This is a genomic window from Actinoplanes sp. NPDC051343, from assembly GCF_044455125.1.
Lineage (GTDB): Bacteria > Actinomycetota > Actinomycetes > Mycobacteriales > Micromonosporaceae > Actinoplanes.
Genome location: NZ_JBITEL010000005.1, coordinates 55458 through 110864, shown reverse-complemented (window position 1 = coordinate 110864; position 55407 = coordinate 55458). Strand labels below are relative to the sequence as shown.

General features: G+C 70.2%; 56 protein-coding genes, 1 tRNA gene and 1 riboswitch (2 of these 58 running past the window's edge). Of the genes, 31 read left to right on the top strand and 26 right to left on the bottom strand.

Annotation, left to right across the window (positions count from 1 at the left end; genetic code table 11):
* The 3 genes from ACIA5C_RS18030 to ACIA5C_RS18020 all read right to left on the bottom strand — a co-directional run.
* Window positions 1–89, bottom strand: the 5' end (the start) of a protein-coding gene (locus tag ACIA5C_RS18030; protein WP_396055866.1) for a nitroreductase/quinone reductase family protein. It extends 1300 nt beyond the left edge of the window; only the first 89 of its 1389 coding nucleotides appear in the window; its start codon is at window positions 87–89; its stop codon lies off the left edge, out of view.
* A gap of 147 nt (window positions 90–236) precedes the next feature.
* Entirely contained in the window at window positions 237–1580 is a 1344-nt protein-coding gene (locus ACIA5C_RS18025; RefSeq protein WP_396055864.1) for a hypothetical protein, read from the bottom strand.
* 11 nt (window positions 1581–1591) lie between these two features.
* Window positions 1592–2329 (bottom strand): hypothetical protein, encoded by a 738-nt coding sequence (locus ACIA5C_RS18020; RefSeq protein WP_396055862.1) that lies wholly within the window; start codon window positions 2327–2329, stop codon window positions 1592–1594.
* A gap of 283 nt (window positions 2330–2612) precedes the next feature.
* Between ACIA5C_RS18020 and ACIA5C_RS18015 the strand changes: the two genes are divergently transcribed.
* Genes ACIA5C_RS18015 through ACIA5C_RS18000 form a run of 4 tightly spaced genes read left to right on the top strand, consistent with a single transcriptional unit; the run spans window position 2613 to window position 7539 of the window.
* Window positions 2613–6167 carry a nitrate- and nitrite sensing domain-containing protein gene (locus tag ACIA5C_RS18015; protein ID WP_396055860.1) on the top strand — a complete coding sequence of 1185 codons (3555 nt, stop codon included), beginning with the start codon at window positions 2613–2615 and terminating at the stop codon, window positions 6165–6167.
* Window positions 6164–6586, top strand: coding sequence for a roadblock/LC7 domain-containing protein (locus ACIA5C_RS18010; protein ID WP_396056650.1), 423 nt, complete (start codon window positions 6164–6166; stop codon window positions 6584–6586). Before ACIA5C_RS18015 ends, ACIA5C_RS18010 begins: the two co-directional genes overlap by 4 nt.
* Window positions 6576–6959: a DUF742 domain-containing protein gene (locus ACIA5C_RS18005; protein WP_396055858.1), complete on the top strand. Its 384-nt coding sequence runs from the start codon at window positions 6576–6578 to the stop codon at window positions 6957–6959. The genes ACIA5C_RS18010 and ACIA5C_RS18005 overlap by 11 nt, the downstream gene beginning before the upstream one ends.
* Window positions 6940–7539, top strand: a complete 600-nt coding sequence (locus ACIA5C_RS18000; RefSeq protein WP_396055856.1) for a GTP-binding protein — start codon at window positions 6940–6942, stop codon at window positions 7537–7539. The genes ACIA5C_RS18005 and ACIA5C_RS18000 overlap by 20 nt, the downstream gene beginning before the upstream one ends.
* Before the next feature lie 54 nt (window positions 7540–7593).
* Here ACIA5C_RS18000 and ACIA5C_RS17995 read toward each other — a convergent pair whose 3' ends face one another.
* Window positions 7594–9165, bottom strand: coding sequence for a BTAD domain-containing putative transcriptional regulator (locus ACIA5C_RS17995; RefSeq protein WP_396055854.1), 1572 nt, complete (start codon window positions 9163–9165; stop codon window positions 7594–7596).
* A gap of 141 nt (window positions 9166–9306) precedes the next feature.
* Here ACIA5C_RS17995 and ACIA5C_RS17990 point away from each other — a divergent pair, with 141 nt between their 5' ends.
* From ACIA5C_RS17990 to ACIA5C_RS17975, 4 genes are all read left to right on the top strand, one after another.
* The gene (locus ACIA5C_RS17990) at window positions 9307–10101 is read left to right on the top strand and encodes a hypothetical protein (RefSeq protein ID WP_396055852.1); all 795 of its coding nucleotides are present in this window, start codon (window positions 9307–9309) and stop codon (window positions 10099–10101) included.
* Between the two features lie 116 nt (window positions 10102–10217).
* Window positions 10218–10763 carry a hypothetical protein gene (locus tag ACIA5C_RS17985; protein WP_396055850.1) on the top strand — a complete coding sequence of 182 codons (546 nt, stop codon included), beginning with the start codon at window positions 10218–10220 and terminating at the stop codon, window positions 10761–10763.
* Window positions 10764–10775: 12 nt separating this feature from the next.
* Window positions 10776–11828, top strand: a complete 1053-nt coding sequence (locus ACIA5C_RS17980) for a lactonase family protein (protein ID WP_396055848.1) — start codon at window positions 10776–10778, stop codon at window positions 11826–11828.
* Window positions 11829–12078: 250 nt separating this feature from the next.
* Window positions 12079–13776 (top strand): VWA domain-containing protein, encoded by a 1698-nt coding sequence (locus tag ACIA5C_RS17975; RefSeq protein ID WP_396055846.1) that lies wholly within the window; start codon window positions 12079–12081, stop codon window positions 13774–13776.
* 25 nt (window positions 13777–13801) lie between these two features.
* Here ACIA5C_RS17975 and ACIA5C_RS17970 read toward each other — a convergent pair whose 3' ends face one another.
* Window positions 13802–14932 (bottom strand): PP2C family protein-serine/threonine phosphatase, encoded by a 1131-nt coding sequence (locus ACIA5C_RS17970; RefSeq protein ID WP_396055844.1) that lies wholly within the window; start codon window positions 14930–14932, stop codon window positions 13802–13804.
* Window positions 14933–14983: 51 nt separating this feature from the next.
* On the opposite strand from ACIA5C_RS17970, the gene ACIA5C_RS17965 reads away from it, so the two are divergent.
* Window positions 14984–15460 (top strand): MarR family winged helix-turn-helix transcriptional regulator, encoded by a 477-nt coding sequence (locus ACIA5C_RS17965; protein WP_396055842.1) that lies wholly within the window; start codon window positions 14984–14986, stop codon window positions 15458–15460.
* On the opposite strand, the gene ACIA5C_RS17960 is transcribed toward ACIA5C_RS17965, so the two are convergent.
* Window positions 15461–16567 (bottom strand): ROK family protein, encoded by a 1107-nt coding sequence (locus tag ACIA5C_RS17960; protein WP_396055840.1) that lies wholly within the window; start codon window positions 16565–16567, stop codon window positions 15461–15463.
* Between the two features lie 86 nt (window positions 16568–16653).
* Here ACIA5C_RS17960 and xylA point away from each other — a divergent pair, with 86 nt between their 5' ends.
* The 3 genes from xylA to ACIA5C_RS17945 are packed head-to-tail and all read left to right on the top strand — an operon-like array spanning window position 16654 to window position 20724.
* On the top strand, window positions 16654–17841 hold the full coding sequence (gene xylA / locus ACIA5C_RS17955; protein ID WP_396055838.1) for a xylose isomerase: 1188 nt from the start codon (window positions 16654–16656) through the stop codon (window positions 17839–17841).
* A 2-nt stretch (window positions 17842–17843) separates the two neighbouring features.
* On the top strand, window positions 17844–19244 hold the full coding sequence (gene xylB, locus ACIA5C_RS17950; protein ID WP_396055836.1) for a xylulokinase: 1401 nt from the start codon (window positions 17844–17846) through the stop codon (window positions 19242–19244).
* A 22-nt stretch (window positions 19245–19266) separates the two neighbouring features.
* Entirely contained in the window at window positions 19267–20724 is a 1458-nt protein-coding gene (locus tag ACIA5C_RS17945; protein WP_396055834.1) for an MFS transporter, read from the top strand.
* On the opposite strand, the gene ACIA5C_RS17940 is transcribed toward ACIA5C_RS17945, so the two are convergent.
* From ACIA5C_RS17940 to ACIA5C_RS17910, 7 genes are all read right to left on the bottom strand, one after another.
* Window positions 20635–22236 carry a glycoside hydrolase family 13 protein gene (locus ACIA5C_RS17940; RefSeq protein ID WP_396055832.1) on the bottom strand — a complete coding sequence of 534 codons (1602 nt, stop codon included), beginning with the start codon at window positions 22234–22236 and terminating at the stop codon, window positions 20635–20637. The two genes, ACIA5C_RS17945 and ACIA5C_RS17940, sit on opposite strands and share 90 nt — an antisense overlap.
* A gap of 24 nt (window positions 22237–22260) precedes the next feature.
* On the bottom strand, window positions 22261–22977 hold the full coding sequence (locus ACIA5C_RS17935) for an HD domain-containing protein (protein ID WP_396055830.1): 717 nt from the start codon (window positions 22975–22977) through the stop codon (window positions 22261–22263).
* A gap of 42 nt (window positions 22978–23019) precedes the next feature.
* Window positions 23020–23928, bottom strand: a complete 909-nt coding sequence (locus ACIA5C_RS17930; protein WP_396055828.1) for an MHYT domain-containing protein — start codon at window positions 23926–23928, stop codon at window positions 23020–23022.
* A gap of 158 nt (window positions 23929–24086) precedes the next feature.
* Complete coding sequence (locus ACIA5C_RS17925) at window positions 24087–24230, bottom strand: GPGG-motif small membrane protein (RefSeq protein ID WP_364108488.1); 144 nt, start codon at window positions 24228–24230, stop codon at window positions 24087–24089.
* A 36-nt stretch (window positions 24231–24266) separates the two neighbouring features.
* Window positions 24267–25019: a metallophosphoesterase gene (locus ACIA5C_RS17920; protein WP_396055825.1), complete on the bottom strand. Its 753-nt coding sequence runs from the start codon at window positions 25017–25019 to the stop codon at window positions 24267–24269.
* A complete protein-coding gene (locus ACIA5C_RS17915; RefSeq protein WP_396055823.1) occupies window positions 25016–25264 on the bottom strand; it encodes a hypothetical protein in 249 nt (82 codons plus the stop codon). The genes ACIA5C_RS17920 and ACIA5C_RS17915 overlap by 4 nt, the downstream gene beginning before the upstream one ends.
* A gap of 1 nt (window position 25265) precedes the next feature.
* The gene (locus ACIA5C_RS17910) at window positions 25266–25850 is read right to left on the bottom strand and encodes a nucleotidyltransferase domain-containing protein (protein ID WP_396055821.1); all 585 of its coding nucleotides are present in this window, start codon (window positions 25848–25850) and stop codon (window positions 25266–25268) included.
* 153 nt (window positions 25851–26003) lie between these two features.
* On the opposite strand from ACIA5C_RS17910, the gene ACIA5C_RS17905 reads away from it, so the two are divergent.
* Window positions 26004–26714: a dTMP kinase gene (locus ACIA5C_RS17905; RefSeq protein WP_396055819.1), complete on the top strand. Its 711-nt coding sequence runs from the start codon at window positions 26004–26006 to the stop codon at window positions 26712–26714.
* A 178-nt stretch (window positions 26715–26892) separates the two neighbouring features.
* On the opposite strand, the gene ACIA5C_RS17900 is transcribed toward ACIA5C_RS17905, so the two are convergent.
* A complete protein-coding gene (locus ACIA5C_RS17900; protein WP_396055817.1) occupies window positions 26893–27582 on the bottom strand; it encodes an SDR family NAD(P)-dependent oxidoreductase in 690 nt (229 codons plus the stop codon).
* A gap of 570 nt (window positions 27583–28152) precedes the next feature.
* Between ACIA5C_RS17900 and ACIA5C_RS17895 the strand changes: the two genes are divergently transcribed.
* Window positions 28153–29154, top strand: a complete 1002-nt coding sequence (locus ACIA5C_RS17895) for an RNA polymerase sigma factor RpoD/SigA (RefSeq protein ID WP_396055815.1) — start codon at window positions 28153–28155, stop codon at window positions 29152–29154.
* Between the two features lie 63 nt (window positions 29155–29217).
* Here ACIA5C_RS17895 and ACIA5C_RS17890 read toward each other — a convergent pair whose 3' ends face one another.
* From ACIA5C_RS17890 to ACIA5C_RS17880, 3 genes are all read right to left on the bottom strand, one after another.
* A complete protein-coding gene (locus ACIA5C_RS17890; RefSeq protein WP_396055812.1) occupies window positions 29218–30150 on the bottom strand; it encodes an NlpC/P60 family protein in 933 nt (310 codons plus the stop codon).
* Between the two features lie 48 nt (window positions 30151–30198).
* Window positions 30199–30320: riboswitch (cyclic di-AMP (ydaO/yuaA leader) on the bottom strand.
* A gap of 217 nt (window positions 30321–30537) precedes the next feature.
* Window positions 30538–30870: a DUF3817 domain-containing protein gene (locus ACIA5C_RS17885; RefSeq protein ID WP_396055810.1), complete on the bottom strand. Its 333-nt coding sequence runs from the start codon at window positions 30868–30870 to the stop codon at window positions 30538–30540.
* A 10-nt stretch (window positions 30871–30880) separates the two neighbouring features.
* Window positions 30881–31327, bottom strand: a complete 447-nt coding sequence (locus tag ACIA5C_RS17880; protein WP_396055808.1) for a hypothetical protein — start codon at window positions 31325–31327, stop codon at window positions 30881–30883.
* Between the two features lie 57 nt (window positions 31328–31384).
* Here ACIA5C_RS17880 and ACIA5C_RS17875 point away from each other — a divergent pair, with 57 nt between their 5' ends.
* The 4 genes from ACIA5C_RS17875 (at window position 31385) to ACIA5C_RS17860 (ending at window position 33387) form a co-directional block, all read left to right on the top strand.
* Entirely contained in the window at window positions 31385–31624 is a 240-nt protein-coding gene (locus ACIA5C_RS17875) for a DUF6158 family protein (protein WP_396055806.1), read from the top strand.
* Window positions 31625–31628: 4 nt separating this feature from the next.
* A complete protein-coding gene (locus ACIA5C_RS17870) occupies window positions 31629–32144 on the top strand; it encodes a DUF1360 domain-containing protein (RefSeq protein ID WP_396056648.1) in 516 nt (171 codons plus the stop codon).
* Between the two features lie 242 nt (window positions 32145–32386).
* A complete protein-coding gene (locus ACIA5C_RS17865) occupies window positions 32387–32557 on the top strand; it encodes a hypothetical protein (protein ID WP_396055804.1) in 171 nt (56 codons plus the stop codon).
* 47 nt (window positions 32558–32604) lie between these two features.
* The gene (locus ACIA5C_RS17860; protein WP_396055802.1) at window positions 32605–33387 is read left to right on the top strand and encodes an ANTAR domain-containing protein; all 783 of its coding nucleotides are present in this window, start codon (window positions 32605–32607) and stop codon (window positions 33385–33387) included.
* A gap of 55 nt (window positions 33388–33442) precedes the next feature.
* On the opposite strand, the gene ACIA5C_RS17855 is transcribed toward ACIA5C_RS17860, so the two are convergent.
* The 4 genes from ACIA5C_RS17855 to ACIA5C_RS17840 all read right to left on the bottom strand — a co-directional run bounded on the left by ACIA5C_RS17855 (window position 33443) and on the right by ACIA5C_RS17840 (window position 36883).
* Window positions 33443–35188, bottom strand: a complete 1746-nt coding sequence (locus ACIA5C_RS17855) for an MDR family MFS transporter (RefSeq protein ID WP_396055800.1) — start codon at window positions 35186–35188, stop codon at window positions 33443–33445.
* Window positions 35185–35676, bottom strand: coding sequence for a MarR family winged helix-turn-helix transcriptional regulator (locus tag ACIA5C_RS17850; protein WP_396055798.1), 492 nt, complete (start codon window positions 35674–35676; stop codon window positions 35185–35187). Before ACIA5C_RS17850 ends, ACIA5C_RS17855 begins: the two co-directional genes overlap by 4 nt.
* A gap of 94 nt (window positions 35677–35770) precedes the next feature.
* A complete protein-coding gene (locus ACIA5C_RS17845) occupies window positions 35771–36361 on the bottom strand; it encodes a class I SAM-dependent methyltransferase (protein ID WP_396055796.1) in 591 nt (196 codons plus the stop codon).
* A 36-nt stretch (window positions 36362–36397) separates the two neighbouring features.
* Complete coding sequence (locus tag ACIA5C_RS17840) at window positions 36398–36883, bottom strand: hypothetical protein (RefSeq protein ID WP_396055794.1); 486 nt, start codon at window positions 36881–36883, stop codon at window positions 36398–36400.
* 219 nt (window positions 36884–37102) lie between these two features.
* Here ACIA5C_RS17840 and ACIA5C_RS17835 point away from each other — a divergent pair, with 219 nt between their 5' ends.
* Both ACIA5C_RS17835 and ACIA5C_RS17830 read left to right on the top strand, forming a co-directional pair.
* Window positions 37103–37759: a response regulator gene (locus ACIA5C_RS17835; protein ID WP_396055792.1), complete on the top strand. Its 657-nt coding sequence runs from the start codon at window positions 37103–37105 to the stop codon at window positions 37757–37759.
* A gap of 1365 nt (window positions 37760–39124) precedes the next feature.
* The gene (locus ACIA5C_RS17830) at window positions 39125–39853 is read left to right on the top strand and encodes a hypothetical protein (protein ID WP_396055790.1); all 729 of its coding nucleotides are present in this window, start codon (window positions 39125–39127) and stop codon (window positions 39851–39853) included.
* Between the two features lie 36 nt (window positions 39854–39889).
* Here ACIA5C_RS17830 and serA read toward each other — a convergent pair whose 3' ends face one another.
* Together serA and ACIA5C_RS17820 are read right to left on the bottom strand one after the other, a co-directional pair.
* Window positions 39890–41104: a phosphoglycerate dehydrogenase gene (serA, locus tag ACIA5C_RS17825; protein ID WP_396055788.1), complete on the bottom strand. Its 1215-nt coding sequence runs from the start codon at window positions 41102–41104 to the stop codon at window positions 39890–39892.
* A 164-nt stretch (window positions 41105–41268) separates the two neighbouring features.
* Complete coding sequence (locus ACIA5C_RS17820; RefSeq protein WP_396055786.1) at window positions 41269–42180, bottom strand: phosphotransferase; 912 nt, start codon at window positions 42178–42180, stop codon at window positions 41269–41271.
* A gap of 203 nt (window positions 42181–42383) precedes the next feature.
* Here ACIA5C_RS17820 and ACIA5C_RS17815 point away from each other — a divergent pair, with 203 nt between their 5' ends.
* The gene (locus tag ACIA5C_RS17815) at window positions 42384–43358 is read left to right on the top strand and encodes a DMT family transporter (RefSeq protein WP_396055784.1); all 975 of its coding nucleotides are present in this window, start codon (window positions 42384–42386) and stop codon (window positions 43356–43358) included.
* A 48-nt stretch (window positions 43359–43406) separates the two neighbouring features.
* Here ACIA5C_RS17815 and ACIA5C_RS17810 read toward each other — a convergent pair whose 3' ends face one another.
* The 3 genes from ACIA5C_RS17810 to ACIA5C_RS17800 all read right to left on the bottom strand — a co-directional run bounded on the left by ACIA5C_RS17810 (window position 43407) and on the right by ACIA5C_RS17800 (window position 45906).
* Entirely contained in the window at window positions 43407–44432 is a 1026-nt protein-coding gene (locus tag ACIA5C_RS17810) for a PCC domain-containing protein (protein WP_396055782.1), read from the bottom strand.
* Between the two features lie 57 nt (window positions 44433–44489).
* Complete coding sequence (locus ACIA5C_RS17805; RefSeq protein WP_396055780.1) at window positions 44490–44960, bottom strand: hypothetical protein; 471 nt, start codon at window positions 44958–44960, stop codon at window positions 44490–44492.
* Window positions 44961–45153: 193 nt separating this feature from the next.
* Window positions 45154–45906: a single-stranded DNA-binding protein gene (locus ACIA5C_RS17800; protein WP_396055778.1), complete on the bottom strand. Its 753-nt coding sequence runs from the start codon at window positions 45904–45906 to the stop codon at window positions 45154–45156.
* A gap of 144 nt (window positions 45907–46050) precedes the next feature.
* Between ACIA5C_RS17800 and ACIA5C_RS17795 the strand changes: the two genes are divergently transcribed.
* From ACIA5C_RS17795 to ACIA5C_RS17750, 10 genes are all read left to right on the top strand, one after another.
* Window positions 46051–47049 carry an alpha/beta hydrolase gene (locus ACIA5C_RS17795; RefSeq protein ID WP_396055776.1) on the top strand — a complete coding sequence of 333 codons (999 nt, stop codon included), beginning with the start codon at window positions 46051–46053 and terminating at the stop codon, window positions 47047–47049.
* 65 nt (window positions 47050–47114) lie between these two features.
* A tRNA-Arg gene (locus ACIA5C_RS17790) sits at window positions 47115–47187 on the top strand.
* Between the two features lie 582 nt (window positions 47188–47769).
* Entirely contained in the window at window positions 47770–48690 is a 921-nt protein-coding gene (locus ACIA5C_RS17785) for a cobalamin biosynthesis protein (RefSeq protein ID WP_396055774.1), read from the top strand.
* Window positions 48687–50219: a cobyric acid synthase gene (locus ACIA5C_RS17780; protein ID WP_396055772.1), complete on the top strand. Its 1533-nt coding sequence runs from the start codon at window positions 48687–48689 to the stop codon at window positions 50217–50219. Before ACIA5C_RS17785 ends, ACIA5C_RS17780 begins: the two co-directional genes overlap by 4 nt.
* A complete protein-coding gene (locus ACIA5C_RS17775; protein WP_396055770.1) occupies window positions 50209–50802 on the top strand; it encodes a uridine kinase in 594 nt (197 codons plus the stop codon). The genes ACIA5C_RS17780 and ACIA5C_RS17775 overlap by 11 nt, the downstream gene beginning before the upstream one ends.
* Window positions 50803–50835: 33 nt before the next feature.
* Window positions 50836–51885: a M48 family metallopeptidase gene (locus tag ACIA5C_RS17770; RefSeq protein WP_396055768.1), complete on the top strand. Its 1050-nt coding sequence runs from the start codon at window positions 50836–50838 to the stop codon at window positions 51883–51885.
* Between the two features lie 13 nt (window positions 51886–51898).
* Window positions 51899–53251 (top strand): dipeptidase, encoded by a 1353-nt coding sequence (locus tag ACIA5C_RS17765; RefSeq protein WP_396055766.1) that lies wholly within the window; start codon window positions 51899–51901, stop codon window positions 53249–53251.
* Between the two features lie 13 nt (window positions 53252–53264).
* Complete coding sequence (locus ACIA5C_RS17760; RefSeq protein WP_396055764.1) at window positions 53265–54722, top strand: FAD-dependent monooxygenase; 1458 nt, start codon at window positions 53265–53267, stop codon at window positions 54720–54722.
* Window positions 54723–54808: 86 nt separating this feature from the next.
* Window positions 54809–55105 carry a hypothetical protein gene (locus tag ACIA5C_RS17755; protein ID WP_396055762.1) on the top strand — a complete coding sequence of 99 codons (297 nt, stop codon included), beginning with the start codon at window positions 54809–54811 and terminating at the stop codon, window positions 55103–55105.
* A 36-nt stretch (window positions 55106–55141) separates the two neighbouring features.
* Window positions 55142–55407: the 5' end (the start) of an ATP-dependent DNA ligase gene (locus ACIA5C_RS17750; RefSeq protein ID WP_396055760.1), read on the top strand. Its footprint extends 1258 nt past the window's final position; 266 of the gene's 1524 nt are visible here — the first part of the coding sequence; the start codon lies at window positions 55142–55144; the stop codon falls past the right edge of the window.

Genomic DNA, 55407 nt, shown 5'->3' with positions numbered 1-55407 from the left:
GACTCGACATCGCGATAAACCGTCCGCACCGAAACCTCGAGCTCGTCGGCGATCGCCTGAGCGGTCATCCGGCCACGCGTCTGCAACAACAGCAGGAGAGAAACCAAACGGCCGGCACGCACACCGGCCAAGCTATCCGGTGAAAGCTGACAAGGGGCGTCAGCTTTCTTTCCGTACGGGATTTTGACCGCGCAGCGAGGCGCGGAGGCTGCTCGCCTCCGCGCCGTCCCGTGCGATCAAAGCGAACTGATGCGCTTCAGAATGTCCCGGTAGCCACGCAGTTCGACCCGCAGCCGTTCGGTGTCGTCGCCCTCACCGGTCAGGGCGTCCTTCTGCGATTTGAGCGCGCTCGTCACCTTGTCGATCGCCTCGTCGACCAGGGCGCCGGCCTGCTGGGTGGCTTCCTTGGGGTTGTCGACGAAGTTGAGCGCGATGTCGCGCAGCCGGTCGTTGAACGAGTCACCGTCGGTGAACAGCCGGTCGCCGACCGGGGAGGCGCTCGGGTCGGGCTTGGCCGCGGTGGCCGTCTCGGCCGCACCGACCGGCACCGCGGCAGCCGCCGCGGCATCGCCTGTGCTCCCAGAGGCGGTGCTCCCGGAGGCGGCGTTCCCGGAGGCGGTGTTTTCGGAGGCGGGGTTCTCGGAGGCGGCCTCGGCGCCACCGGTCTCCGCCGCCGGGCTCGTGGTCCCGACCGGCGCGGTAGCCACGACCGGAGCCGCTTCGTCGAAGTCGCGCCGATCGTCGGCCGAGTCCGAGGAGGCGCCGTCAACCGTGGCCACCGATCCGTCCGGCCCATAGGTGGTCGTCGTGCCGCCGCCCTGCTCGGCACCGGGCACGCTGATCCGATCGGCGTCCGAGACGTCCGAGACGTCCGAGCGGTCCGAGGCGTCCGAGACGTCCGACCGATCCGAGAGGTCCGAGGCGTCGGAGTGGTCCGACAAGCCCGATACGTCAGTGCGGTCCGAGACGTCCGAGCGGTCCGAGGCGTCCGAGACGTCCGACTGATCCGAGAGGTCCGAGGGGTCGGAGCGGTCGGACAGATCCGATACGTCGGAGCGGTCCGAGACGTCCGAGCGATCTGAGACGTTGGACCGGTCCGAGGCGTCGGCAACGTCCGGCGCGCCGGAAACCCCGGACGAGGCGTCCGAGACCTCCGAAGCCCGATCCTGCCCGGCCACGTCCGAGCCGGACCGGTCGGAGTCGGCCAGGTCGGAGTCGGCGCGGTGCGAACCCGCGTGGTCGTCCAGTGGAAGGTCGAGGGGGTCGTCGTGGTGGGGCGACTCGTCGTCGCGTACGAGATCGTCGCCGTCATGGCGCTCCTCGCTGTCGTCCCGTCGCAGCGACTCGTCGCGCAGATCCGGATTCCCGTCACGCGCTTCCTCGCGGTCGTCGTGCGCCTGCGGCTCGACCGCGTCCGCCTCCGCCGTGTCCGAACCGGGCGCATCGCTCCACGGCGACCCGCTTCGCTGCTGCGGCACCGGCGTCGGTGCTCCCGCCGTCTCGGCGCGATCACGCTCGTTCTCGTTGTCGGCGACCTCCCGGTCGTCGTTCTCTTTGGCTTCGTTGGAGAAGAAACGCATGATCGCGGCTCCTAGCGGCTGGTGTCCGAGGCGGTCGTGGTCGTGTCGTCGGCGGCCTTGCGAGGAGCCGGCGCCGACGTCTTCGGAGTGTCCTCAGTAGTAGCAGCATCGGACCGCTCGGCGGCAGTGTCCGCACCGCTCACCGGCAGGTCGGACGAATCGGAAACCTTGACCGGCTCCGACTGGCCGGCGACCGGCGCCGAGTCGGGAGCCTGCACCGGGTCGGTGCCCAGAAGGTCGGCGAAGAGCGCCCGATAGTGCACCAGCGCCTGGCGCAGATCTTCGGTGCTCGCCTCGCCGGCACGGTTGCGCTCACTGATCTCGTGCGCGTCGCGGTAGTTCCCGAGCGTACGGGCGTGCTCGACCGAAAGGTCGGCCAGCCGGTCCTCGTAGTCGCGGGTGGGGTAACCGCGCTCGGTGATCAAGCGGGTGACCAGGTCGTCGGCCGTGCCGACGGCCTCGGCCGGGTCGTCGACGAACTTGAGCTGCACCTCTTCCCAGTCCGCCGAGTACTTCGCCTGCGACTCCGGCGACAGCGGCTTGAGCTCCAGCTCGGCGTGCCGCCGCTCGCGTTCGCGCAGCTCCTTCTCGGCTTCCGTCCGGTTGCCGGAGTCGGCCACCGCCCGGTCGTATTCGGGTCCGAAGGTGCTCTGCAGTTTCTTGCGCCGACCCGCTTGCACGCCGTAGACGATCGCGGCGATGACCACCAGGACGACGATGATCAGGACGATGATGGCTATGGGGGACATCGGCCTCCTCCTTCTTCGCCCCCGATATGCCCACTCACCGTGGGTCGCCAATCACGCCCGGCGAAAAGGGGTGGTTGGTCCATTGTTGTGTCGCAACAACGACGATGCAGATAGTGATCAGTCAACCGCAAACTCCCTGAACAATTAGGACACTATCTACAAATTGCCTCATCACCGAGGTAGCTGCAATTGAAGGTTTTACGTATCCTCGCGGAGGCGTACGAGGCCGGCCCTCAGCAAACCGCCGATGCGCCGCAAGCTGCCAACCCTCGGGCGGAGCCTGATGAGAACCCGCAACTGGTCGATCCGTTCGAAGATCATCGCGTTGATCACCGTGCCGCTGGTGGCGTTCCTCGCGCTCTGGATCTTCGCGACCACCCTGACCGCCGGACCGGCGTTCAACCTGCTGCACGCTCGCACACTTGTCGACGAGGTCGGCACCCCGGGCATCGAGCTGGTCGGCCAGCTGCAGCGTGAACGGCTGTTCTCGGTCGAATACCTGTCGGGCTCCGGCGCCGTGCCGAAGGCGCTCACCGATCAGCGCGCGGCCACCGACCGGGTCGCCGCCCAGTTCCGCCGGACGGCCGGCAGCGACGCGGTGCAGAACGCGGCCAACGACGCGCTCCACAACCGCATCGCCGGCATCATCACCGAGCTCGACAGCCTGACCGGCAACCGCAGCCACATCGACCGCCGCGAGATCGACGCGATCGGCGCGCAAAACTTCTACAACAAGGTCATCGACGGGGCGTTCAAGATGTTCGCCGCCTGCGCCACCTTCAATGACCAGTCGATCGACCGCGAGCTCAAGGCGCTGACCACGGTCGGCAACGGCGAGGAATACCTCGGGCGGGTCGACTCGCTGGTGGCCGGCGCGACCGCGGCCGGCTCGCTCAACGCCGACATGCGCGACGAGCTGCTGCAGGACGTCGGCACCGCGCGCTACCTGCTCGATCAGGGCATCGACGACATGACCGCGAGCGAGCGGGCCGAATGGGTCGAGCTCAGCGCGGGCGACGGCTACATCCGGCTCGACAAGATGCTCGACCAGCTGGTGCAGGACAGCAAGGTGGACGCTCCGCCGCCGGTCGCCAGCTCGGTCTACCGCCCGACCTACGTCGCGGTCGGTCAGCAGGTCCGCGAGTTCGAGGACCGCGCGACCGACTCGCTGGCCAAGCGCGCGACCCCGCTGGCCGTGAGCGTGCTGGTGCGGCTCGCCCTGGCCGCGGTCCTCGGCCTGCTCGCCCTGGTGATCTCGCTCATCGTCTCGGTCAAGATCGGACGCTCGATCGTCGGGCGGCTGGGCCGGCTGCGCGCCGAGGCCCAGGAGATGGCCGACGAGCGTCTGCCCTCGGTGGTGCGGAGGCTTCAGCGCGGCGAGGCGGTCGACGTCGCGGTCGAGGCGCCACCCTTGGCGTACGGCCTGGACGAGATCGGCCAGCTCGGCAACGCGTTCAACGACGTGCAGCGTACGGCTGTGCAGTCGGCGGTCGACGAGTCCACCGTCCGCCGCGGCGTCAACGAGGTGTTCCTCAACATCGCCCGGCGCAGCCAGACGCTGCTGCACCGCCAACTGGCACTTCTCGACAAGATGGAGCGCCGCGAGAACGAACCGCAGGAACTGGAAGACCTCTACCGGGTCGACCACCTCGCCACCCGCATGCGCCGCCACGCCGAAGACCTGGTCATCCTGGCCGGCGCCGCACCCGGGCGAGGCTGGCGCAACCCGGTCCCGGTGATCGACGTCGTCCGGGGCGCGATCAGCGAGGTCGAGGACTACAAGCGCGTCGACATCCGCACGATCGAACAGTCGGCGGTCCTCGGCCGCGCGGTCGGCGACGTCATCCACCTGCTCGCCGAGCTGCTGGAGAACGCGGCGTCGTTCTCGCCGCCGCACACCCGCGTCCAGGTAGGCGGCCAGGTGCTGCCCAACGGCTACGCGATCGAGATCGAGGACCGCGGCCTCGGCATGAGCCCCGAGGCGATCGAGGAGGCCAATCGCCGCCTGCTCGAACCGCCCGACTTCGACCCCTCGGACAGCGCCCGTCTCGGCCTCTTCGTGGTCGCGCAACTCGCCGGTCGGCACGGCATCCGGGTTTCCTTGCGCCCTTCGGCGTACGCCGGTGTGACCGCGATCGTTCTCATCCCCGCCGACCTGATCGTGGTCGGCCCGGGACCAATCGCGAAACCGCTCGAGCGTCCGCTGGTCGGCTCGGGCACCGAAGACCGCCCTTCGCTGGCCGCCCTGCAGGGCCCGGGCCAGGTCTCGGTCGCCGGCCGCCCGGTCACGATCAACGGCACGGCAGCCCGTCAGCTCGCCGAAACCGGCTGGGAACCACGGCCGGCCGCGCCGAGCCTGACCGGCCCCGCCCCGGCCACTCCGGCCCCGACCACCCCACCCGGCGAACTCAACGCCGACGGCCTGGTACAGCGCCGCCGCAACCGCCGCCCCACAACCCCGAAGCCGGCCTCCACCCCACCCACCACCCGCGACCGAAGCGGCCCGACCAGCTTCGCCCCGGACGGCCTGGCCGGAGCCGATTCGCCCGGCCGGGACAGCCTGGCCGGCTTGGCGGGGACCGAATCGACCGGCTTGGCCCGCCCGGCCGGCTTCGCCGGTACCGATCCGACCGGCCCGGGTGGAACGGATCGGGAAGGGCCGAGCGGCCTGGCCGGGCTTACCGGCGGCGATTTCACCAACCTGGCCGGCCCGCGCATCCCGGCGCCCCGCTCGCCGGAATCGCCTGTGACGCCGACCTCCTCCTCGCCCCTGTTCCCCCAGGCCGGGCAGCCTGGGCCGGTCGCTTCCGGCCCGCCGGCCCCGACCTCGGCCGCGCCGATGTTCGCGGCGCCGACCTCCGGTCCGCCGTCGCCCGTAGCCAATCGGCCGGGCACCGATCTGCCGGACACGGATCGGCTGGGCACGGATTTGCCGGGCACGGATCAGCCAGGCACGGATCGGCCAGGCACCGACCGGCCGGGCATCCACCGACCGACCGGCACCGGCACCCCCGCCGACGACTCGGCGACCGGTTCCGCCGAGCCCGGCGACCGCAAGCCGGGCGAGGGCTCGGCGTCGGCCAGCGGCCTGCCGAGCGGCCTCGGCTGGCCGGGCGGCTTCGGCTCGCCCGCCGGCCTCGACCTGCCCGGCCTGGACGCTCCGACGATCAGCCTGCCCGCCGTCGGACGCCCGCCCTCGGAGCCGACCGGCAGCCCCACCTCCCCGCCCGACCGAAACGGCAGCAGCTCCGACACGCCCGACACCAGCACGCCCAGCGCCGAGAACAGCAGTGGCTCAGGCCTGATCGGCCGAGGCGCAGGCCGCGGGAACGGCACCGGGAACGGCTCCGGGAACGGGAACGGCGGCGGGATTGCGGCCGGGGAGCCGGGCCCGTCCACCGAGGACGGGCTGCCCCGCCGGGTGCGGCAGGCCAACCTGGCGCCCCAACTTCGTCATCGCCCGCCGACCCCACTGCCCGACGAGGAGACCGTCCCGCTGCGGCCGCCGGAGCAGATCCGCGCCATCATGAGCGCCCTGCAGCAGGGCACCCAGCGTGGCCGCCGCGACGCGGCCCGGATCGAGCCGTCGCCGGCCGATCCCACATCCCGGGAGGCTGATTCCACGCCGGAGTCGTCCGACCTGGAGAAAACGGGCAACGGGGCACTGTCCGGGGGCGCCTCGTTCGCCGATGCGGCTACCGTCAGTTTCCCGGCGATCGTGAACCTTGCGGCCGCCGCGGGCGAGGCGAAAGACGAAACCGGTGGTGACGGCGCGGTGGGCGACCGCGCGACCGGGACCGAGCAGACCGATGTGACCAGGCCGGAGAAGGACGCATAGTGACAACGACAAAGCAGAGCGCGAACCTCACCTGGCTCCTCGACGATCTAGTGGAGCGAGTGCCGACGGCCCAGCAGGCGGTGGTCCTGTCGGCGGACGGGCTCATGATGGGCGCCTCGTCGGGCATCGGCCGGGACGATGCGGAGCACCTGTCGGCGATGGCGGCCGGGTTCCAGAGTCTGGCCAAGGGCGCGAGCCGGCACTTCCAGGCCGGCCCGGTGCGTCAGACCGTGGTCGAGATGGAGTCGGCGTTCCTGTTCGTGACCGCCGCCGGCCAGGGCGCGTGCCTGGCCGTGCTCGCCGCCAGCGAGGCCGACCTCGGCCTGATCGCCTACGAGATGGCGATGTTGGTCACCCGGGTGGGGCAGAACATGACCGCTCCCGAACGTCCCGCGGCGGCGTCCTCCGATGCCGGCTGACGCTCCGGGCGACCTGCACTGGCTCGACCACGACGCCGGGCCGGTCGTCCGGCCTTACGCGATGACCCAGGGCCGGGTCGCCCCCCAAGGTGGCGAGTTCGACCTGGTTGCGTTCGTGGTCGCGGTCGTGCCCGACGGTGTCTCGATGCCCGGGCTGCAGCCCGAGCACCACGCGATCGTGGCGGCCGCCTGGGAGCCGATCTCGGTCGTCGAACTGGCCTCCACTCTCGATCTGTCGATCGGTGTCGTCCGGGTTCTGCTCGGTGATCTACGCTCGGCAGGCCTCATCTCGCTGTACGAACCCCCGGCGGCCGCGCAGCCGCACGACGTCGACGTACTCAAGGCGGTTGTCAATGGACTCCGTGCGCTCTGACCGCAACGGCGGGTTGTCGCGCATCCCCACGGCGCTCAAGATCCTGATCGCCGGTGGCTTCGGTGCCGGCAAGACCACCATGGTCGGGTCGGTGAGCGAGATCCGGCCGTTGCAGACCGAGGAGATTCTCACCGGTGTCGACGGCGCCGACGATCTCTCGGGCGTGGAGGGCAAGACCACCACGACGGTGACGATGGACTTCGGTCGCATCACGATCACCGACGACTTGCAGCTCTACCTGTTCGGCACGCCGGGGCAGGATCGCTTCTGGTTCCTCTGGGACGAGTTGTCCGAGGGTGCGCTGGGGGCCGTGGTCCTGGCCGACACCCGCCGGCTGGCCGACTGCTTCCCGTCGATCGACTATTTCGAGCAGCGCGGCACTCCGTTCGTGGTGGCCGTCAACTGTTTCGATCCCGATCAGCGGTTCGCGACCGACGCGGTGGCCCGCGCCCTCGACCTCGACCCCGGTGTTCCGGTGGTGCTGTTCGACGCCCGCGAGCCGATGGGCGCCCGCAACGTGCTGATCGAGCTGGTCGAGTACGTGGCGCGCCGCCAGCTGGCGGCGGCCGGGTCGCGCTAGGCGAAAGGGCGGCGGCCGGGTCGCGCTAGGCGAAAGGGCGGCGGCCGGGTCGCGCTAGCGGAAGCTGGGGGCGGCGGCGATGCACACCACCCGCGGCTCGATCCGCGCCATCTGCCGGGCCGTGACCAGGCCCCGTGCGACCAGTTCGTCGGCGGTCCGGAACGGCCCCCGCTGATGCCGGTCGTGCACGATCCGGTACGCCAGTTCGGGGCCGACTCCGGGTAGCGCCGTCAGCTCGGACGCCGCGGCGTGGTTGATGTCGACGAGCCCGCCGTCGGAGAAGCTGCGCAGCTGCGCGGGGCGTCCGATGCCGATCTGCCGGGCGCGCGCCGGGTCGAACGCGGCCAGTTGGCGGGCCGATTCGCGGCGCGCCCATTCGCCGCGGCCCGCGCCGAGGTGCACTGCGACCAGCGCCCCGTGCGCGGCCGAGATCAGCGGCGGGATCAGGAATATCGGGAAGCCCACGTTTTCCGCCGTGGTGAAGACGTCGCTGTCGACCGGGCTCGGGTCGACCACGAACGCGAGGGAGAAGCCGACCAGCAGCAGCACCGCGTAGATCGCGGCCACGAAGTATTGCCGCCGGTCGTGGTGCTTGGTGGCCGCGTAGACGAAGTAGAACCAGGTGCCGAAGCCGAACGACACCAGCGGTGCCAGGATCGCCAGGAACAGTTCGCCGAGCGGCAGCCGATGGCGTTCCTTCTGCACCGAGGTGAGCATCGACAGGAACGGGTCGCCCGGCGGGATGGCGGCGTAGGGCACCGCGTACGGCTGCGGGGTGGTCATCGGGATGCTGACGCTGAGGCTGGGGGCCGGTGAGTCGGGGACCGGGATGGGTTCGGCGGAGCCGGCCCAGGGGTCGACGGGCTCGGTGTAGAACGGCTCGCCCCGCAAGATCTTGCGGTGCGCCTCCTGCATGCGTTCGCCCGGTTCGGCGCCGAATTCCTCGAGGAAGTAGGCCCGCGCGTCGCGGAAGGCGGCCAGCGCCTCGGCTTGCCGCCCGGCCTGGTGCAGCGCGATCATGAGTTGGGCCCGCAGTCCTTCGCGCAGCGGGAATTCCTCGACCAGCCGGGAGAGGTCGGGGAGGACCGCGGTGTGGTGTCCGAGCGAGACCTCGATCTCGGACCACTTTTCCCACGCGTTCGCCCGGGCCTCGGTGAGCCGGTTGCGGGCGGCCTCGAAGACCGGACTGGTGAGCCCGGCCAGCGCGTCGCCGCGCCACAGGGCCAGTGCACCGCGCAGCGCGGCCGCCGCCTCGGCCGGTCGGCCGGCCCGCCGGTGGGTGTCGCCGAGGGCGAGCGCGGCCTGGAATTCCTCGGCGTCGACGCTCGCCTCGTCGGTGCGGAGCACGTAGCCGCTGCCGGTCAGCGCGAGGAGTTCGCCCGGGGTGCGCGGCGCCCGGTCGGGGTCGAGCACCCGGCGGAGTCCGGCCACATATTTCTGGACGACGTTGGCGCCGTTCTCGGGCGGGTCGTCGCCCCACACCGCGTCGACGATCTGGTGGGTGGGCACCGGTCGGCCTGGTTGCAGCAGCAGTACGGCCAGCACGGCCCGCTGCTTGGCCGGACCGAGGTCGACGACGTTGGCCTCGCGGAGTGCGCGCACCTCGCCCAAAATCTCGAAGCGCACTGCCGACCCCCTCTTGACCAGCGCAGACATAGAACGGCAGCAGTACGGCAGCCGGCAGCAGCATAGCGGCAGCGGTCCGGCAGTCGTGTCCCGCAGGCTGACCGCCGTCACTTCGACCACCTCGCAGAAGGACCTGTTGCCATGACTGCTCGCATTGCCGGCCTCGGCGCTCTCGTACTCATCTCCATCGCGGGCTGCAGCGCGGCCACGAACGACGCGCCGGCCAAGGAGACGGCCAAGGAGACACCCAGGACTCCGGCCGAGGTTCTCCTGGCCTCGGTCCCGGACGAGAAGTCCGGCCCCTACCACTTCACCGTCAGCAACATCGACGGGAAACTGGCCGGCGTCGTCGACGCACCCCGGAAGGCCATGTCGATCGGCATCACCCAGAAGGAGGACGGCGTACCGGTCACGCTCGACATGAAGTTCCTGATTCTCGACTCGAAGTCCTGGGTGAAGATCAAGTTCTCGCCGTCGAACACCCCCGGGCTGCCCAGGATCCCGGCCAAGTGGCAGCTGATCGACCCCAGCAAGATCAAGGACAAGGACAACAGCCCGCTGGCGTACGGCGAGGACCAGAGTGACCCCGGCTACGCCCACGAGGTGATCGCCAGCGCGGGCAAGGTCGAGCAGACGTCGGCCGGGCACTACAGCGGCGTCACCGACCTGGGCCAGACCGGCGTCGAGGACATCGTCGACAACGCCGCGCTCAAGGCGATGGGTGGCAAGGCCAAGACGGTCCCGTTCACCGCGACCACCGACGCCAAGGGTCGGCTGACGAGGCTCGACCTCAAGGTTCCGGCGGCCGGCAAGGTCAAGGCGCACACGTACTCGGCGGTCTACGGCGACTACGACAGCACCACCACGCCGGCCGCTCCGGCCGCCGGCGAGCAGCAGAAGGCGGTTTCCGCCGTCTACGACATGTTGAACAGCTGAGCGAGCCGGGGGAGCGGCGGTCGTGCGGGTCAGACGGGGGTCCGCACGGCCGTTGCTCGCTCTGCGGCCGGCTGGTTCTCGGCCTCGAGGACCAGGACTGGGTCGTACTGCCCTGGATGCTCGCGGCCGGGGTCACCGACGACGAGGTCCTGCCCGGTGCCTGCCACGTCCGGTGTCTGCACGATCTCGGCGTGGCCCGGCTCTGGGCCGAGGCGGTCGAGGAGTACTACTGCTTCCGGTGGCCGCAATGGCGCACCGGCCGCAGCGCCGGCGTGCGGTGGCGGCTGCACGGCAGCCACCACGCACGGCGCTTCTATCTCTGGCGGGCCGACGGGCGGCTCAGCTCTTTCTCGTACGCCGCCCTGGCCGCCGGAGCCGGCACTCCGGAGCTGACCTCCGAGATCGCCGAGGTGGGCACCGGCTACGCCGACGTCCTGCTGCGGGCGATGGGCACCACCGAGAGCGGCGTTCCGGTGCCGCTCCGGGAGGTCGTCGCCGCGCTCGGCCTGGCCGACCGCTATCCGGCCGCCGAGGGTGTGGTGGCCCGCCGGCTCAGCGGCCGCCGCCCGGACGTGGCCGACGTGATCGTCGCGCGCTACCGGGTGGCCCTCGACGCGCCGTGCCGGGAAGCGGCCCGCGCTCTGATCCGCGGCGCGGTGTGATGGGATCTCAGCATGGGCGCGAACGCTGAGTACGTCTTCGTCGGCAGCTACACCGGTGACAAGGGCGGTGACGGTGAGGGCATTTCGCTGCTGCGGCGCGATCCGGCCTCCGGTGTCCTGACCCGGCTCGGCCTGGGGGCGCGCACGCCGTCCCCGTCGTTCCTGGCCCAGCACCCGCGTCTGCCGGTGCTCTACGCGGTCAACGAACTGGCCGACGGCGGCACGGTCAGCGCGTTCACGGTCGGCGACGACCACGCGCTGACCCCGCTCGCGGTGCAGCCGACCGGCGGCGACGACCCGGCTCACCTGGCCGTTTCTCCGGACGGCCGGCACCTGTTGGTGGCCAACTACACGAGCGGCTCGGTCGCCGTACACCCGCTGGCGCCGGATGGCACTCCGGGTGAGCGGACCGACCTGCTCGACCTGGTCGGCAGCGGCCCGGAGCCGGACCGGCAGGCTGGTCCGCACGCCCACATGGTCCGTGCCGACCGGGGGGAGTGGCTGGTGGCGGACCTCGGGTCCGACCGGGTGTGGCGGTGTCGTCTGGACCCGTTCGCCGGGCGGCTGACCATGCTGCCGCCGGCTGTGGTGGCCAAGCCCGGCACCGGCCCGCGCCACCTGCGCCACTCGGCCGACGGCGCGTTGTTGCTGGTCGGGGAGCTGTCGGCGACCCTCGGGTGGTACCGGCCGGGCCCGGGCGGCTCGCTGGTGCTGGAGGGCGAGGTGGCGGCTTCGGGCGAGGAGGGCGTCAACTACCCGTCCGAGATCATTTGCGGTCGCGCCGGCCGGTTCGTCTACGTCGCCAACCGGGGACCCGACACGGTGTCCGTTTTCAACTGGGACGGCGACCAGGCCACGCTGGTGGCCGAGGTGCCGACCGGCGGGAAGTGGCCGCGGCACATGACGCTGCTCGGCGATCACCTCTACGTAGCCAATCAACTGTCACAGAGCGTGAGCAGCTTTCGGGTCGATCGGGAGACCGGAGTGCCGGTGGCGCTGGGCGAGCCGAGCGCCGAGCCGACCCCGACGTGTCTTCTGCGCTGGACACCGATGGTTGCCGGGTGAACCAGATCATGCGTGAGACCCGGCAATTCCCGACAAGCCGGATGGGAGCCGCGAAAGCGGACGGATTCCCGCACTGATCGAAATGGGACCATCACTGTTCGTGGTGGGGGCGGGTAAGACGTGCCAATCCGAGTAACTTTCCGCCGAACGTATATGGCATTCGGGTTCGGTCATGCGCAGTATGGAGCGCGTGTCAGGTCGCCATCGTCGGAATTTCCACATAAGGGGAGCGGGCGTCGTCGGTGCAGCAATGGCGATCGTCGTCGTTCTCACCGGGTCGTACTACGGCTATCAGCAGCTGTCCGACCACAAATGCGCCGGTTCCATCCAGCTGAACGTCGCCGCCGCCACGGAGATCGCTCCAGCCGTCAGCTCAGCCGCACAACGCTGGGTCAAGGACGGAGCGAATGTCAACGGAACGTGTGTGGCCGTCAACGTCCAAGCGATGCTCCCCGCGACGGTCGCGTCCGCGGTGGCCCGCGAGCACAAGGTCACGCTGACCGGTCTTCCCGCCGCGCCGGCCACCGTCACGGTGCCCGACGTCTGGGTCGCCGACTCGTCGACGTGGCTGCTGCGCCTCAAGTCGGAGGCGCCCGGCTTCACGCCCACCGATCTCAAGCCACTGGCGCAGAGCCCGATCATCGTCGGCATGCCCGAGCCGGTCGCGCAGACCATCGGCTGGCCCGACAAGAAACTGGGGTGGAAGGACCTGCTCGGTCTGCTCACCACCAACACCCAGATCCGCACCGGCACCACCGACCCGATCCGTGACGCCACCGGCCTGTCCGGTCTGCTCGCGCTCGGCCAGGCGGCCGGCGCCGGCGACAAGGCCCAGGCGGTCAAGGTCGGTGCGCTGCGGGCGCTCGCCCAGGGCAGCTCCAACCTCAAGCCGGACCTGCTGCAGAAGTTCCCGCAGTCCACCGACCCCAACGACATCGCGACCAGCCTGAGCGCGGCGCCGCTGTCCGAGGCCGACGTGGTGTCGTACAACGCGCAGAAGCCGCCGGTGCCGCTCGTCGCGCTCTACATGGAGCCGAGCCCGCCGCCGCTTGACTACCCGTACGCGGTGATGCCCGAGATCGACATCACCAAGTCGCGCGCGGCCGAGGCGCTGCGGGCCCAGCTGCAGACCAGCTCGTTCAAGGACGCGCTGGCCACGGCCGGTCTGCGGGCAGCCGACGGCTCGGTCGGTACGGGGTTCGCCAAGCCGATCGGGGCTCCGGTGGCCTCGCCGGCGGTCTCCGCCTCGGCCAACTCGTCCGGTTCGGCGGCCGCCGGTCTCGACGCCAGCACGCTCAGCCAGGCCCTCGGCTCCTGGGCCGCGATCACGCTGCCCGGCCGGGTGCTCGCCGTCTTCGACGTCTCCGGTTCGATGGCCGAGCCGGTGCCGACCGCGGGCGGTCTGACGCGGGCAAAGGTGACCCAGGGCGCCGCGACGCAGGGCCTCGCCCTGTTCGACGACAAGTGGGCCGTGGGCACCTGGCTGTTCTCGACCGACATGGACGGCAAGAAGCCGTACAAGGAGATCGTGCCGATCAGTCCGCTGGCGAGCCGGCGCACCGATCTGCAGAACGCGATCACCAAGATCGTGCCGAAGCCGGACGGCGACACGGGCCTCTACGACACGGTGCTCGCCGCCTACAAGAACGTGGAAAACACCTGGCAGCGCGGCAAGATCAACTCGGTGCTGCTGTTCACGGACGGTGTGAACGAGAACCCCGAGGGCATCAACCAGGCCACGCTGATCTCCCAGTTGAAGAAGCTGAACGACCCCAAGCGGCCGGTCCGCCTGGTGATCATCGGCATCGGCACCGGGGTCGACCGCAACGAACTTCAGGCGATCACGAGCGCGACGCCGGCCGGCGGCGTGTTCATCGCGGAGGACCCGGCCAAGATCGGTCAGATCTTCCTGCAGGCGATCGCCAACCGCACCGGCGCACAGGGCTGACGTCCGGACCGGGGTCGTCTGCAGGTCAGACGGCCCCGGTCCAGTCCAGGCAGACCGCCACCGCATCGTCATCGATCTCGCCCGAGCCGAGGAAGCTGCGCAGGTCGCCCAGGAGCGAACGCACCGCTTGCAGCGGCGCCATCACCTGGGTACGCCGTACGAAGCGCATCAGCGCCGCATCCCCGTACCGGCCCGCGGCCGCCGCCGCGTCGGCCACCCCGTCGCTGACGATCACCAGCCGATCGGCCGGCCGCAGCGGAAACGTCTGCGCCACGTAGTCCGAACCCTCGAACATGCCGAGCGGGAACTGCGCCTCCAGCGCCAGATCGTCGACCGTGCCGTCGCGCAGCAGCAGCATTCGGGGTGATCCGGCGTCGATCACGGTCAGCTCGCCGTCGGCCAGATTGACCTCCAGCATCAGCGCCGACACGTGCCGCGCGCCCCGGTATTCGGCGAACAGCGCCTGGTCGGCCAGCGCCGTCTGGTCGGCGAGCGGGATCCCGGCCCGCCGGGCGTTGCGCAGCGCGTACGTGGCCAGCGCGGTCAGCATCGACGCCGACACGCCCTCGCCCATGCCGTTGAGCACCGACAGATAGAGCCGGTCCTCGTGCTCGGCCCAGTCGAAGCTGTCCCCGTGCACGGAGTAGGACGGCTCCAGCTGCCCGGCCAGGCTGTACGTCGGCCGGCTGCGGCTGCGCCCGGGCAGCAGTTCCCACTGCATCTCGGCGGCCAGTGTGAGCCGCCGGGTGCGGGCGGCGATCCGGTAGCGGTCGCTGCCGGCCGCGGCCGCCTGCAACTCGTGCGCGAGCAGCGTCGCCACCTCGGCCAGTTCGCCCCGCACATCGATGTCGTGCGGCGCGGGGGAGCAGCACAACACCCCGATCCGCTCGCCTCGCGCGGTCACCGGCAGATAGAGATCGGTGCCGTCGATCACCTCGGACTGGTGGTCGAAGCAGTGCCACGGCGGCTCCCCGGCACCCGTCACGGGCTCGCCGCCGGAGACCGGCAGCAGGGCGGCCAGACGGTAGTCCACGAGCAGCACCTCGGTGCCGGTGAGGGCGTACTCCTTGGCCAGCGTCTCGCCCAGCCGCTCGGGCAGCGCGTCGGCTGCCGAGCCGGTCAGGATCCGCCGGACCGTGATAAGCCGCTCGATCACCGGCCAACCTCCTCGAAGACGCCCCGCCGTACCGGTAGTGTCTGCTGCACCATGGCTGTTCACCATGGGCCGGATGGGCCGGACCCGATGCATGCCGCGGCGATCGATGACGCCGCGCAAACCCTGCTGGTCGCGTTCGACATCGCGCGGGAGCAGGTCACTCCCCGGCTCTCCTGGCCCCAGCTCAACGCATTGCTGGCCGTCGAGCGGACCGAAGGCATAAATCTCGGTGGGCTGGCCGCCGAGCTCAAGATGCTGCTCTCCTCGGCCAGCCGGCTCTGCGACCGGCTGGTCGCCTCCGGCCTGGTCGAACGGGTGCCGGGTCGGGCCGACCGCCGCGAGATCGCGCTTTTCCTGACGCCGTCATCGCGCACCCTCCTGGGCGAGCTCCGGGCGATCCGCCGACGCGCGCTCACCGACGTGCTGGAGCGCATGTCGGCGTCCGGCCGGGCCGCCCTGTTGCGCGGCCTGTCCGAGTTCGCCGCCGCGTCCGGCGACGCGAGGGAGTCCTCGGCCAAGTCTGCCTGATCAAACCGCGCGGCTCAGCCAGGCCGCCGGGTTTTCCCGCACCTCTCGCACCACGGTGTCGGCCGCACCCCGGATGGCCGCGTCCGCACCGAGCACCGCCGGCCGCAACTCCACCGGCGACAACCCCGCGGTCAGCACCCGCCGCCGCAGCTCGGCCTCGATCCCGTCCCGTAACTGGTCGAACACGGGTGCATAAGCGCCACCGAGGACGACTACCCCGATATCGAGAAGATTCACGACCGCCGACAGCGCAATGCCGAGCGCCGACGCCGCCAGTTCCGGATCGTCCGCCACCTGCGACTGCCCCGCGTACTGCTCGAGGCATCCGTTGGCACCGCACCGGCAGGGCCGGCCGTCCGGATAGACCGTGACGTGCCCGATCTCGCCGCTCCACCCGCGTCCACCGCGGTACAGCACTCCGTCGAGCACGATCCCCGCGCCGATGCCGATCTCGCCGGACACGTACAGGAACGTCGGCGCCGACCCGCCCGCCCGCAATTCGCCGAGCGCCGCCAGGTTGGCCTCGTTGTCGACCGAGATCGACAGCCCGGCCAGTCCGGGCGCGCCCGCGAGGAGGGCGGGCACGTCGACGTCCTGCCATCCCAGGTTGGGCGCGACCCGCACGATGCCGCCGGGGGTGACCAGGCCGGGCACCGCCAGCGCCGCTCCGGCCAGGGTCAGCCCGTCGGCCGAGGCCGCCGCCGCGACTTCGCCGGCCAGCGACGCCAGATCGCTCAGCGCGACGGGCGGAGAGGTGGGGCGCACCGCCCGGTGGCGCACCGTGCCGGCCAGGTCGACCACGCAGGCGGCCAGGTAGTCGACGTTGATCTCCAGGCCGAGACCGGCCGGTCCGTCGGGGGAGAGGGCCAGCCCGGCTGCGGGCCGGCCTGCTCCGGTACGCGGAAGCGGGTCCCTCTCGACCAGCAACCCGCCCGCGATCAGGTCGTCGACCAGCGCGGAAACGGTGGCCCGGGTGAGCCCGGTGAGCGTGGCGATGGCCGCGCGGGACGGCTGATCTGCCCGGTTTGCCACGGTCTGCAGCACCAGCGCGAGATTATGGGCCCGCACGCTCGACTGTCGGACGGGGCCGTTGGATGCAGTCATCATTCGGCCCGTCACGCCCTTGACAATGCCACACCGCCCTCAAATAATTCAACCAATAAACAAATCCGATCTGTTACGTGGAGGTAACCGTGCCGGTCCAACCCACGCGCGATGACAAGTTCTCCTTCGGCATGTGGACCGTCGGATGGCGGGCACAGGACCCGTTCGGCGACGCGACCCGTCCCGCCCTCGACCCGATCGAGTCGGTGCACAAGCTGTCCGAGATCGGTGCCTACGGCATCACGTTCCACGACGACGACCTGGTGCCGTTCGGCGCCGACGCGCACACCCGCGACGGCATCATCGCCAACTTCAAGAAGGCGCTCGACGAGACCGGCATGATCGTGCCGATGGTGACCACCAACCTGTTCACCCACCCGGTGTTCAAGGACGGCGGCCTCACCAGCAACGACCGCAACGTGCGGCGTTACGCGATCCGCAAGGTCATGCGCCAGATGGACCTCGGCGCCGAGCTGGGCGCCAAGACCCTGGTGCTCTGGGGCGGGCGCGAGGGCTCCGAGTACGACGTGGCCAAGGACATCCAGGCCGCTCTCGACCGCTACGCCGAGGCGCTGAACCTGCTCGCGCAGTACTCCGAGGACAAGAACTACGGCCTGCGCTTCGCGATCGAGCCCAAGCCCAACGAGCCCCGCGGCGACATCCTGCTGCCGACCGCCGGGCACGCCATCGCGTTCGTCAACGACCTCGAACGGCCGGAGCTGTTCGGCATCAACCCCGAGGTCGGCCACGAACAGATGTCCAACCTCAACTTCGCGCACGGCATCGCCCAGGCGCTCTGGCACGGCAAGCTGTTCCACATCGACCTCAACGGGCAGCACGGCCCCAAGTTCGACCAGGACCTGGTCTTCGGCCACGGCGACCTGCTCAACGCGTTCGCGCTGGTCGACCTGCTCGAGCACGGCAACCCCGAGGGTGGCCAGGCCTACGAGGGCCCGCGGCACTTCGACTACAAGCCGTCGCGCACCGAGGACATGGACGGCGTCTGGGAGTCGGCCAAGGCCAACATCCGGATGTACCTGCTGCTCAAGGAGCGGGCACAGGCGTTCCGCGCCGACCCGGCCGTGCAGGAGGCCCTGGCCGCCAGCAAGGTCGCCGAGCTGCGCAAGCCGACCCTCAACGAGGGCGAGACCTACACCGATCTGCTCAACGACCGGTCGGCGTTCGAGGACTTCGATGCTGACGCGGCGGGCCGCCCCGGCTACGGTTTCGTGAAGCTGCACCAGCTCGCCATCGACCACGTCTTGAGGGCCAACTGACAATGACTCTTGTCGCCGGGATCGACAGCTCCACTCAGTCCTGCAAGGTGGTCATCCGTGACGCGGAGACCGGCAAACTGGTCCGCCAGGGGCGGGCAAGCCATCCGGACGGCACCGAGGTGCATCCGGACGCCTGGTGGGCCGCGCTGCAGTCGGCCATCGAGGAGGCGGGCGGTCTCGACGACGTCGCGGCCGTCTCGGTCGCCGGGCAGCAGCACGGCATGGTGGTGCTCGACGAGAACGGCGAGGTGGTCCGTCCGGCGCTGCTGTGGAACGACACCCGCAGCGCCGGCGCGGCCGCCGACCTGACCGCCGAACTCGGGGGTCCCGACAAGTGGGTGGACGCGGTCGGCATCGTCCCGGTCGCCAGCTTCACCCTCACCAAGCTGCGCTGGCTCGCCCGCACCGAGCCGGAAAACGCGGCCCGCGTCGCCGCGGTCTGCCTGCCGCACGACTGGCTGACCTGGAAACTCTCCGGGTCCACCAGCATCGACGACATCAAGACCGACCGCAGCGACGCCAGCGGCACCATGTACTGGTCGGCGGCCACCAACCAATATCGCCCCGACCTGCTCGAACTCGGCTTCGGTCGCCTGATCAGGACGCCCGCGGTGCTCGGCCCGACCGGCATCGCGGGTCATCTGAGCAACGGCACCCCGCTCGGCCCGGGCGCCGGCGACAACGCGGCGGCCGCCCTCGGCACCGGCGCGCTCCCCGGCGACGTGATCGTCTCGATCGGCACCTCGGGCACCGTCTTCGTCTCCTCCGACGTGGCGCCCAACGATCCGAGCGGGGCCGTCGCCGGCTTCGCCGACACGACCGGCCGCTTCCTGCCGATCGTGGTCACGCTCAACGCGGCCCGGGTGCTCGACGCCGCGGCCAAGCTGCTGAGCGTCGACCACGACGAGCTGTCCCGGCTCGCGCTCTCCGCCCCGGCCGGCGCCGACGGCCTGGTCCTGGTGCCCTACCTTCAGGGCGAGCGCACCCCCAACCGGCCCGACGCGACCGGCGCGATCCACGGACTCACGCTGAAGACCTCCGACCCCGCGCACCTGGCCCGGGCCGCGGTCGAGGGCATGCTGTGCGCCCTCGCCGACGGCCTCGACGCCCTGGTCACGCACGGTGCCCAGGCCAACCGCATCGTGCTGGTCGGCGGTGGCGCCCGCAGCGAAGCGGTCCGTCGCATCGCGCCGGCGCTGTTCGGCAAGCCGGTCCTGGTGCCGCCGCCGGGTGAATACGTCGCCGACGGCGCCGCCCGGCAGGCCGCGTGGGTCACCCTGGGCGGCGACGCCGCGCCGACCTGGTCGGCCGAGGCCCCCGAGACGTACGAGGACACGCCCGTCCCGCTGATCCGCGAGCAGTACGCCGCGGCCCAGAACGCGGTGATCGACCGGGTCCGCTGATCAACCGACTACCCTCTCCTGCGTGAACAGAGGCGGCACCGCCCATCGCGTCTACAGCGTCGCGGTCTTCGTGATCCTCGCCTCGCTGGACAATGTCGCGATCGGACTGGTGCCGCCCCTCTACGGGAGCATCGGCGACACGTTCGGGGTCGGCGAGGGCCACATCGCCCTGGCGACCACGGTGATGTTCCTGATCAGCGCGGTGGCCGCGATCGCCTGGGCGTACGCCGGGGACCGCACCGACCGCAAACCGGTCCTGATCATCGGCACGGCGATCTGGGTGGCCGGCACCGCCTGGTCCGGTCTGTCCGGTGGCTACCCCTCGTTCCTGGCGTCCCAGGTGGTGGCCGCGTTCGGGCTCGGTGCGGTCGCCTCGGTCAGCTTCGCCGTGGTCAGCGACCTGATCTCGCCCCGGCGCCGCGGCCTCGTGATGAGCTTCTGGGGGCTTTCGCAGGGCGTCGGCACGCTGGCCGGCACCCTGGTCGGCGGCCTGCTCGGGCACGCCGACTGGCGCCGGCCGTTCCTGGTCACCGCGGCGGCCGGGGTCGTGGCCACGCTGGCCTACGTCTTCACCTACAACGTGCCCCGCGGCGAGAGCCAGCCCGAACTGGCCGGGGTCGACTACGACGAGCGCATCCGTCCCCGCGACCTGCCGGTGATCTTCAACCGGCGCACCAACATCTGGCTGATCCTGCAGGGCGGCACCGCGCAGATCGCGTTCGGCTCGCTGGTCTGGCTGCCGGTGCTGTTCCGCTCGCGGGCCGAGCACCAGGGCTACTCCTCGGGCACCGCGGTGCTGGTCGGCAGCGTCTTCGCGACCCTGTTCCAGCTGGGCGGGGCGCTGAGCATCGTGGGCGGGCTGGTCGGTGACCGTCTGCAACGGCGTACGCCCCGAGGCCGCGCCCTGGTCGCGGCCGTCGGCGTCCTCGCCGCCGTGCCCTTCTACGTGGTTCTGTTCTTCGTGCCGATGAAGATCGAGGTGCCCGACGGCGGCAGCTCCGGACAGGTGATCAAGGCGGTGCTCGGTGACGTCTTCACCGAGCCGACGGTCGGGTTCTGCCTGGCCACCGCGGTCTTCGCGTTGATGCTGACCTCGGCCAACTCGCCGAACTGGTTCGCCCTGCTGGCCGACGTCAACCCGCCCGAGCACCGCGGCACCGTCTACAGCCTCGGCAACCTGGTCAACGGCTTCGGCCGGGCGGGCGGGAACGCGGTGGTCGCGGTGGTGTTCCGCGGCCTGTCCGGTGCGTTCCCGCCGCCCCTCAACTACGCGGTCGGCCTGGCCGGCTTCCAGTTCTTCTTCGTGCCGACCGGCATCATGTACTGGCTGGCCAGCAAGACCGTCGCCAAAGACATGGCCGGCACCCACGCGGCCCTGCTGGCGACCGCCTCAGACCTGCGCCCAGACCGTGACGTCCGCCGGGACCTGCCCGTCGACGAGCGGCTCACTGCTGAGCAGGACCCGCACCCCGGCCGGTAGAGACACCGGCGCCGACCCGAAATTGGTCAGCACCAGCACGTCGGAGACCCGGAAGGCGAGCACCTCCTCCGACGACTCCGCCCAGGTCAGCGTCGAAGTGCCGAGTCCGTGCGAGCGCCGCAGGTCCAGCGCCGCGCGGTACAGCTCCCACGTCGACCCCGGCACGTCCCGCTGCCGGTCCAGGGCATATTCGGCCCAGGAGGCCGGCTGCGGCAGCCAGCTGGCATCGGACGGCCCGAACCCGTACGACGGCGCGTCGGCCTCCCAGGGGATCGGCACCCGGCAGCCGTCGCGTCCGCGCTCGGTGTGCCCGGAGCGCTCCCAGGTCGGGTCCTGCCGATGGTCGTCGGGCAGCGTGGTGTGCTCGGGCAGCCCCAGCTCCTCACCCTGATAGAGGTAGGCCGAGCCGGGCAGGGCCAGCATCTGCAGGCTGGCCGCCCGGGCCCGGCGCAGGCCGAGGCCGATGTCGGGCTGCGGGTCGCCGGCGCCGATGCCGAGCATCCGGCCCTCGACCGGTGGATAGCCGAAGCGTGTCGCGTGCCGCACCACGTCGTGGTTGGACAGCACCCATGTGGTGGGCGCGCCGACCGCCGAGGTGGCGGCCAGCGAGGAGTCGATCACCTCGCGTCTCAGCGCCGCCTGCCACGACGCGACCAGGAACGGGAAGTTGAACGCCTGGTGCATCTCGTCCGGCCGTACGTACCGGGCCAGTCGCTCCTCGGGCGTCACCCACGCCTCGGCGACCAGGATGCGCGGGCCGGGGTACTCGTCGAGCACTGCGCGCCACTCCCGGTAGATGTCGTGCACGCCTTCCTGGTCCCACATCGGCGGCCGGGCGGCGTCCGGGTCGGGATCCTTGAGGATCTCGGTCGGCCCGGTCCACTCGGCCAGGCTGGACTCCTTGACCAGGCCGTGCGCCACGTCGACCCGGAAGCCGTCGACGCCCCGGTCGAGCCAGAACCGCAGGATGCCTACGAACTCCGCCCGCACTTCCGGATTGCCCCAGTCGAGGTCGGGCTGGGAGACGTCGAACAGGTGCAGGTACCACTGACCGTCGGCGACCTGCTCCCACGCACTGCCGCCGAAGACGCTCTGCCACGAGTTGGCCGGCTGGTCGCGGAAAATGTAGCGGGCCCGCTCCGGGCTGCCCGGCCCGGCCGCCAGCGCGGCGCGGAACCACTCGTGCTCGGTCGACGTGTGGTTGGGCACCAGGTCGATGATCACCTTGAGGTCGAGGTCGTGTGCCTCGGCGATCAGCTTGTCGGCCGCGCCGAGGTCGCCGAAGCGCGGGTCGACCGACCGGTAGTCGGCCACGTCGTAGCCGGCGTCGTGCTGCGGCGAGGGATAGAAGGGTGAGAGCCAGACCGCGTCGACGCCGAGGTCGCGCAGCTGAGGGAGGCGGGCGGTGATGCCTGGCAGGTCGCCCATGCCGTCGCCGTCGCTGTCCGCGAACGATCGTGGGTAGACCTGGTAGATGACGGCATCGCGCCACCAGTGTTCAGTGGGAGGCATACCTGCGACGTTAGTCGTGAAGGATCAGTCATCCAGGATGGCCGCGAATCTCTCCTCGGCCAGGTCGAGCTGGTCGAGGATGTGATCCTTCGCCTCGATCGACAGCGGGGTGTCGGGGCGTCCGACCAGCTCACGCAGCTTCGGCACGAGCGGGCGGTACTTCGTCGCGGCCGAGGTCGCCTTGTCGAGTGTGGTGTGCACGACCCCCACGCCGTTGTCGGTGAAGTCGGACACCTTGATGACCCGGGCCCACGGGTCGCGTTCCAGGCTCTCGGCGACGTGGGCTCGGTACTGCTCGTGGCGGTCCCGGCCCGGGTCGTACTCCGGGTTGGTGACCGACCGGACCAGCTCGGCCACCCGCGGGTTGAACCGCCGCGAGAGCTCGGCCAGCGCGGCGTCGGTCAGCTCGGTGTGGGTGCCCCCGGCGAAGCCGGCCAGCTCCTCCGGGTGATCCTCGACCGCGTCGTGCAGCAGCGCCGCGGTCAGCACGTCGACGTCGTGCACCCCGTAGTAGCGGATGATCCGGATCGCGACCCGCAGCAGGTGGTTGAGGTAGGGCTCGCGCACCCGGCGATCACCGGCGTGCAGCCGGGCCGCCAGACCGAGGGCTTCGACCAGCGTCTCGTGCTCGGTGGCCGGAAACGGCTCCAGCTCCATCAGGAAGCGGTCGCGCAGCCCGTCCTCGCCGTAGACCTCAGTGATCGCGTGCAGCGGCATCGACAGCAGCATCCTGGGCGCCATGCCGAACAGATATACCCGACCGTCCGCCCGATTAGGTCGCGATCAGCTACCAACTGTGCCGTTGCCACCCGAGGTGGGTCGCAGCGGCACCGGCCGGGGTGAGGGCCGGGCCCCGGACGGTGGACGCCGGTTGGCGTTCATCGACGCCTGTTTGAGCGACCAGATGTTGACCGACTCGGCGTGCACGCCACCCCGCGGCAGGGTCGCGCCGTCGGTGAACTCCTCCTCGGTCATGGCCTGGAGCGCCGCGAGGGCCACCCCGACCACGCAGGCGGCGGTGATCAGCGTGATCGGGATGATCATCGCGAGTGGGGCCAGGCCCTTGACGTCGCCCGGGGTGATCGGTCGCAGCTGCACCGACATCGCGGCCATCCCGGTGTAGTGCATGCCGCACACCGCCACCGCCATGATTCCGGCGGCCGCGGCGGTCGGTCCATAGCCGCGCACCGAGACGGTGAACCAGAGGGCGATCGTGGACGCCACCACGGCGATGATCCCGGACGCGACGACCAGCATCACGTTGTAGTGGACGACGCCGGCGACGTGCAGGCCCTCCATGCCGCTGTAGTGCATGGCCAGCACGCCGATGCCGGTCAGCAGCCCGGACGCCACCACCTTGGGCAGGCTGCGCCGCCCGTTGCCCACGACCAGCAGCCCGATGCCGACGGTGACCACGGCGAACGCGAAGCTGACGACGGTCATCGGGATCGAGTAGCGCACCGGGCTGTCCGGCACGTCGAAACCGAGCATGGCCGCGAAGTGCATCAGCCAGATCGCGCCACCACCGATCGCGAAGGCCGCGATCGCCAGCCAGCGGTTGCGCCGGCTTCTCGTACGCGCGTCGCGGGCCCGTCTGGTGCCGAGCAACCCGAAGAAGGACCCCAGGAACGCCAGCAGGAACGCAGCGATCGGGTTGAATGCTCCGTACGTGAAGTGATGGACATGGGCCACGGACCGCACCTCGCGAAGATCGAAGAATCGTTCGCGAGCGATTCAGTCAGGTTTCGGTGGCCAGTCAGCGGACGCAGAGTGCGCATGTGGCCGGACAAAGGAAACCGGGGCCACCTGATCAGGTGACCCCGGCGGGGGAGTCGAGATGCACGGGCCGGTCAGGTGAAGATGCTGACGCCGCCGGGGCCCACCAGAAGTCCGACGATGATCAGCACGATGCCCCAGAGGAGCTGCCGCCGGAACAGCGCGAAGATACCGGCGACCACCAGGATGACTGCAAGGATCCAGAGGAGTGTGTCCATGACCTGGCGATTACCCGGACGTCCGAAATCGAAAACCTAGGAAACTCCGGCGAGCTCGCTGTCCACCTCGTCCTGATCGGAGAGCAGCTGGTAGACGTTGTACGCCTGTTTGATCACCGGGTGGGCCACGTTGCGTACGGGTACTCCTCCCGGGGTACGCCCCCGCTCCGACCCGTGGTGCGCGTGCCCGTGCAGGGCGAGCGCGGTCGGCGCCGAGTCGATCGCCTGGCCGAGCTGATAGCACCCGAGGAACGCGTAGATCTCGAGCGGCTCGCCGACCAACGTCTCCGGCACCGGGGCGTAGTGGGTGAGCGCCACCAGCGCGTCGCACTGCACCGAGCGCAGCGCCTCACCGAGGCTCGCCGCGTACCTCTCGGTGGTGGCGACGAAGTCCTTCATCTCGCGTTCGCCGAAATTGCTGGCGCACGCCCCGGCGAACCCGCCGCCGAAGCCCTTGGTGCCGGCGATGCCGAGCCGGTGCCCGTGCAGCTCGAGCACGGTCGCCGCGCCCTCCAGCACGGTGATCCCGGCGTCCTCGATCGTCTTGGTGACCGCGTCCTGCTGGTCGCTCTGGTGGTCGTGATTGCCCAGTACCACCACGACCGGCACGCCGAGCCCGCCGAACTCGGTCGCGAAGCACTTCGCCTCGTCGATCGTGCCGTGCCGGGTCAGGTCGCCGGCGACCAGCAGCGCGTCGGCCCGCTCCGGCAGCTCTTCCAGGGCGGGCCGGTAGCGGCCCACCACGTCCTTGTCCACGTGGACGTCGCCGACGGCGGCGATCCGGATCATGAAATCTCCTCCACCTCGCTGGGCGCCTGGGCCCGGGTGACGCCGATGTCACACACGATCTCGACGTCCGGGAAGTGCTCGGTGATCTGCCGGCAGATCTCGTCGCGCCGCTGCCCGCTCTCCACCTCGCCGCCGAGCACCACCTGGTGGTCCCGGCGCTGCACGGTGATGCCCTGTTCGGCGACCCGGTCGTTCTCGGTCAGCAGCCGCTGGATCTCTGCCTCCAGGTCGATCTGCTTCGTCATCTCAACCACCCACCTTGATGTCGTCGTCGTCGCCGAGCGGCACGACGTCCAGCCGGTCGAGCAGCAGCATGAACGCTTCGGCGTACGGTGACTTGGCCGTCTCCCTCCGCACCCGCGCCCAGTCGATCTGCTCGCGCAGCGAGCGGGCGATCGGCAGCCCGGTGGCGAAGTCGCAGTAGTGCTGGCTGTAGCTGAGCAGCTTGTGCACCATCAACCGGCTGGCCGAGATCACCGGCATGTAGATGGCCTCGACCGAGATCCGCGACGTGTCGGCCAGCGTCTCGTCGGTCACCGGCGACTCCACCGGCCGATAGATCAGGTCGACCATCCGGTCCTCGTCGTAGACCTTGACCAGCCAGTCCTCGGGCGGCTGCTCGACCCGGAAGCCGACCTTGGCCAGCTCGGCGAGCGCCGGTTCCTTGTCCTGCTCGCGGATCAGGAAGTCGACGTCGTGATCGCTGGAATGGCCACCGTGGGCGTACACCGCGAAGCTGCCCCCGAGCGCGAACGGGATGTCGGCCGCCTTCAACGTCGCGGCCACCCACTTCAGCGTTCCGGCCAGCCCCTCGTCAACCCGGTGCGGCATGAATATCCCCCTGTGGTGATACGTGGTCTGTACCGATAAGGACTACCCACCCGGGGCCAAGGTCAAAATCAACTGCTTCAACCCCATTCTGTACGCCCGGCAGCAGCGTCGCCGGAGAACCCTGCGTGACCGCGCCGGATACCGTTGGTTCACATGCAGCCCCGCCCGGTACGCACCATCGCCCTGATCGGTCCCGACGGTTCCGGCAAGACGACCCAGGCCCGCCGCCTCGCGGCCGAGCTGGCCGCCGTAGGGCTGCCCGCCACCTACTTCCGTCACGCGGGTGGCCGCCGCTGGTTCGGCCGCCTCGCCGCCCGCCTGGGCCGCGCCGACGCCGACGCCCTGCTGGGCAGCCGCCGGATGCTCTTCGCCGAGTCGGTCCTGCGCTGGCTGGCGATCCTCCGCACGCTGCTCCGGCGCACCCTGACCGGCGAGATCGCGGTCATGGACCGCTACGCCGCCTGCCAGTACGCCAGCCTCCGCGCCCGTTCCGCCGCCCCGGCCGCCGAGCGCCGCGCCCGCCTCGCCTACCGCCTGTTCCCGGCTCCCGACGTGACCGTCCTGCTGACGGTCGACCCGCGCACCGCCCAGCACCGCATCGACACTCGCGGCTACGACCACGAAACCCTCGACTACCTGGTCGCCTCGTCCGCCGCCTACCGCTCACTGCCGGAGTTCCCGGCCTTCGTGGTCGTCGACGGCAACGGCACCCCCGACGAGGTGGCGGCCGGCATCCGGGCCGCCCTGCCCGCGGTAGCCCCCGAGCCCGCCCACCGCGCCAGGATCCGCGCCACCGTCCTGGCCGGCACCCCGGTCCTCGCCGGCGCCGCCGCACTCGGCCGCCAATTGGCCGAGGTGTTCTAAGCCCGCCCCACCCGCCCAACCCCGCGTCCCCGGCGCCGCATGACCCGCCCGGGACCACGTCGCCCGCTTCGGCCCGCTCGAAGGCGCAGCGCCGCGCTTCGGCCCACTCGGAAGCGCAGCGCGGCGCCTCGTGATCCGCGCGGTCCACCGGAGGCGCGTTGGCCGCGGGGTCGGGGACTCAGGCCCGGCCGTAGACCGGGATCTGAGCGCCGCTCGTCGGGCCCGAAGCGTCCGAGGCCAGAAACAGGATGACCCGCGCGATCTCGTCCGGGGAGACCCACCTGCCGTGGTCGGCGTCCGGCTGATCGCGGCGGTTGGCCGGGGTGTCGATGATGCTCGGCAGCACCGTGTTGCAGCGCACACCCTGCTTGCGGTATTCGACCGCGACCGCACCGGCGAAGGCCAGGACAGCCGCCTTCGCCGTCACGTAGCCGGCCGCCCCGGCGAACGGGGAGACCGCCGCCCGCGACGACACGCACACGATCGAGCCGCCGCCCGCCGCCACCAGGTGTGGCAGGGCGCCCGAGGTCACCAGATAGGTCGGGCGCAGGTTACGGGTCAGCATGGCCTCGAAGTCCTCGACCGGGGTGTCGCCGACCAGCGCGCCCCCGCCGTATCCTCCGGCGACGTTGACCACGGCGCGCAGCGGCGCGTCATCCGCCCCGGCCGCGACGCGGACCGCGGCTTCGACCTCCGCCGCGACACTCAGATCGCTTTCGACGGCGATCGCGCCTTCCGCGAGGCGTCCCGCCGAACCCGGCCGCACCGGCGCGACCACGCGCCATCCGCCGGCCAGGAAGGCGGAGACGGTGGCGGCTCCCAGGCCACCCGTTCCGCCGGTGATCAGTGCGGTTCCCGGGGTGTTCATGCGGATCATCCGAGCACGCCGGCCCGCCCGCACGCCTGTGCTTTTCGTCACTGACCCATCGGGATGGCCGAACGGCTCCGAACCGTTGGCGAAAGGGTGGTCACCGGAAGAGGGAGTCACCCGGTCGGGCGAGTGAACTGCGGCGTCGCGTGCCGCATTGTGGCAGGTGGTCCCGTTCGGCAGTGTGACGGGATCTTTTGCTGAGGCCTTTTGTTTCAGGCTGTCAGCAACCGGTCGATGCTGCACGTGAACCTGGAGAGCCGGCTGGCCGTACAGGGTAGTGACGAGCATCCCAAGCCCCCGGTGATGCCCGTCGCTGTGACGGATGAGAGGCCGATGGTGTCATGGAGCCCACAACGGGTATGCGTCTGTGCGCGGAACTGAGCCGAGACGCGGTCAGAAAAGCCCGCTGCGGAGCCCTCCACAGCAAGTCTGCACTCGGCTCTCAGCTACCGCCCAGACATTCGTGACACTTTCGACCCACCAGCCGGAATCAAGCACTGGCCGCCATTTGTTGTGTAGATGTCAGCAACCGCAATGCACGAACCGCGGACGTTACGGGGCGCGCTGATGAACGCAGGTAACACCCGTAACGGGATTCGTGAAGGCAATGAGGGGACCGTGGGCAACGTGGAGAAGAACACCGTGATGCGGACCGACCAGGTCGCCGAGGAGCGCGACCTCGTCGGAGTCTACCTGCACGAGATCTCCCGGACGCCACTGTTGGATGCTGCCAGGGAGGTCGAGCTCTCCAAGGCAATCGAGGCGGGCCTCTATGCCGAGTTTCTTCTCGACTCTGGTGAGGTCCGGCGTGGTGTGAGCCGGGAAGAGCTGGAGCGCCTGGTCACCGAGGGCTCCAAGGCCAAGGACCTGTTCATCCGGGCCAACCTGCGGCTGGTCGTCTCGATTGCCCGGCGCTACGTGCGTTCGGGCATGCCGATGCTCGATCTGATCCAGGAGGGCAACACCGGTCTGGTCCGCGCGGTCGAGAAGTTCGACTACGAGCGCGGCTACAAGTTCTCGACGTACGCGACCTGGTGGGTTCGCCAGGCCATCAGCCGCGCGATCGCCCAGCAGGAGCGCACCGTCCGGCTGCCCGTGCACCTGGTCGAGGACGTCAACCGGATGCGCAACGTGACCCGTCAGCTCGTCCGTGAGCTGGGCGGCGACCCGGAGCCCGAGCAGATCGCGGCGTCTCTGGGCGTGACCGTCGAGCGGGTCAACGAGCTCACTCGCTGGGCCCAGGACACCGTCTCCCTGGACACGCCGGTCGGCGACGACGGCGACACCAACCTGGGTGACCTGGTGGCCGACAGCGACGCGCCGTCGCCGGAAGAGATCGTGCTGACCGCACTGGAGCGGCAGCGCATCGAGGGCCTGCTCAACCACCTCGACGACCGTTCGGCCGGCATCATGCGGGCGCGCTACGGGCTCGAGGACGGCCGGGAGCACTCGCTGACCGAGGTGGCTTCGCGCTTCTCGCTCAGCCGGGAGCGCATCCGCCAGCTGGAGATCCAGGCGTTGGGCCGGCTGCGTGAGCTCGCCCGGGCCGAGGGCCTGCAGGCCGCTTGAGCAACGACGTAAAAGGCCGGTACCCCGCGAGGGGTACCGGCCTTTTCTGCTACGTGGATCCGATCAGGTCACTCGGCCGTAGCCGTAGATCGGCATGCCACGGTTGATCGAGCGCTTGTCGACCGGTTCGCCCTCGCGCGGGGCGTCGATGATCTGGTTGTTGCCGACGTAGATGCCGACGTGCGCGAGGCTGTTGTAGAACACCAGGTCGCCGGGTTCGAGGTCGCCGCGGCTGATGTGCGCCACGTCACCCCACTGTGCGGCCGCGTTGTGCGGCAGCGAGTGACCCGCCGCCTTCCACGAGGCCATGGTGAGACCGGAACAGTCGTAGCTGCCCGGGCCGTCGGCGCCGAACACGTACGACGAGCCGATGGCGTTGAACGCGTACCGGACGGCGACGCCGGCGTCACCCGAAACGTTCGGGATCGAGCCGGTGTACTTGTGACCGGACTGCGTCGGACTGCCGTACGCCTGGGTCCGCTTCGCCTTGAGCGACTTGATGTCCTTCTCGATCTTGGCCTTGCGGGCCTTGATCTCGGCCAGCTGCGCCGCCTGCTTCTGCTGAGTCGACTTCAACTCGGTCTGCCGCTGGGCGAACGTCTGGGTCGTCTGGGTGAAGTTGTCGATGTCGCGCTGGTTGGACTGCTGGAGCTGATCGAGGAAGCCCATCTTCGCCATGAGGTCGCCGCTGTTGCCGTCCAGCAGGGCGCTCATCGGTCCGACCCGGCCCTGCACATAGGCAGTGGTGGCGATGGTGCCGACCTGCGCACTCGCATTCTGCAGGGCGGCCTTCGCCGGGGCCAGGGAAGCCTGGAGCTTCGTCAGATCGGACTGCGTCTTCTGGAGGCTGATGTTCATCGCGTTGTACGACTCGACGACAACCTCGAGTTGCTTGGACTGCGCGTCGATCTGCTTGGTCAGATCGCTTGTCGAGGGGCTCGCGTGTGCGGCTTGGGCACCGGTCAGGGTGACCGCGAATGCCGTCACCGCGATCACGAGCGCTCTCAGCCTCGTGCGGGGGTGTGGCACGGGTGTAGTGGCCTTTCTTCCGCTCGGCCGCCTACCGGGTTAGCTGACGGATTCGGGCGGGAAGAAGGCCCTACCGCTGACGCGGATTCACCCCAACGAACACGGTTCCCCGGCTCGTCACGACGCGCTTTCAACAACGCCCGGGGGAGAGCGCCAAACACGCCGTGATGATTAGGCAGCGTTGGCCGGCGCCACCGGAGGGTGTGGCTGCGGACCGAACCAACCGCACCAACCTATCGATGGGAAATTCAAAATCAAGTGCTATCCGAGTGAATTATGCCAATAGACCGGTATGTGTCGATGATCCCGATAACGCATTGTCATTCGGCATGAGCAACGCGTAGAACTGTAGGCTCAAACCGGACTTTTTGCCAGAGTCGCGTCGTCATTTTCAGTACGTGCCCAATCACGCGACACCTTCCGCTCGGTCCAGAACGAGAGGAACGGAATGGTGCCGGCCGCCATCACCAGAATCATCCGCAGGAAGGGCCAGCGAAGCCGGCGCGCGAGATCGAACGTGAGCGCCAGGTAGATCATGAAGAGGAAGCCGTGCGCCGGGCCGACGATCGCCACCACCGTGTCGTTACCGGCGGCGTACTTCAGCGGCATGCCGACGAGCACCAGCACGAGCAGGCCCACGCCGACGATCCAGGCGATGATCCGGTAACGAACGAGAGCTCCGTGCACTTCGACGTCCTTACTGTGTCCGCTCTTGCTCGACCCGCCTCGGGCCGGGGTAGTCGCCCGGCCGGGCGCCGGGATGCGCCGCCAGCCAGGCCAGGTAGTCGTTGTAGGCGTCCAGCTCGGGGTCGTCCTCGTTGGCCGCGGCCTTGACCGGGACCCGCACCGGCCGGCCGACCGTAACAGGCGCGCCTGGAAGCTTCCCGGCCGGCGCTGGGGGTTCGACGGGCGTCTCGGCAGGCTCCTCTCCATCGGGGCCCCGGCGGGCGACCTGCACCTCGCGGAACCAGAGGAAGACCACGAAACCCGCGAATATCGGCCATTCGAACGTGTAGCCCCAGCTCAGCGTGTTTCCGCCGGCGGCGCGGTCGAATTGCCACCAGCCCAGCGCGAGGAATCCCACGGTCAGGGCGAGGGCCAAAAGGTGCCGCGCGAGCCACGCGGGAGTCCACAGCCCCTTCATGCCTTTGAGCGTACAAGTGGGGGTTTGTTGATCGTCTGAGCGGGCACCCGCAGAGTCATGACTGACGCAACGCAGGCCGATGTCTTCGAGATCGGCATCGATCCGGCCGAGCTCACCGAGGACGACCTCCTCCGTGAGCTGTCCAGCCTCTATCGGACCCGGCTGAGCACGCTGCGGCACGGCCCCGACGCCGCGCTGGCCAACCACTTCAAACGCACCGCCGCGCTGGAGACCGAGTACGTGGTCCGGCACCCCGGCCGCGAGGTCGACCCGAGCCGCCTCACCCAGGACTTCTGAGGTGATCCGCGCACTCCGGGAGCGGGTCGCGCACGTCAGCCAGGCGTACGCGCCGCACGAGCACCGCCCGCTGGACGGCTACCTGGTGGCGATGGGCGCCTTCGGCGCGCTGGGCGTGAGCCTGGTCGCCGGTGCCCGGCTGCTCGGGCGATCCGCGCCCGAGCGGCCCTCGCTGGCCGACGTGGCGCTGGTGTCGGTGGCCACCCACAAACTCAGCCGTTTGCTCGCCAAGGACGCGGTGACCAGCCCGCTGCGCGCCCCGCTCACCCGTTATTCGGCCCCGGCCGGTGCGGCCGAGCTCAACGAGGAGGTACGCGACGAGGGCAGCGCCGTGCGGCACGGCATCGGTGAGCTGGTGACCTGCCCGTTCTGCCTCGCGGTGTGGGTCGCCACCGGCCTGACCGGCGGTCTGGTGCTGGCACCCCGCGCGACTCGGCTCGCCTCCGCCGCCCTCACTGCGACGGCCGTGTCGGACTTCCTGCAGCTCGCCTACGACGCCGCGAAGAAACAAGTGGAGTGACCGGCGTCACAACCGCTAACGGAATCGTGGACCGGGACCGACCGTTGAGAGCAGATGTCGGTGTGTTCACTGTCCCCGGGCCTCACCACTTTGCCTTCACGGAATACCGTTCGGCTGGAGCCGTGTTGAGCCTTTCGCCGCGAGGCGACATGCACACCGACACCTTTGTGGGCAGGGCCTCCGGAGCAATCCGGGGGCCCTGTTCGGTTTCGGTCGCGGGCCACCGGGGGAAGCCGATCACCATGACCGACGACCGGACCGACCAGCGCGCCGCCGAACTGCTCCCCGAGGAGCGAGCGGCCGGAAGCGACGACCCGCGTGCGCAGGCGGAGGCGATCCTCGCCGACTCGGACCGGCGCGAGCACGACCCGCAGCCCGTCGAGGAGCGTTCCTCCGATCAGAGCGCCCAGTAGGGCACGCGACTTCCGTGCCGGTCGATCCCCATGGCAGGATCCAGCGCGTGTCCGCCCAGAATCGCCGCATTTCGGCGTCCAAGCCCGGTCTTGCCCGGCGATTGCTGCGCCGCGCGTCGGTGTCCGGCCACGGGCGCCCGCGTTCCGGCGAGCTGAGCGGCCCGCACACGGTCGAGACCGCCGGACTCCTCCACGAGGTCACGGCGCTGCTGCTCGGCGCCGACAGCTTCACTCAGGCGGTCGAGCGGCTCGCGGCCTTCGGCGCGAGCGCGGTGCCGGGTGCGGTCCGATGCTCGGTCACCCTGATCAGCGAGGGCGGTCCGGCCACGATCACCGGGCATGGTCCGGCGGGGCAACAGCTCGACGAGATTTCGTACGCCGTGGGCAGCGGCCCCGGGCTCGACGCTGCTCGTACGCGGACCCTCGTCACGTCGCCCGACCTGATCGGCGACGAGCGCTGGCCCGACCTGGCACCGGTTGCTTCGCAGAGCGGCGTGCGTTCGGTGGTGGCGGTCCCGATCGACGTGCAGCGGGTCTCGGTCGGTGCGCTGAGCCTCTACGCCGAGGCGCCGGACGGCATCGCGCCGTCGATGCTGCTGACCGCGATGGCGATCGCCACCCAGGCCGAAATCCTGCTGGGGGAGATCCGCCGCCGGGACGCTCTGGTCGAGGGCGCGGCCGTCGACCGGGCGGTCGGCGTGATCATCGCGCAGCGCAACTGTGGTGTGCAGGAGGCCTACGCGTTCCTGCAGGACACCGCGCAACGCCTGGGACTCGACCGGCGAACGGTCGCCGACCGCCTCGTCGTGGCGGTCGCCCGAAAGCAGTGAGGGGCACACGCGCCCGGCGGACGTGCGTACCCCTCACGGGTTTTGACCTTGATCTTTAGGCGTTGTCCTTGCCGGCCGGGACCGGCTCGTCGGCCGGCAGCGGCCCGGCGCCGACCTCGCCCGGCACGCCCATGCTGTTCTCGGCGGCCAGGACGTCGTCGGCGCGCTGCTGCTGGGCCGAGCGGCGGGAGAGCGGGATCTCGGGCAGGAAGAGCACCACGATCAGCCCGACGACCATGACCGCGGCGGCCAGGATGAAGACCACCTGGATGCCGTCGGAGAAGCCGACCTTGAACGGGTGGGCCACCACCGCGGACAGCTTGCCCAAAAACGAGGTGTCGTTGAGGGCGCTGCCGCTCTGGGCCTGCTGGAGAACCTGGAGCTGGCCCGGGTTCTGGGCGACCGACTGCTTGAACGCGTCGGTCGCACCCGCCGACCGGTAAGCCGACGCGATCTTGCCGCCGACGACGTTGAACAGCACCGACAGGAAGATCGCGGTGCCGAGCGTGCCGCCCATCGACCGGAAGAAGGTCACCGAGCTGGTCGCCACGCCGATCTCGCGCGGCGAGACCGCGTTCTGCACCGCCGTGATCATCGGCTGCATGTTGCCGCCGAGCCCGAGGCCCATCACGACCATGATCAGCATGGTCTTCCAGAGCGGGGTGTCCGCGCCGATCGTGGCGAAGAGCACGAGCGCGGCGACCATCAGCGTGCTGCCGATGATCGGGAAGATCCGGTAGCGGCCGGTGCGGGCGATCAGCTGGCCGGCGGTGATCGAACCGGCCATGATGCCGATCACGAACGGGATCATCTGCAGGCCGGCCTCGGTGGCCGAGGAGCCCTTGACGATCTGCAGGTAAAGCGGGACGGTCAGCAGGCCGCCGAACATCGCCATACCGATGATCGTGCTGGAGATCGAGCCGACCGCGACCGTCTTGTTCTTGAAGAGCCGCAGCGGCAGCAGTGCCTCGTCGCCGTAGGCCCGCTCGGCGAGGATGAACGCGACGATGCCGAGCGCGCCGATGACGTAGCAGGCGAACGCGCGAGGTGAGTCCCAGCCCCAGTCGCGGCCCTGCTCGGCGACGGTCAGCAGCGGCACCAGGCCGACGATCAGGGCGACCGCGCCCGGCCAGTCGATGCGGTGGTCGTTGCGGGTGTGCGGGAGGTGCAGCACCTTGGCCACGACGGCCAGCGCCGCGACGCCGATCGGCACGTTCAGATAGAAGATCCAGCGCCAGCCGGTGATGCCGATGATCGAGTCCTGGCCGGCGAAGAAGCCGCCGAGCAGCGGGCCGATGACGCTCGCGGTGCCGAACACGGCGAGGAAGAGGCCCTGGTACTTGGCCCGCTCGCGGGGCGGGACGATGTCACCGATGATGGCCAGCGCCATCGACATCAGGCCACCGGCGCCGATGCCCTGGATCGCGCGGAAGGCGGCCAGCTCGTACATGTTCTGCGAGAGACCGCAGAGCATCGAGCCGATCACGAAGATGCTGATCGCGAAGAGGAAGAAGCCGCGGCGGCCGTAGATGTCGGACAGCTTGCCGTAGAGCGGCGTGGAGATCGTCGACGTGATGAGGAACGCGGTCGTGGCCCACGCCTGCAGGTTGAAGCCGTGCAGGTCGTCGGCGATCGTCCGGGTCGCCGTCGCCATGATCGTCTGGTCGAGGGCGGCGAGGAACATGCCCATCATCAGACCGGCGAGGATCGTCAGGATCTGGCGATGGCTGAAGTCCGCGGAAGGCTGGGCGGCGGCCGGCGGTCCGGCCATGGCCGGCTCGGTGGTCTTGGGGTTGCTCACGCGATCTCCCGTGTGGGTGGTGTTGCGGCCGGTTCCTGACGCAGAAGCGCCTCGACCGAGCTGTTGAATTGTTCGAAGAGGTCGGCGAACGCGACGATCCGTTCGTCCGGCCAGTGGTTGAGGGCCTCGCTGAGCATGCCGAGGCGCAGGTGCTGCAGCTTTTCGCAGGCGGCGACGCCGGACTCGGTCACCGCCAGCCGGGACGCCCGCCCGTCGACGGGGTCCGCTTCCCGGCGGGCCAGCCCGGCCTTGACCAGCTGGGCGACCTGCCGGCTGATCGTGGACGGGTCGGCCTGCTTGAGCTCGGCCAGGTCGGTGACCCGCATCGGCCCCATCACGTTCAGCGGGAACAGCAACATCAGGGCGGAGAACTCCGCACCGAGGTCTCCGGTGTTGAGCATGCTCTTGGCACGCTGGCCCAGCCGGATGAATCGAATGACTTCGTCGGCCAGGCGCGCGGTGCCGTTCTTAGCGTCCGATTTGCGCACTATGTCTGCCGTTCAGTGCAGGAGATTGATGCATGTAGCGTACAAGTATTTGCTTGATGAAACCAATTCGCGAAGGCTCAGCGGCCAGTGACGCTCATCGCATCCGCCACACGCCGGTCGACAGCGACCCGGTCTCCTCCAGCGCCGCGGGCACCGGCACGACGTACGCCGTGAGCTGCTGGAAGAGCCTCTCCGGGAAGTACCCACGGCCGGGGTCGCCAACCAGCACATCGGCAGATTCCCGGCGGGCATTACGCAGCCGGGACGTCATCTGAGGCGCCACCGTGGGGCTGTAGAAGACGTCGCCGGCCAGGATCACGTCACCGGCCGGCTCGCCCTCGGCGATCTCGACACCGTTGGCCGCGGCGTTACGCATCGCGGCGGCGACCGCGGCCGGATCGACGTCGCTGACACTCACGTCGGCGGCGCCCGCCCGGGCGGCGGCGATCGCCGCGACGCCGGAACCGGTCGCCAGGTCATGGACCCGCTTGCCGGCCACCACCTCGGGATGATCGAGCACGTAACGGGCGAGGGCCTGACCGCCCGCCCAGACGAACGCCCAGAACGGCGGCGGCTCGTCGCTGTGGAACTCGCCACCGGTCAGATCGAACAGGCCGACCGGCTCGTCGAGCAGGTGCAGCGAGATCTCGGGGGCCAGCGGAACCGGCAGCAGGGTCAGGTGCACCGGGCGATTCTGCGCGCCGGCTCCGGTGACCGCGCCCTATTTAAGCTGGGTCACATCGCCGGCCAGCACCAGCTTCGCCCGGTATTCGGCCCGCGCCTCGGCGGCCCACGGCTCGTCGACGTCCTCGAGCAACGGGCGGGACGCCAGGAAACCGGCAGCGGTGAGCGGCTTGACCGCGCGGTTGGCCGGCCGGCCGGCGGCGGCCGAGATCAATTCGTCAAAACGGGCTGCATCGACCCGGACCCGATCCTGATCGAGAGCCACGTGATTGCGGTGAGTGACGACAACGGAATCGCGTGCATTTACCCCGGGCTCGAGATGCTCCCGCAACACGGCCAAATCGGTTTCGATCGCCCGCTTGGTGGTACCGAACAGTTCGGCCAGCTCCGAGATGGACGCCTTGCCACGCAACGCGATCAGGGCGAACAGGATGCGCGGTCGGTCGCCGCCGAAGTCGTCGCCCGCGAGGCACTCACCGCGGGTCCGGACCTCGAGCCGGCCGAAGAGCTGGATGTCGAACATGAAACGGAACTCTGCGTCTGAGAGAGTTGAGCGGCAAGCCCCAATGCGAGGGGGCCACTCACCCGAAAGATAGGTAATGACGGCCGCTTGGCTTCAACCCGTCATCGGGCGTACCGACGGAACGGAGACGGCCCGTCGGACCACCAGGCTGTTGGTAGGTCGGGGATCAATGCTGGTACTCCTTAGACTTCGCGGGGTCGGTCAGAGGAAAGGTGGCGCATGAACAACGGCGAAGCGATCAGCGTCCTCGTCGTCGACGGCCACCAGACGTTTGCCGAGCTGCTCGGACACGCACTGGCCGGCCAACCCGACCTGAGGTACGTGGGCCACGCGCTCACGGGTGCGGAGGCACTGCGGCTCGCCGCGGAACTGAAACCCAACGTGATCCTGCTGGATCCCGAACTGTCCGATGCGGACGGCATCGCCATCGCGGAGTTGCTCCGTGTCCGCCAACCGGACACCCGTGTGGTGATCCTCACGGCGAGCGACGAATCCGCCCTGGTCGGACGCGCGACGGCGGCCGGCGCGGCCGGGTTCCTGTCCAAGAACGGTGCGCTCGGCGACGTGCTGAACGCGTTGCGTACGGCCCACGGCGGCGGCATGACGGTGTCCACCGACATCCTCGCCCGGCTGCTGCGCAGCACGACACCCGTGGTCGGTCCGCGCGGTGGTGGGCTCACCGTCCGTGAGGACGAGGTGCTGCAGCTGATGGCGGCCGGATTGGACGCCCGGGCCATCGCCCGGCGGTTGGGCATCAGCCTCCACACGTGCCGCGGATACGTGAAAGCGGTCCTCGCCAAGCTCGGCGCGCACAGTCAGTTGGAAGCGGTCGCCATTGCGACCCGCCGTGGGCTGATCCGTCCCAATCGCCCGTAACTCTAAGTAGTTCACGTCAGCACTCATCCGCAACGCTGCGGAATCCGTACCTGAACATGAGCGCCGCTCATACGGCGTGATCAGGGGAGGCATGCCGTGGACCGCACAACTGCCGACGGCGCATTGTCCGATGTGTCCGCGTCCGAGGCGCCGTCCGGACGGGTCGCCAAACCGCCCTTTCGCCGTCCGCCGGTACAGCTGCCGGTCCCCGAGGCCAGCCCGACACCGGGCACAACCTCGTCGACCTGGTTCGGCCCGCGCGTCGCGGCGGCCGAGGACGGCGCCGCCCGGCCCGAGGGCGACGCCCCGCCGGCCGAACCGCCGCCCGAGCCCGACTTCGGCCCGGCGAGCGCCGGACGCACCTCCTTCGGCGTGACGTCCGGGCCGATCTCGCCGAGGCGGTCCGGGGCCGCTCTGCCCGCCCGGATCCCGCGCGGCACGACCGTCGAAGGTGGATCGTTCGCCGGCGGTCCGTGGAGCGGCGCACCGGGCGCCACGGCGCCCGGCGGTGGTTCTTCACGCGGGGACGGTTCTTCGCGCGGCGACGGTTCTTCGCGCGGCGACGGTTCTTCGCGCGGTCAGGCGACACAAGGGCCGGGTGCGGCGGCTCCGGCCGAGGCGCTTCCCGTACTCGGGCAGCCCGCCACCGAAAGCAGCCGGACCGCTCACCAGGTGAACGGGAGATGGGCGCTCCCCGCGGGCAACTCCGCCCCGTCAACGGCGCCGTCGACCTCGACCGGTTCGGGCTGGACCGGTTCGGGGCCGGCGGCCTCGACGTCCGACAATTCCGGCCAGATCGGGTCGGGCAGCGGGGCGTTCGCACCGGCGGGGCCGGGCTGGGAGCGTTCGGGTTCCGCGGGGTCGGGCAGCGGGGCGTTCCCACCGGCGGGGCCGGGCTGGGAGCGTTCGGGTTCCGCGGGCTCGGAGAGCGGATCCTCTGCGGCCGATGTCGGCTGGAGTGGGTCCTTCGCGGCGGATGCCGGGCGGGGTGGGTCTGGGGCTGTGTCTCCGGGCTTGACCGGGTCGGGGTGGGGTGGCGGCGGGTCGTTGGATTTGGAGGCCGGCTCGGGAGTTGGGGCGGTTGGGTCTACTTCGACTGGTTGGGACGGGTCGGAGGCTTTGCCGGGCAGTGGGGCGGGATCGTCGGGGTCGGACGGGTATGCGTGGGATGCGCCGAGCGGGGAGTTCGGGCGGGCGGAGCGCGGCTGGGCGGACAAATCGGTCGGGCGTGGTGACAGTGGACGGACCGGCGGTCATCGGACGGTTGACGGGGGGCAGCACAGTGCGGGCTCCGCGCGTACGGGAAAAGGCGAGAAAGCGGCGGCGCCGCGGCAACCGAGGCTGGTTACCGTCGGGCTGGTCCTGATGGGGGTTGTCGTGCTGCTGGCGGGTGCAGTGGCCGGCGTCGTCTACTTCTCCGGCGGTGACCGGAACGACGACCGGGTGGCCGGCCGCAGCGCTAGCCCGGCCGCGAATGACAGCGCCCAGCGCACGGTCAGCGCGCCGATCGGCGACCGCAAGGCCGCGAGTTTCGAACTGCTGGCCGGGGCCAGCACCGTGCAGGTCAGCATGAAGGACCTGGGCGGTGACCTCTACCGGATCAGCACGCCGGCCGACGCCGGCATCAAGCCGAGCCCGGCGATCAAGGGCAACGACGTGCAGTTGCAGGTCGATCGTGACGGCACCGGGACCGGTGGCCAGATCCAGGTCGTGTTGTCCACGGCGGTACGGTGGCAGTTGCGCTTTTCCGGGTACGCCGATGAGCAGCGGATCAACCTCAGCGGCGGCAAGGTCAGCAGCGTCGAGATGGTCGCCGGCATGCACAAGGCCGAGCTGCAGCTGCCGGCGCCGTCCGGGACCGTGCCGGTGAAGATCACCGGTGCGGTGGATCGGCTGGCGCTGCGGTCGCCCGCCGACAACCCGGTGCGGGTCAAGGTCGGCGGAGGTGCGAACGACGTGGTCGCGGGCACCCGGAAACTGCACGACATCGCGCCCGGATCGACGCTGACGCCGAAGGACTGGAAGGCACACCGGGACCGCTACGACGTGACCACGGCGGCGGCGATCGGGTCGCTCAACGTGGATAACGCCTGACGGCGGGCCGGCCACCTTCGTGCCCGGCCCGGGCAGTCACGACAGGACGCGCAGGCGGACCGTCTGCTCCATGGCGCGCAGCCGGTGCAGCACCTCGTCGCTGAACCCACCGCTGATGTCGGTGATCAGATAGCCGAGCTCGCCGCGGGTGCTGAGCAGCTGGCCCTCGACGTTGACCTTGTGCTCGGCCAGGATGCTGTTGACCTGGGCCAGCACGCCCGGCATGTTGACGTGCACGTGGACGACGCGGCTCATGCCCGGCTGCTCGGGCAGCGCCACGCCGGGCAGGTTGACGCTGAGCGTCGTGTTGCCGTCCTCGACGAAGTGGGTCAGTTTGTTGGCGACGAAGTCGCCGATGTCGGACTGCGCCTCCTCGGTGGAGCCGCCGATGTGCGGCGTCAGGATGACGTTGGGCAGCCCGCGCAGCTCGGACACGAACTCGTCGCCGCGCCCCTTGGGCTCGCTCGGGAACACATCGACCGCCGCGCCCGCCAGGTGGCCGCTGTCGAGCGCGTCGCGCAGCGCCACGTGGTCGACCACGATGCCGCGGGACAGGTTGAGGAAGATCGTGCCGCGGCGCATGCGCTTGAACTGCTCGGCGCCGAAGAACCCGGCGTTGCCGGGGCGGCCGTCGACGTGCAGCGTGACGATGTCGCTGGTCTCCAGCAGCTCCTCGAGGCTGGCGCAGCGGTGGGCGTTGCTCAGGGCCAGCTTGTCGGCGGTGTCGTAGAAGGAAACGTGCAGGCCGAGGTTTTCCGCCAGCACCGACAGCTGGGTGCCGATGTTGCCGTAGCCGACGATGCCGAGCCGGCGGCCGCGGATCTCGTGCGCGCCGTCCGCCGACTTGTCCCAGATGCCCTGGTGCATCAACGCGTTCTTCTCGGTGAGCCGCCGCGTCATCGAGATGATCTCGGCGATCGCCAGCTCCACGACCGAGCGGGTGTTGGAGAACGGGGCGTTGAACACCGCGATGCCGCGCGACGACGCCGAGGGCAGGTCGATCTGGTCGGTGCCGATGCAGAAGGCGCCGATCGCGACAAGGCTGTCGGCGGCGTCGAGGACCTTCGCGGTCACCTTGGTCTTCGACCGGATGCCGAGCAGGTGAACACCGGAGATCCGCTCGATCAGCTCGGACTCGTCAAGGGCGGTGCGGACGGACTCGACCTGGTAGCCCGCGGCCTCGAGCCGGGACACCGCGTCGGGATGGATGTTCTCCAACAGAAGGACTCGTACCTTGGCCTGGTCGATCATCTTGTTCCGTTCCGTGTGAAGTTGCCGTCCGGGCCGCCACGCCGAAGCCCGACCTATCAGGTTAGTGCCCGGGATTGTCCGGACCGGGGCGGTGTGCTGAGACTCCCACCTAGTGCGATGGCCGTTACCGGTTACCGCCGATCTCCCCGTCGCTCACCTAGTCGTCAACCCAGCCGCCCTCGCAGCCACGGCAGCAGCGCGTCCGCCTGGGCGCGCTGGAAGGCGCGGACCGTGGGGATGCCGGGTGGCGGTGGCGTGCGACTCGTGTGCAGGAAGAAGCCGGTCAGGCCGGCCACGACGCCGGTCACCACCTCCGGGTCGAGGCCGGTCAGGAGACGGTCGGCGGTGCCGCCGTTGACCAGCACGTTCACCGCGAGCAGGAGTCGGTCGAGCCACGCCGGGCCGACGCAGCCCCACGGCCAGTCGACGAAGATCGGGCGGCCGTCGTCGCGTACGAGAATGTTGTCGGCCCGGATGTCGCAGTGCGCGAGAGTGTCGCCGGAGGCCGTCGCGGCGAGGCCGCGGGCGGCCGAGGCGCGCAGGGCCGGCAGCCCGGCCCGGACCCAGGAATCGAGATCAGCCGGTGGGTCGGCGTCGATCCGCTCCCAGCCCGCGAAGTCGCGCGCCAGATGATCGGCGGCGCGCGGAACGTCGGGCAGCGGCGATGGCGTGAGGGCGGCGGCGAGGTCGTCGAGGCCGGTCAGGACGGTGTCGATGTCGGCGTCGGACCAGGGCAACCCGGGGTGGCGGCCGGCGATGTCCTCGAGGATCAGGACGACCCAGTCGCCGGTGTCGAAACCGCCGATCATGCGCGGCGTCGGGGCCCGCTCGGGAAGGGCGGCCGTGATCCGCAATTCCTGGCGGGCCAGGATGGCCGAATGTTCGTTGATCGCCGGGCTGACGGCCTTGACGAAGGCGCGCCGGCCGCCGGCGGTGCGCACACGGTCGGCGGTGCCGGGGGAGTAGCCCTGCGTCTGGGAACGCGCCTCGACCACCTGGTCGCCGACCACTTGCTCGGCGCGCGCCTGGATCTCGGGCGGCAGGTCGGCCCAGGTGATGCGGGTCGGGGTGCTCATCGGGCGATCCTGGCAGCCCGGGTGGTGGGCCCGACAGCCAATTACTCTTTGAGTGGTTCGTACGTTTACGTCGCTTCCGGCCAAGCAGGTCGACGTACCGCTAAAGATGTAGGGACGGTTACAACCAGGGGAGGACGCCCGATTCGCGCATCTCCGACAGGCTGACTGGTAGCAAGCTGGGGCAAGCTCGGATGGGGGTGTCCATGGGGTCTCTGGGCTTGGCGGTCGGGCTGTCGATGTTGTCGGCGGCCAGTTACGCCGCGGCCGCAGTCGCCCAGGAGCGCCTCGCGGAGCACGGCCACCGCGGTCGTACGCGGTGGGCGGCCGCGCTCACGCTCACCGCGGCCGGAGTGCTGCTGCACGTCCTCGCGCTCAACTTCGGGACGGTGGCGATCGTCCAGGCCCTCGGCACGCTCACCCTGCTCTTCGCGCTGCCCATCTCGGCGCTGCGCTACCAGGTGCGGGTCGGCCCGGCGTCATGGGTCGACGCCGGCCTGACCGTCGCCGGGCTCGCGCTGATCATGTCTCTTTCGGTCGACTCCGGCCGCCCGGCGCTGCTGTCGGCCCCCGCCGGGCGCTACCTGTCGCTGGCCACGCTGGTGACGGTTGTCGTGGTCGGCGGCGCGGCGTGGTTTGCGGGAGCTCGCATGCGGGCGGTCCTGCTGGCCGGGGCGGCCGGTGTCGCCTTCGGGATCGCGTCGGTGCTGTCCAAGGCCGTGATGGCGTCTATCAGGGCGTCCGGCGTCGAGGCGATCTCCCCGTTCATCGTGACGATGGTCGTGATCTTCTCGGTCGTGGGCTACCTGCTCGGCCAGCTGTCCTACAAGGGTGCCGGGCTGGCCGCCCCGCTGGCCGCGGTGAGCGTGACCAACCCGGTGGCGGCGGCGATCGCCGGGGTGGTGGTGTTCGACGAGCGGTTCCGGTTCGGGCACGCGGGCCTGGCCGTGGTGGCGGTCGCGGCGGTGGTCATCACGTGGGGCGTGATCGGATTGTCGCGGCGCACAGCGGACGGCTCCACCGACCCGGCGGCTGACGCATCGGCCGAACTGGCGGGTGACGGCTCCGCTGACCCTGCGGCTGACCGGGCCGACCGGCCGGGGGCGCACACCGAGGCCGAGGTGGTCGACGCCCACGCCGACCCGAAGCCCGACCCCTCGACTGAGCCCACTCCGCTCTGATCCTCGCCCGGGAGGCTGGGCTCTGGGGTCGGCGGGGCTGGCCTCCGGTCAGGTGGGGCTGGCGTTCGGTGGGGCGGGACTGGCGTTCGGTGGGGCGGGCCTGGTCAGGACGTAGTGGGTGACTTGGTCGGACGGGGTGAAGTCGGTTACGCGGTAGGCGGCGGCTGCGTTGTCGGCGAAGAGAGGCTCGCCGGTGCCCAGCAGGATCGGGGCGACCGTCACGTGGAGTTCGTCGACCAGGCCGGCGGTCAGGGCGGCGCGGATCGTGGCGGCGCCGCCGCCCAGGCGTACGTCCTGGCCGGCGGCCGCGGCGAAAGCCTGGGCCAGTGCGGCGTCGAGCCCGTCGGTGACGAAGTGGAACGTGGTGCCGCCCCTCATCGTCAGGTCGGCGCGCGGGTGATGGGTCAGCACGAAGACGTCGTGGTGGTAGGGCGGCTCGTCGCCCCACCAGCCCGACCAGGAGTTGTCGCCCCAGGCGCCGCGGATCGGGCCGAACATGTTGCGGCCCATCACCGTCGCGCCGATGTTGTCGTCGCCGCGGCGCAGGAACGCGTCGTCGAGGCCCTCGGAGCCGCCGTCCCGCCCGATCATCGCCCGCCCGTAGCGGGTCTTGAAGATCCACTCGTGAAGGCGCTCGCCGCCGACGCCGAGCGGGTGCTCGGAGTCCTGCGACGGGCCGGCCGCGAAGCCGTCCAGCGACGTAGTGATGTTGTGCACGCGCAGCTTGGGCACGGTCGGACCTCCGGTACACAAGGGAGTCACATAGGCGTGGACGAAGAAGTCCCGAACGGTGGCCGCGTGCAGATGCCCGCACACCACGAGATCTTCCCCGGCCAGGGTGGCGTGCAGGTGGACCGCCCCGCCGGAGACCTCGCCGGTGCCGGTCAGCTCGAACGGCTGGGCATAGTCGCGAACCAGATCGTCAAAAGCGTCGGACTTCCGCATCACCGAGACGCGGGCCTCGTGCACCGCACCGACCAGCGTGATCGCCGCGTCGGTGACTCCGAGCCTGGCGACGGCCCGCCCGATCGTGGCGAGAACCTCCTGATCGCGGCCGACCTTGACCAGATGCACGCAGGCTCCCTTCGGCCCGGCGCGGAGCCACCCGGCCCCACGCCGTGCCAAGAAATATCAGGCCTTCGCGCACAAGTCGCACGCCCACACCGAGACCGACTCGACCGTGTGTTCGCGCTCCTCCCCGAGGTAGGGAATCGGCTCGATCGAACCCCAGTTGATCGCGCCCGGTGCCCGGTCGAGCAGGAACTCCTGCACGATCGCGTGCAGATCGGCGGTCACCTGATAGGCGCTGCCCAGCGGCAGATCGTCGTGCGTGGCCGTGCTGACCGAACACCTCAGCTGCCCGGCCTGGCCGTCGTGCCAGACATAGAACGTGGCCGGCCCGGGGTGCCCGGCAGCGGCCACCTTGTCACGGAGCGCCTCGGCGGCCTCCTCGAAGGCGGCCACCACCTCGTCCGCTGACATGCCCATGCGTTCGTGCGGTGGGGCGCCGAACCAGCTGGTGTTGGCGTCCTCGGCGGCCCGGTCCTGTGGCGAGAGCACCACTGCTTCGCCTGCGATCGCGCGGATCTCCTTCAACAGCACGTCGCCCAGTCTGCCGGGCGGACAGGTGTCCGGACCAATCGGGCAGGTCGGCTGGGTGGCCGGAAACCTTCGACCTGATCGGCCCACCCCGTTCGGGTGTGAATATAACCCTCGCAAAGCTCAGCATGTCGGATAAATAACTCAGGGGGCCGCCGGCCGGAGATCGACGGGGGAGCGATCTCCGGCCGACGGGTCAGGCCGAGACCGGCTCCCGCTTGGACGAGCGGCCGCGACGCCGGGTGGACGCCGGTTGCTGCTGCTCGGCGACCAGCCGCTCGACCTCGAGCGTGAGGTCGTCGGTGTCGGAAGGCGACTCCTCCTCGGTCCCCTCGGTTTCGGAAAGGGGCTCCTCTCCGGTTTCGCCGGCTTCCTCCGACGGCGGGTGCGACGGCGGCGACAGCGACGGGACCTGGCCGGCGCCCGGAGCCACGTCGACAAACGTCGGCTCCTGTTCCGCCAGCTGGTCGGGCAGGCCATCGCCGTACACCACGGGTGCCTCGTCCGCGGTGAGCGGAACCGAAGTCTCACCCCGGACGAACGTCTCCGCCTCCGCCGACTCGATCTCGCTGGTCATCTGCGCCAGCCGGGTGCGGAAGAACTTCGCCCGGCCCCGGGCCAGGTCATGGCCGATCGAGAACGCCTCCATCTCGTAGGACACCCGGTTGTTGCCCTGCTCGTCTTTCCAGTCGCGGTTGTAAAGCCGCCCGTAGACCACCACCGGGTCGCCGACCGCGATCGACGATGCGACACCCTCGGCGAGCCGGCGCCAAGCGGTCACCCGCACGCGGAAACTGTTGCTGTCGACCCATTGGGCCTTGTCACGGTCGAACCGGCGGGCCGTCGAGGCGACCCGGAAGTTGGCGACCAGGGAGCCGCTGTCCTTGAGCCGTCGCCACTCGGGAGCGGTGAGCACGTTGCCCACGACCACGAGGTTTGTATCGAACAAGTTGTCCTCCTGTCGGACGTCGAGGCCCAGAGCATGTCGGCTTCCGCGTACGGAAAAGGGACCTTGACCTCGAACCTGTGGAAACCCCGGCGAACTGTGGATGACGTCGCGGCGCGCGAACCATGTGCTAGGTAGCCTGGTCGCGTGGAGATCGACGTTCTGGGTGAGCCCTACGAAAGCCACACGATCGACCTCGGCCGCGACGACGAAGGGCCGGTCGTCGCGACGCTGGTCCGACGCCGGGCCGAACGGCCGACGCGGCGTGCGGTGCTCTACGTGCACGGGTTCAACGACTACTTCTTCCAGACTCACCTGGCCGACTTCTTCGCCGAGCAAGGCTGGGACTTTTACGCGCTCGACCTGCGAAAATACGGTCGCAGCCTGCTGCCGCACCAGACGCCCAACTTCGCACGCAGCCTCACCGAGTACTACCCCGAACTCGACGAATCGGCCCGTATCATCCGCTCGGACCACGGACACGACCAGCTGCTGGTCGCCGGCCACTCCACCGGCGGCCTGCTCACCGCGCTGTGGGCGCACTCCCGGCAAGGCCAAGGCCTGGTCGACGGCCTGTTCCTGAACAGCCCGTTCTTCGACTTCAACGTCCCGTGGCTCATCAAAGGCCCGCTGATGACGGCCGTACTGGGACTCAGCAAGCGCTCGCCCTACCGGCGGGTGCCGACCGCCGAACTAGGGCTGTACGGCCAGAGCCTGCACACCGACCACCGTGGCGAATGGACCTACAACCTGGCCTGGAAACCGGTGATCAGCTTCCCGGTCACCGCCGGTTGGCTGCAGGCGATCCGCCACGGCCAGCACCGCCTCCGCGCCGGCCTCGGCATCGACGTGCCGATCCTGGTCGCCTGCTCGACCCGGACATATCGTGGCAAAGGCTGGCACGAAGACCTCCGCGCCACCGACGCCGTCCTCGACGTCGACCACATCGTGCGCTGGGCCCCCGGCCTCGGCCCGCGAGTCACCATCACCCGGTTCGACGGCGGGGTGCATGACCTCACGCTTTCCGGCCCGGACGTACGCGCGGAAGTGTTCCGCGAACTCGGCCGGTGGATAGACGCATTCGTTCCGCCACCCGGCCGCCCAGAGATCGAAGTGCCGCCCGCACCCGAAGAATCGGTCGCCTGAAGCATCGGCTCAGGCAACACTGGTCACTCCTGCTCAGGCCCCGGCACGATACGCTAAGCACCCACGCGCTCGTAGCTCAGCGGATAGAGCAATGGACTTCTAATCCATCGGTCGCAGGTTCGAATCCTGCCGGGCGCGCGCGAGTCGCCACCCCCTGCCCGCGGAAAGCGCGGGCCGGGGCCTCGCTCCATTTCCCTCCGGGGGCCGAGCCCCCGGACACCCCACGTTGCGGTGGTTGCGCTTGCGGCTGGTGGTTGCGCTTGCGGCTGGTGGTTGCGCTTGCGGCTGGTGGTTGCGCTTACGGCTGGTGGTTGCGCTACCACTGGTGGTTGCGGTTACGGCGCGGTGGTTGCGGTTACGACGCGGTGGTTGCGCTACGGCTCGTGGTTGCGGTTACGGCGCGGTGGCTGCGGTTACGGCGCGGTGGTTGCGGTTACGGCGCGGTGGATGCGGCTACGGGCGTATGGCGTGGTAGTTGCGGTTGGGCTCGGTGGTGGGGTGGAGCGTCTTCTTCTGCGCGATTGGGTGTGGGGCGGGGCCGGTGGTGGCCGATGTCGACTTCGGACACGTCGAGCCGTAGGTCACTGATCCGTGCTGGTTGAGCGTGGGGCGGCGTCATGAGCGGCGGGCGCGTGCTGAAGGGACGCGCGGGAGCGGGCGAAGGCGGTGAGCTGGGGGCGCGGGGCGTCGATCGGGATGGTCGGGTCATAGGATTCCCGGGTGGGGCGAGCGGATGCGGCCGGGCTGGTCGCGGGCTATGTGCTGGACGTGATCGTCGGCGATCCGAAAAGGTGGCATCCGGTGGCCGGGTTCGGGACGCTGGCCGGGAGGCTGGAGCGGAAGCTCTACGCGCCTGGTCGCAAAGCCGGTGCCCTCTTCGCCGCGGTGGCGGTCGGTGTGCCGGCGGCGGCCGGGTGGGCGGCCGGCCGAGCCACGCGTAACCGGCCGGTTGCCCGGGCCACGATCACGGCGCTCGCCACCTGGACCGTGCTGGGCGGGCGCACGCTGCGTAAAGAGTCGCGCATCATGGCGGCTCATCTGGAAGACCACGACCTGGAACAGGCGCGCGGACGGCTCAGCCACCTCTGCGGCCGCAACCCGGACGGCCTCGACGAGTCGGAACTGGCCCGGGCCACGGTCGAGTCGGTTGCCGAGAACACCTCGGACGCCGTGGTCGCGGCGCTGATCTGGGGCGGCATCGCGGGCATTCCGGGCCTGCTGGCCTACCGCGCCGCCAACACCCTCGACGCCATGGTCGGCCACCGCAACGACCGATATGCCCGGTTCGGTACCCCGGCCGCCCGCCTCGACGACCTGCTCAACCTGGTACCGAGCCGGCTGACCGGGCTGCTCACGATCGCTGTCGCGGACCAGCGAAGAGAGGCGCTGCGGGTCTGGCGGCGCGACCGCAACGATCATCCTTCGCCCAACGCCGGGCAGTGCGAGGCGGCGATGGCCGGTGCTCTCGGCGTACGCCTCGGTGGCCGCAACGTCTATTTTGGCCGCAGCGAGACCCGGCCTTTTCTCGGCGACGGGCCGAGGCCGGCGGCGGCGCACCTCAGACGCGCGGCCCGCATCAGCGGCGTCGTCGGCGCCCTGGCCCTCGCGATAGCGGCGGGCACCGCGGGAGCACGACGATGAGCGGGCTGCTGGTCGCCGGCACGACCTCGGATGCCGGCAAGAGCGTGGTCACCGCCGGCATCTGCCGGTGGCTGCATCGGCGCGGGGTCAAGGTCGCGCCGTTCAAGGCGCAGAACATGTCCAACAACTCGGCGGTCGTCGTCGGTGCGGACGGGCGCGGCGGGGAGATCGGGCGCGCTCAGGCGATGCAGGCGGCGGCCTGCGGCCTGCCGCCCGACCTCCGGTTCAACCCGGTGCTGCTCAAGCCGGGGAGCGATCGCTCCAGCCAGGTGGTCCTTCTCGGCCGGGCGGTCGACACGGTCACGGCGGGCAACTATCGCTCGCTGCGCCCCACGCTGGCCAGGACCGCGTACGCCGCGCTGGCCGAGCTTCAGCAGGAGTACGACGCGGTGATCTGTGAGGGAGCGGGCAGCCCGACCGAGATCAATCTGCGGAACGGCGACTTCGTCAACATGGGTCTGGCCCGGCACGCCGGGCTGCCCGCGATCGTGGTCGGCGACATCGACCGGGGTGGGGTGTTCGCGGCCTTCTTCGGGACGCTCGCGCTGCTCAGCGCGGAGGATCAGGCGCACGTCGCGGGCTTCGTGATCAACAAGTTCCGTGGTGACATGAGCCTGCTGCAGCCGGGCCTCGACATGATCACTGCGGCGACCGGACGGCCGGTACACGGCGTGCTGCCCTTCGATCATGACGTCTGGCTCGATGCGGAGGACTCCCTGGCGTACGGCCGGACGCTGGGCCGCCCGGCGGCCCCGCTCGGAAGCTCCTGGCTGCGGGTCGCCGTGGTCCGTCTTCCGCGGATCTCGAACGCCACCGATGCCGAGGCGCTCGCCGCCGAGCCGGGGGTCCGGGTGCAGTTGACCGTCGAGGCGGGTGATCTCGCCGACGCCGATCTCGTGGTGATTCCGGGGTCGAAGGCGACGGTCAGCGATCTCGAATGGCTGCGCCGCACCGGACTGGCCGACGCCGTCGAGCGGCACGCCGGGGCGGGTAAGCCGCTGCTCGGCATCTGCGGCGGTTTCCAGATGCTCGGCCGCACGATCAACGACGAGGTGGAGAGCGGGCGCGGCACGGTGCCGGGCCTCGGCCTGCTCCCTGTCGATTTCGGCTTCGCCGAGCGCAAGACGCTCGCTCGCCCGTCGGGGGCCGGGCTGGGTGCGCCGGTTTCCGGCTACGAGATCCATCACGGGTACGCGGTGAGCGACGCGCCGCAGCCGCTCCTGCACTATGCCGACGGGCGCCCGGAGGGTGCGGTGGCCGGCGCGGTGAGCGGCACCCACTGGCATGGCGCCTTCGAGTCGGACGAGTTCCGCCGCCGGTTCCTGACCGGTGCGGCCCGGCAGGCCGGGCGGCACGGGTTCACGGTGGCGCCGGACACCCGGTTCGCGGCGATCCGGGAGCGAGCCCTGGACGCGCTTGCCGACCTGGTCGAGGAGCACCTGGACACCTCCGGGCTTCTGCGGCTCATCGAGAGCGGCCCGCCGGCCGGGCTGCCGTTCGTTCCCCCGGGAGCGCCGAGTGGAGTTTGACGGGCGGTTCGCGCAGCTCAGCGCGTACGTCAAGAACCTGAAGCCCCGCCTGGGCGACGTTCGGCTGATCGCCGTCGACGGCCCCTCCGGGGCCGGCAAGACGCGGTTCGCCCTGAGGCTGGCCAAACAGATCGACGCGCCGGTCGTGCACACCGATGATCTTCTCGACGGTTGGGAAGACCAATTCACCTTCTTCGATCGGCTGGAGGAGCGCGTGCTCGGGCCGCTGCGTCGCGGCCAAACCGCGTTCTACCAGCGCTATCGCTGGGATCGCGGCGCCTTCGACCCGGTTCCGGTGCGGCTCGATCCGGCGCCGGTCGTGATCGTCGAGGGCGTCAGCGTGGCCCGTAGGGGTATCCGCCCTGATCTTTCCCTGATTGTTTTCGTCGACGCCCCGCCTGAGCTGCGGCTGGCTCGAGCGCTGGCCCGTGACGGTGACGACAGTGTTGCGTTTCGGGCGTACCTTGAGCGCTGGCGATCGGCCGAGGACCGGCACTTCGCCGCCGACCGGACGAAACAGCATGCCGATCTGGTCGTCGACGGTTCGGCCGAGACCGCCGATGATCGTTACGAGCGGCTTTGATGCTTCTGACCAGTGAGAACGGGTGGGGACGACATGACTGACGAAGAGAGCCGCCCGGTACGCAGGCGGGTCACCCTGACCGGAATCAGCTCGCGAGCGTGGGAGCACCCGGCCGATCGCGGCGCCCTGACCGCGCTGCGTGAGCTGCGTGGTTTCGACGATGTCGTGAAGGCGTTCTTCGGCATGTGGAACGAGCGCGGCTTCCGCCTGTCGTTCCTGGCCGGCGCGATCCGGGTCGACCACCGTCAATACCCGCGGGTCTATCAGATCTTCGCCGACGCGGCGAGCACGCTCGACGTCGCCGAACTGCCCGAGCTCTACGTGACCCAGGACCCGATCATCAACGGCCAGGCGATCGGCATCGACAAACCGTTCATCGTGATCACCACCGGCGCGGTGGAAAGGCTCGACGACGACGAGTTGCGGGCGGTGCTCGGCCACGAGATCGGCCACGTGCGCAGCGGCCACGCGGTCTACCGCACGATCCTGTTGATCCTCACCCGCTGGGCGGCCAGCCTGAGCTGGCTGCCGATCGGCGCCCTCGCGCTGCGGGCGATCATCGCCGCGATGTTCGAGTGGTGGCGCAAGGCCGAGTTGTCGGCCGACCGGGCGGGCCTGCTCGCCGGGCAGGACCCGGCCGCCTCGCTCCGCCTGCTCATGAAGCTGGCCGGCGGGGGCGACCTCTCGCAGATCGATACCGCGGCGTTCCTCGAGCAGGCGGCCGAATACGAGGGCGGCGGCGACCTGCGCGACAGCATCCACAAGATCGGCATGACCGCGTGGAGCAGCCACCCGGTGCCGGTCGCCCGCGCCGCCGAGCTGCGCAAATGGGTCGACTCGGGGGAATACGCGCGCATCCTGGGCGGCGACTACCCGCGCCGCGACTCGGACGGCGACGCGTCGGTGGCCGACGACGTGAAGGCGGCGGCCAACTCCTACCGCGAGAGCTTCAACAACTCGCAGGACCCGCTGGTCGGCCTGCTCCGCAAGCTCGGCGACGGTGCCGCCGACCTGGCCGGCTCGGCGGCGCGGGGCGCCCGTTCCTGGGTCAACGACCGCGGGCGCCGGGACGGCGATTCCTAACTACGATCGGGCCATGAGCCTTTCTGAAAACGATCTGCGCGCCTCGGTCGCGCGGGAGATGCCCGGTGTCCGTGCCGACCTCGAGCGGCTGGTCCGCATCCCGTCCATCGCCTTCGAGGGGTTCGACCACTCGCAGGTCGACCGGTCGGCCGAGGCGGTCGCCGAGCTGCTGCGCGGCTGCGGCCTCGACACGCAGATCGTCCGGGAGGGCGGCCGGCCGGCGGTGATCGGCCGCCGGGCCGCACCGGCCGGAGCGCCGACCGTGCTGCTCTACGCGCACCACGACGTGCAGCCGGTCGGTGACCCCGCACTCTGGACCAGTGAGCCCTTCGAGCCGGTCGAGCGGGACGGGCGGCTCTACGGCCGGGGCGCGGCCGACGACAAGGCCGGCGTGATGGCCCACGTCGCGGCGCTGCGCGCGTTCGGCGACGACCTTCCGGTCGGCGTGGTCGTCTTCGTCGAGGGCGAAGAGGAGTACGGGTCGGAGTCGCTCGACACGATCCTGAACAAATACCACGAAGAGCTGCGCTCCGACGTCATCGTGATCGCCGACTCCGGCAACTGGGACATCGGCCAGCCGGCGCTGACCACGTCGCTGCGCGGCCTGGTCAACGCGTTCGTCGAGGTGCGGGTGCTCAAGAGCGCGGTGCACAGCGGCATGTTCGGCGGTCCGGTGCCGGACGCGCTGACCGCCCTGGTCAAGCTGCTCGCCACGCTGCACGACGAGCAGGGCGAGGTGGCGATCGACGGGCTGGTCGGCCGCGAGGGCGCGAGCGTCGACTACCCGGAGGACCGGTTCCGCCACGAGGCCGGCCTGCTCGACGGCGTCAAGCTCATCGGGCACGGCTCGATCACCGACCGGGCCTGGACCAAGCCGTCGGTCTCGGTGCTCGGCATCGATGCGCCGCCCACCAATGCGGCGGCCAACGCGCTCCAGCCGTCGGCCAAGGCCAAGATCAGCGTACGGCTGGCGCCCGGTGACGACCCGAAGTCGGCCTACGCCGCGATCCGCTCCCACCTGGAGAAATACACGCCGTGGGGTGCCCAGGTCGAGGTCACGCTGGAGAGCGACGGCGCCCCCTGCGTGATCGACGCGACCGGCCCGGCCTTCGACGCCGCGCGGGCCGCGTTCCAGACGGCCTGGGACGGCACCGCCCCGGTCGACATGGGCGTGGGCGGGTCGATCCCGTTCATCGCCACCTTCCAGGAGCTCTTCCCGCAGGCGGCGATCCTGGTCACCGGCGTGGAAGACCCCTTCTCGGCCGCGCACGGCCCGGACGAGAGCCTGCACCTGGGCGAGTTCGCGCGGGTCTGCGAGGCCGAGGCGCTGCTGCTCAGGAACGTCGCGGAGGCTTTGACCAGATAGAAGGAGTGTCGCGATGGCCGAGCTGTCGTGTGACGTGCTCGTGGTGGGTGCCGGCCCGACCGGGCTGATGCTCGCCAACTGGCTGGTCAAACTCGGGGTCGGTGTGATCGTCGTGGACGGCAAGGCCGGCCCCACGCGCGAGTCGCGGGCGCTGGTCGTGCAGGCCCGCAGCCTCGAGATCTACGACCAGCTCGGCATCGGCGACCACGTGCTCAAGGAGTCCCGTCGGGCGACCGCCCTTGCACCGGGCTACCTCACCCGGGTCTTCGGGCGAGTGCCGATCGGCCCGCTCGGCGAGGGCCTCACGCCCTTCCCGTACATCGAGGTGCTCGAGCAGAGCCGCAACGAGGAGATCCTCTACGAAAATCTGCGGTCGCTCGGGGCGGACGTGCGGTGGGAGACCGCGCTCACCGCGGTCGCGCAGACCGAAACCGGGGTGTCGGCCAAGGTCGGCAACGACACGATCCTGGCGCGCTTCTGCGTCGGCTGCGACGGGTCCAACAGCAAGGTGCGCCAGGCCCGGCGGATCGCGTACGAGGGTGTCACCAACCCGCAGCGCTTCTTCGTGATCGACGCCGGGGCGGTGGCCGGGCTGGTCGCCGACGCGATCAACGTACGGCCGGGCGGCGACGACTTCATGGTCGGCTTCCCGATGGACGGCCGGGGCAACTTCCGTCTGATCGGCCAGGTGCACGACGACGACCTCAGCGACGAACTGGCCGAGGAGGACGCGCGGGCCCGCCTCCGTGACCAGTTCGCGGTGACCTACGGCAAGGCCCGCTGGTTCGCGACCTACCGCGTGCACCACCGGGTCGCGGCGGCGTTCCGGGACGGGCCGTTCTTCCTGGCCGGGGACGCCGCCCACGTGCACTCGCCGGTCGGCGGCCAGGGCATGAACACCGGGCTGCAGGACGCACACAACCTCGCCTTCAAGCTGGCCGACGTGCTGCAGGGGCGCCGCCGGGACGGGTGGCTCGACCGCTACGAGGCCGAGCGGCGACCGGTGGCGCGCAAGCTGGTCGCCACGACCGATCAGGTCTTCGGGCTGATCACCTCGCAGAAGCGCAGCCGGCGCGCGTTTCGCCGGGTCGCGGTGCCTCTCCTGATGCCGTTGGCGATCCGGTTCGCGCCGCGCGGTTCGCGGCTTTTCGAGTACGTGTCGCAGATCCGCATCCACTACTGGATGACGCCGGGCGTCCAGGGCGGCCGGCGCGACCCGGTGGTCGGCCGGCGGCTGCCGTGGGCCGGGGACAATTTCGCGAGCTTGCGCTCGCTGCGTTGGCAGGTGCATGCGTACGGCGGAGTGCGCGCGACGGACGTGCCGGACCTGGGTGTGCCCGTGCACGCCTTCCCGTCGGCGCCCGGTCTGAAGCCCGGCCGGCTCTACCTCGTCCGGCCCGACGGTTTCGTGGCCGCATCCTGTCTGCCGGCCGACGCGGTCCTGGTTTTTTCGCCGATCTTGCAGGCTTGAGCTGCGGTTTCCCGCTTTGTGAGAGGTACGACTTGAACGGGTGATTGTGGTGCGCCTGGCGTTCGCGTCCTGTTAGAGTATCGAACATGCGTTCGAATGAGCCTCGCCCGGCAGTCGCCGCCGGGCTGCGGCCTAAGCCCGTCGGGCCGCGCAACTCCATTGATCGACTCCGTTACCGCAACCGTCTCGAGTCCATCGCTCGGCTCCGGGCCGCCGTGCTTGCGCTCGACGACATCGACGTCGCACGGTGGGACGACACCGCACTCACCCACGATCTCGACGAGATCTCCGCCTCTCTCTGCGCCATCGACGCCCAGCTCACGCGGGTCGCCGAAGCGGTGCGGGCTCGTGGCTTCCCGATCACCGAGCCGCTCGCCGCATGAACCGTTTTTGTCGGAGGTGGCTGTCAGGATGGGGCCGTGCGGTTCCTAGACCTGGCAGCCACCTCGGCTGCCATATCGGCAGTGTCCGGGCGCAAGGCCAAGATCGAGCTCCTGGCCGACGCGCTGAGACGTCTCGATCCTGACGAGATCGCGGCCGGGTCGGCATACCTGGCCGGCGAGCTTCGGCAGCGCCAGACCGGCGTGGGCTATGCGAGCCTGCGTGACCGACCGGCGCCGGCTCTTGAGCCGACGCTGACCGTCGGTGGGGTCGACGCGGCTGTCGCCGAGATCTCGGTCGTCGC

What these genes read in the sequence shown, in the direction of transcription:
- ACIA5C_RS17835 (WP_396055792.1), top strand. Translation starts at nt 37,103, where the DNA reads ATGAACAACGGCGAAGCGATCAGCGTCCTCGTCGTCGACGGCCACCAG.
- ACIA5C_RS17965 (WP_396055842.1), top strand. Translation starts at nt 14,984, where the DNA reads ATGGCTGTTCACCATGGGCCGGATGGGCCGGACCCGATGCATGCCGCG.
- ACIA5C_RS18015 (WP_396055860.1), top strand. Translation starts at nt 2,613, where the DNA reads ATGAGAACCCGCAACTGGTCGATCCGTTCGAAGATCATCGCGTTGATC.
- ACIA5C_RS17910 (WP_396055821.1), bottom strand. Translation starts at nt 25,850, where the DNA reads ATGCCGCACCGGGTTGACGAGGGGCTGGCCGGAACGCTGAAGTGGGTG.
- ACIA5C_RS17840 (WP_396055794.1), bottom strand. Translation starts at nt 36,883, where the DNA reads ATGTTCGACATCCAGCTCTTCGGCCGGCTCGAGGTCCGGACCCGCGGT.
- ACIA5C_RS17895 (WP_396055815.1), top strand. Translation starts at nt 28,153, where the DNA reads ATGAACGCAGGTAACACCCGTAACGGGATTCGTGAAGGCAATGAGGGG.
- ACIA5C_RS18005 (WP_396055858.1), top strand. Translation starts at nt 6,576, where the DNA reads ATGCCGGCTGACGCTCCGGGCGACCTGCACTGGCTCGACCACGACGCC.
- ACIA5C_RS17960 (WP_396055840.1), bottom strand. Translation starts at nt 16,567, where the DNA reads ATGATGACTGCATCCAACGGCCCCGTCCGACAGTCGAGCGTGCGGGCC.
- ACIA5C_RS17925 (WP_364108488.1), bottom strand. Translation starts at nt 24,230, where the DNA reads ATGGACACACTCCTCTGGATCCTTGCAGTCATCCTGGTGGTCGCCGGT.
- ACIA5C_RS17980 (WP_396055848.1), top strand. Translation starts at nt 10,776, where the DNA reads ATGGGCGCGAACGCTGAGTACGTCTTCGTCGGCAGCTACACCGGTGAC.
- ACIA5C_RS17975 (WP_396055846.1), top strand. Translation starts at nt 12,079, where the DNA reads ATGGCGATCGTCGTCGTTCTCACCGGGTCGTACTACGGCTATCAGCAG.
- ACIA5C_RS17935 (WP_396055830.1), bottom strand. Translation starts at nt 22,977, where the DNA reads ATGGCGCCCAGGATGCTGCTGTCGATGCCGCTGCACGCGATCACTGAG.
- ACIA5C_RS17900 (WP_396055817.1), bottom strand. Translation starts at nt 27,582, where the DNA reads ATGAACACCCCGGGAACCGCACTGATCACCGGCGGAACGGGTGGCCTG.
- ACIA5C_RS18000 (WP_396055856.1), top strand. Translation starts at nt 6,940, where the DNA reads ATGGACTCCGTGCGCTCTGACCGCAACGGCGGGTTGTCGCGCATCCCC.
- ACIA5C_RS17875 (WP_396055806.1), top strand. Translation starts at nt 31,385, where the DNA reads ATGACTGACGCAACGCAGGCCGATGTCTTCGAGATCGGCATCGATCCG.
- ACIA5C_RS17755 (WP_396055762.1), top strand. Translation starts at nt 54,809, where the DNA reads ATGCGTTCGAATGAGCCTCGCCCGGCAGTCGCCGCCGGGCTGCGGCCT.
- ACIA5C_RS17880 (WP_396055808.1), bottom strand. Translation starts at nt 31,327, where the DNA reads ATGAAGGGGCTGTGGACTCCCGCGTGGCTCGCGCGGCACCTTTTGGCC.
- ACIA5C_RS17765 (WP_396055766.1), top strand. Translation starts at nt 51,899, where the DNA reads ATGAGCCTTTCTGAAAACGATCTGCGCGCCTCGGTCGCGCGGGAGATG.
- ACIA5C_RS18020 (WP_396055862.1), bottom strand. Translation starts at nt 2,329, where the DNA reads ATGTCCCCCATAGCCATCATCGTCCTGATCATCGTCGTCCTGGTGGTC.
- ACIA5C_RS17905 (WP_396055819.1), top strand. Translation starts at nt 26,004, where the DNA reads ATGCAGCCCCGCCCGGTACGCACCATCGCCCTGATCGGTCCCGACGGT.
- ACIA5C_RS17985 (WP_396055850.1), top strand. Translation starts at nt 10,218, where the DNA reads ATGCTCGCGGCCGGGGTCACCGACGACGAGGTCCTGCCCGGTGCCTGC.
- ACIA5C_RS17865 (WP_396055804.1), top strand. Translation starts at nt 32,387, where the DNA reads ATGACCGACGACCGGACCGACCAGCGCGCCGCCGAACTGCTCCCCGAG.
- ACIA5C_RS17920 (WP_396055825.1), bottom strand. Translation starts at nt 25,019, where the DNA reads ATGATCCGGATCGCCGCCGTCGGCGACGTCCACGTGGACAAGGACGTG.
- serA (WP_396055788.1), bottom strand. Translation starts at nt 41,104, where the DNA reads ATGATCGACCAGGCCAAGGTACGAGTCCTTCTGTTGGAGAACATCCAT.
- ACIA5C_RS17820 (WP_396055786.1), bottom strand. Translation starts at nt 42,180, where the DNA reads ATGAGCACCCCGACCCGCATCACCTGGGCCGACCTGCCGCCCGAGATC.
- ACIA5C_RS17915 (WP_396055823.1), bottom strand. Translation starts at nt 25,264, where the DNA reads ATGACGAAGCAGATCGACCTGGAGGCAGAGATCCAGCGGCTGCTGACC.
- ACIA5C_RS18025 (WP_396055864.1), bottom strand. Translation starts at nt 1,580, where the DNA reads ATGCGTTTCTTCTCCAACGAAGCCAAAGAGAACGACGACCGGGAGGTC.
- ACIA5C_RS17770 (WP_396055768.1), top strand. Translation starts at nt 50,836, where the DNA reads ATGACTGACGAAGAGAGCCGCCCGGTACGCAGGCGGGTCACCCTGACC.
- ACIA5C_RS17780 (WP_396055772.1), top strand. Translation starts at nt 48,687, where the DNA reads ATGAGCGGGCTGCTGGTCGCCGGCACGACCTCGGATGCCGGCAAGAGC.
- ACIA5C_RS17990 (WP_396055852.1), top strand. Translation starts at nt 9,307, where the DNA reads ATGACTGCTCGCATTGCCGGCCTCGGCGCTCTCGTACTCATCTCCATC.
- ACIA5C_RS17815 (WP_396055784.1), top strand. Translation starts at nt 42,384, where the DNA reads ATGGGGTCTCTGGGCTTGGCGGTCGGGCTGTCGATGTTGTCGGCGGCC.
- ACIA5C_RS17830 (WP_396055790.1), top strand. Translation starts at nt 39,125, where the DNA reads ATGGGGGTTGTCGTGCTGCTGGCGGGTGCAGTGGCCGGCGTCGTCTAC.
- ACIA5C_RS17760 (WP_396055764.1), top strand. Translation starts at nt 53,265, where the DNA reads ATGGCCGAGCTGTCGTGTGACGTGCTCGTGGTGGGTGCCGGCCCGACC.
- ACIA5C_RS17940 (WP_396055832.1), bottom strand. Translation starts at nt 22,236, where the DNA reads ATGCCTCCCACTGAACACTGGTGGCGCGATGCCGTCATCTACCAGGTC.
- xylB (WP_396055836.1), top strand. Translation starts at nt 17,844, where the DNA reads ATGACTCTTGTCGCCGGGATCGACAGCTCCACTCAGTCCTGCAAGGTG.